This window comes from Rhizobium sp. WSM4643, assembly GCF_025152745.1.
In the GTDB taxonomy this organism is placed as follows: Bacteria; Pseudomonadota; Alphaproteobacteria; order Rhizobiales; family Rhizobiaceae; genus Rhizobium; species Rhizobium leguminosarum_I.
On record NZ_CP104040.1, the window covers coordinates 1,059,990 to 1,115,523 of the forward strand.

Annotated in this window: 58 protein-coding genes and 1 pseudogene (2 of these 59 only partly in view); 33 read left to right on the plus strand and 26 right to left on the minus strand. The window is 61.6% G+C overall.

From position 1 onward, the window contains the following. Both N1937_RS05475 and N1937_RS05480 read right to left on the minus strand, forming a co-directional pair. Positions 1 to 2,269: the 5' portion of a glucose/quinate/shikimate family membrane-bound PQQ-dependent dehydrogenase gene (locus N1937_RS05475; protein ID WP_170257687.1), read on the minus strand. The gene continues 71 nt to the left of window position 1, outside the view; the window shows 2,269 of its 2,340 coding nt (coding positions 1-2,269); it begins with the start codon at positions 2,267 to 2,269; the stop codon falls past the left edge of the window. Between the two features lie 198 nt (positions 2,270 to 2,467). Continuing rightward, positions 2,468 to 3,970 (minus strand): protein adenylyltransferase SelO, encoded by a 1,503-nt coding sequence (locus tag N1937_RS05480; protein ID WP_260057812.1) that lies wholly within the window; start codon positions 3,968 to 3,970, stop codon positions 2,468 to 2,470. A 241-nt stretch (positions 3,971 to 4,211) separates the two neighbouring features. On the opposite strand from N1937_RS05480, the gene N1937_RS05485 reads away from it, so the two are divergent. Beyond that, positions 4,212 to 5,666: an MFS transporter gene (locus N1937_RS05485; RefSeq protein ID WP_260057813.1), complete on the plus strand. Its 1,455-nt coding sequence runs from the start codon at positions 4,212 to 4,214 to the stop codon at positions 5,664 to 5,666. 158 nt (positions 5,667 to 5,824) lie between these two features. Here the strand turns inward: N1937_RS05485 and N1937_RS05490 are convergent, their stop codons facing one another. Together N1937_RS05490 and N1937_RS05495 are read right to left on the minus strand one after the other, a co-directional pair. Next, positions 5,825 to 6,349 carry a DUF1697 domain-containing protein gene (locus N1937_RS05490; protein WP_222281929.1) on the minus strand — a complete coding sequence of 175 codons (525 nt, stop codon included), beginning with the start codon at positions 6,347 to 6,349 and terminating at the stop codon, positions 5,825 to 5,827. 238 nt (positions 6,350 to 6,587) lie between these two features. Continuing rightward, the gene (locus tag N1937_RS05495) at positions 6,588 to 8,696 is read right to left on the minus strand and encodes a S9 family peptidase (protein ID WP_260057814.1); all 2,109 of its coding nucleotides are present in this window, start codon (positions 8,694 to 8,696) and stop codon (positions 6,588 to 6,590) included. Positions 8,697 to 8,935: 239 nt separating this feature from the next. On the opposite strand from N1937_RS05495, the gene N1937_RS05500 reads away from it, so the two are divergent. From N1937_RS05500 to N1937_RS05510, 3 genes are all read left to right on the plus strand, one after another. Next, a complete protein-coding gene (locus tag N1937_RS05500) occupies positions 8,936 to 9,325 on the plus strand; it encodes a DUF930 domain-containing protein (RefSeq protein ID WP_162118096.1) in 390 nt (129 codons plus the stop codon). Positions 9,326 to 9,428: 103 nt separating this feature from the next. Continuing rightward, on the plus strand, positions 9,429 to 10,241 hold the full coding sequence (locus N1937_RS05505) for a polysaccharide deacetylase family protein (RefSeq protein WP_222386192.1): 813 nt from the start codon (positions 9,429 to 9,431) through the stop codon (positions 10,239 to 10,241). A 299-nt stretch (positions 10,242 to 10,540) separates the two neighbouring features. Further along, positions 10,541 to 10,885, plus strand: coding sequence for a PH domain-containing protein (locus tag N1937_RS05510; RefSeq protein WP_260057815.1), 345 nt, complete (start codon positions 10,541 to 10,543; stop codon positions 10,883 to 10,885). 12 nt (positions 10,886 to 10,897) lie between these two features. Here the strand turns inward: N1937_RS05510 and N1937_RS05515 are convergent, their stop codons facing one another. Together N1937_RS05515 and N1937_RS05520 are read right to left on the minus strand one after the other, a co-directional pair. Continuing rightward, entirely contained in the window at positions 10,898 to 12,196 is a 1,299-nt protein-coding gene (locus N1937_RS05515) for an NAD(P)/FAD-dependent oxidoreductase (RefSeq protein ID WP_162118093.1), read from the minus strand. A gap of 18 nt (positions 12,197 to 12,214) precedes the next feature. Then, positions 12,215 to 13,381 (minus strand): AI-2E family transporter, encoded by a 1,167-nt coding sequence (locus tag N1937_RS05520; protein WP_017963517.1) that lies wholly within the window; start codon positions 13,379 to 13,381, stop codon positions 12,215 to 12,217. Positions 13,382 to 13,592: 211 nt separating this feature from the next. Here N1937_RS05520 and N1937_RS05525 point away from each other — a divergent pair, with 211 nt between their 5' ends. Then, positions 13,593 to 13,976, plus strand: coding sequence for a hypothetical protein (locus N1937_RS05525; RefSeq protein WP_017963518.1), 384 nt, complete (start codon positions 13,593 to 13,595; stop codon positions 13,974 to 13,976). 10 nt (positions 13,977 to 13,986) lie between these two features. On the opposite strand, the gene N1937_RS05530 is transcribed toward N1937_RS05525, so the two are convergent. Next, complete coding sequence (locus tag N1937_RS05530) at positions 13,987 to 14,847, minus strand: VOC family protein (RefSeq protein ID WP_311202834.1); 861 nt, start codon at positions 14,845 to 14,847, stop codon at positions 13,987 to 13,989. A gap of 222 nt (positions 14,848 to 15,069) precedes the next feature. On the opposite strand from N1937_RS05530, the gene N1937_RS05535 reads away from it, so the two are divergent. From N1937_RS05535 to N1937_RS05550, 4 genes are all read left to right on the plus strand, one after another. Then, positions 15,070 to 15,489 (plus strand): universal stress protein, encoded by a 420-nt coding sequence (locus N1937_RS05535; RefSeq protein WP_017963520.1) that lies wholly within the window; start codon positions 15,070 to 15,072, stop codon positions 15,487 to 15,489. 115 nt (positions 15,490 to 15,604) lie between these two features. After that, complete coding sequence (gene trhA, locus N1937_RS05540) at positions 15,605 to 16,273, plus strand: PAQR family membrane homeostasis protein TrhA (protein ID WP_026154070.1); 669 nt, start codon at positions 15,605 to 15,607, stop codon at positions 16,271 to 16,273. Between the two features lie 66 nt (positions 16,274 to 16,339). Continuing rightward, positions 16,340 to 16,891, plus strand: a complete 552-nt coding sequence (locus N1937_RS05545; RefSeq protein ID WP_017963522.1) for a GNAT family N-acetyltransferase — start codon at positions 16,340 to 16,342, stop codon at positions 16,889 to 16,891. A gap of 147 nt (positions 16,892 to 17,038) precedes the next feature. Beyond that, positions 17,039 to 17,740 carry a pentapeptide repeat-containing protein gene (locus tag N1937_RS05550; protein ID WP_260057819.1) on the plus strand — a complete coding sequence of 234 codons (702 nt, stop codon included), beginning with the start codon at positions 17,039 to 17,041 and terminating at the stop codon, positions 17,738 to 17,740. Between the two features lie 91 nt (positions 17,741 to 17,831). Here N1937_RS05550 and N1937_RS05555 read toward each other — a convergent pair whose 3' ends face one another. Beyond that, a complete protein-coding gene (locus tag N1937_RS05555) occupies positions 17,832 to 18,104 on the minus strand; it encodes an usg protein (protein ID WP_260057820.1) in 273 nt (90 codons plus the stop codon). A gap of 276 nt (positions 18,105 to 18,380) precedes the next feature. On the opposite strand from N1937_RS05555, the gene N1937_RS05560 reads away from it, so the two are divergent. From N1937_RS05560 to N1937_RS05580, 5 genes are all read left to right on the plus strand, one after another. After that, entirely contained in the window at positions 18,381 to 18,695 is a 315-nt protein-coding gene (locus N1937_RS05560; protein ID WP_260057821.1) for a co-chaperone GroES, read from the plus strand. Positions 18,696 to 18,746: 51 nt separating this feature from the next. After that, entirely contained in the window at positions 18,747 to 20,375 is a 1,629-nt protein-coding gene (gene groL, locus N1937_RS05565; RefSeq protein WP_260057822.1) for a chaperonin GroEL, read from the plus strand. 91 nt (positions 20,376 to 20,466) lie between these two features. Beyond that, positions 20,467 to 20,889, plus strand: a complete 423-nt coding sequence (locus N1937_RS05570; RefSeq protein WP_017963527.1) for a hypothetical protein — start codon at positions 20,467 to 20,469, stop codon at positions 20,887 to 20,889. Between the two features lie 86 nt (positions 20,890 to 20,975). Next, a complete protein-coding gene (locus N1937_RS05575) occupies positions 20,976 to 22,070 on the plus strand; it encodes a glycosyltransferase family 4 protein (RefSeq protein WP_260057824.1) in 1,095 nt (364 codons plus the stop codon). A 15-nt stretch (positions 22,071 to 22,085) separates the two neighbouring features. Next, positions 22,086 to 24,296 carry an amylo-alpha-1,6-glucosidase gene (locus N1937_RS05580; protein ID WP_170257676.1) on the plus strand — a complete coding sequence of 737 codons (2,211 nt, stop codon included), beginning with the start codon at positions 22,086 to 22,088 and terminating at the stop codon, positions 24,294 to 24,296. Between the two features lie 34 nt (positions 24,297 to 24,330). Here the strand turns inward: N1937_RS05580 and N1937_RS05585 are convergent, their stop codons facing one another. Beyond that, positions 24,331 to 24,552 carry a hypothetical protein gene (locus N1937_RS05585; protein ID WP_162118085.1) on the minus strand — a complete coding sequence of 74 codons (222 nt, stop codon included), beginning with the start codon at positions 24,550 to 24,552 and terminating at the stop codon, positions 24,331 to 24,333. A gap of 211 nt (positions 24,553 to 24,763) precedes the next feature. Between N1937_RS05585 and N1937_RS05590 the strand changes: the two genes are divergently transcribed. Together N1937_RS05590 and N1937_RS05595 are read left to right on the plus strand one after the other, a co-directional pair. Then, on the plus strand, positions 24,764 to 25,240 hold the full coding sequence (locus N1937_RS05590) for an Hsp20 family protein (protein ID WP_162118084.1): 477 nt from the start codon (positions 24,764 to 24,766) through the stop codon (positions 25,238 to 25,240). A gap of 41 nt (positions 25,241 to 25,281) precedes the next feature. Continuing rightward, positions 25,282 to 25,791, plus strand: a complete 510-nt coding sequence (locus N1937_RS05595) for an Hsp20/alpha crystallin family protein (protein WP_260057825.1) — start codon at positions 25,282 to 25,284, stop codon at positions 25,789 to 25,791. A 133-nt stretch (positions 25,792 to 25,924) separates the two neighbouring features. On the opposite strand, the gene msrB is transcribed toward N1937_RS05595, so the two are convergent. After that, complete coding sequence (gene msrB, locus N1937_RS05600; RefSeq protein WP_017963532.1) at positions 25,925 to 26,338, minus strand: peptide-methionine (R)-S-oxide reductase MsrB; 414 nt, start codon at positions 26,336 to 26,338, stop codon at positions 25,925 to 25,927. Between the two features lie 187 nt (positions 26,339 to 26,525). On the opposite strand from msrB, the gene N1937_RS05605 reads away from it, so the two are divergent. The 9 genes from N1937_RS05605 (at position 26,526) to N1937_RS05645 (ending at position 33,734) form a co-directional block, all read left to right on the plus strand. After that, positions 26,526 to 26,741 (plus strand): hypothetical protein, encoded by a 216-nt coding sequence (locus N1937_RS05605; RefSeq protein WP_017963533.1) that lies wholly within the window; start codon positions 26,526 to 26,528, stop codon positions 26,739 to 26,741. A 189-nt stretch (positions 26,742 to 26,930) separates the two neighbouring features. Continuing rightward, on the plus strand, positions 26,931 to 29,288 hold the full coding sequence (locus N1937_RS05610; protein WP_260057828.1) for a putative monovalent cation/H+ antiporter subunit A: 2,358 nt from the start codon (positions 26,931 to 26,933) through the stop codon (positions 29,286 to 29,288). Positions 29,289 to 29,292: 4 nt separating this feature from the next. Next, entirely contained in the window at positions 29,293 to 29,712 is a 420-nt protein-coding gene (locus N1937_RS05615) for a Na(+)/H(+) antiporter subunit B (protein WP_017963535.1), read from the plus strand. Then, positions 29,712 to 30,089: a Na+/H+ antiporter subunit C gene (locus tag N1937_RS05620; protein WP_032985038.1), complete on the plus strand. Its 378-nt coding sequence runs from the start codon at positions 29,712 to 29,714 to the stop codon at positions 30,087 to 30,089. Before N1937_RS05615 ends, N1937_RS05620 begins: the two co-directional genes overlap by 1 nt. Positions 30,090 to 30,153: 64 nt before the next feature. Continuing rightward, positions 30,154 to 31,722, plus strand: coding sequence for a Na+/H+ antiporter subunit D (locus N1937_RS05625; protein WP_260057830.1), 1,569 nt, complete (start codon positions 30,154 to 30,156; stop codon positions 31,720 to 31,722). Further along, entirely contained in the window at positions 31,719 to 32,192 is a 474-nt protein-coding gene (locus N1937_RS05630; RefSeq protein WP_170280396.1) for a Na+/H+ antiporter subunit E, read from the plus strand. Before N1937_RS05625 ends, N1937_RS05630 begins: the two co-directional genes overlap by 4 nt. Beyond that, complete coding sequence (locus tag N1937_RS05635) at positions 32,189 to 32,533, plus strand: cation:proton antiporter (RefSeq protein WP_017963539.1); 345 nt, start codon at positions 32,189 to 32,191, stop codon at positions 32,531 to 32,533. The genes N1937_RS05630 and N1937_RS05635 overlap by 4 nt, the downstream gene beginning before the upstream one ends. After that, positions 32,530 to 32,862: a monovalent cation/H(+) antiporter subunit G gene (gene mnhG / locus N1937_RS05640; RefSeq protein WP_017963540.1), complete on the plus strand. Its 333-nt coding sequence runs from the start codon at positions 32,530 to 32,532 to the stop codon at positions 32,860 to 32,862. The genes N1937_RS05635 and mnhG overlap by 4 nt, the downstream gene beginning before the upstream one ends. Before the next feature lie 440 nt (positions 32,863 to 33,302). Next, entirely contained in the window at positions 33,303 to 33,734 is a 432-nt protein-coding gene (locus N1937_RS05645; RefSeq protein WP_003557810.1) for a MucR family transcriptional regulator, read from the plus strand. A gap of 398 nt (positions 33,735 to 34,132) precedes the next feature. Here the strand turns inward: N1937_RS05645 and N1937_RS05650 are convergent, their stop codons facing one another. Then, complete coding sequence (locus N1937_RS05650; RefSeq protein ID WP_017963541.1) at positions 34,133 to 34,555, minus strand: SufE family protein; 423 nt, start codon at positions 34,553 to 34,555, stop codon at positions 34,133 to 34,135. A 279-nt stretch (positions 34,556 to 34,834) separates the two neighbouring features. Next, positions 34,835 to 35,329, minus strand: a complete 495-nt coding sequence (locus tag N1937_RS05655) for a DUF5330 domain-containing protein (RefSeq protein WP_018484373.1) — start codon at positions 35,327 to 35,329, stop codon at positions 34,835 to 34,837. Between the two features lie 413 nt (positions 35,330 to 35,742). Between N1937_RS05655 and N1937_RS05660 the strand changes: the two genes are divergently transcribed. The 4 genes and pseudogenes from N1937_RS05660 to N1937_RS05675 all read left to right on the plus strand — a co-directional run bounded on the left by N1937_RS05660 (position 35,743) and on the right by N1937_RS05675 (position 39,446). Continuing rightward, positions 35,743 to 37,323 (plus strand): sensor histidine kinase, encoded by a 1,581-nt coding sequence (locus N1937_RS05660; RefSeq protein WP_260057833.1) that lies wholly within the window; start codon positions 35,743 to 35,745, stop codon positions 37,321 to 37,323. Further along, entirely contained in the window at positions 37,295 to 38,215 is a 921-nt protein-coding gene (locus N1937_RS05665) for a peptidoglycan-binding domain-containing protein (RefSeq protein WP_170280398.1), read from the plus strand. The genes N1937_RS05660 and N1937_RS05665 overlap by 29 nt, the downstream gene beginning before the upstream one ends. 257 nt (positions 38,216 to 38,472) lie before the next feature. Beyond that, a pseudogene (locus N1937_RS05670) lies at positions 38,473 to 39,039 on the plus strand (methyl-accepting chemotaxis protein); the annotation flags it as partial. 62 nt (positions 39,040 to 39,101) lie between these two features. Beyond that, positions 39,102 to 39,446 (plus strand): DUF1491 family protein, encoded by a 345-nt coding sequence (locus N1937_RS05675; RefSeq protein ID WP_260059058.1) that lies wholly within the window; start codon positions 39,102 to 39,104, stop codon positions 39,444 to 39,446. A 70-nt stretch (positions 39,447 to 39,516) separates the two neighbouring features. Here N1937_RS05675 and N1937_RS05680 read toward each other — a convergent pair whose 3' ends face one another. Beyond that, complete coding sequence (locus N1937_RS05680) at positions 39,517 to 40,566, minus strand: DUF2336 domain-containing protein (RefSeq protein WP_260057835.1); 1,050 nt, start codon at positions 40,564 to 40,566, stop codon at positions 39,517 to 39,519. A gap of 248 nt (positions 40,567 to 40,814) precedes the next feature. Continuing rightward, on the minus strand, positions 40,815 to 41,021 hold the full coding sequence (locus N1937_RS05685; RefSeq protein WP_017963548.1) for a hypothetical protein: 207 nt from the start codon (positions 41,019 to 41,021) through the stop codon (positions 40,815 to 40,817). Positions 41,022 to 41,560: 539 nt separating this feature from the next. Here N1937_RS05685 and N1937_RS05690 point away from each other — a divergent pair. Beyond that, a complete protein-coding gene (locus tag N1937_RS05690) occupies positions 41,561 to 41,728 on the plus strand; it encodes a hypothetical protein (RefSeq protein ID WP_017963549.1) in 168 nt (55 codons plus the stop codon). Between the two features lie 13 nt (positions 41,729 to 41,741). On the opposite strand, the gene N1937_RS05695 is transcribed toward N1937_RS05690, so the two are convergent. The 4 genes from N1937_RS05695 to N1937_RS05710 all read right to left on the minus strand — a co-directional run bounded on the left by N1937_RS05695 (position 41,742) and on the right by N1937_RS05710 (position 46,768). Further along, on the minus strand, positions 41,742 to 42,290 hold the full coding sequence (locus N1937_RS05695; protein WP_017963550.1) for a DUF1254 domain-containing protein: 549 nt from the start codon (positions 42,288 to 42,290) through the stop codon (positions 41,742 to 41,744). Further along, positions 42,283 to 42,870 (minus strand): DUF1214 domain-containing protein, encoded by a 588-nt coding sequence (locus tag N1937_RS05700; protein ID WP_017963551.1) that lies wholly within the window; start codon positions 42,868 to 42,870, stop codon positions 42,283 to 42,285. The genes N1937_RS05695 and N1937_RS05700 overlap by 8 nt, the downstream gene beginning before the upstream one ends. Before the next feature lie 357 nt (positions 42,871 to 43,227). Further along, on the minus strand, positions 43,228 to 44,346 hold the full coding sequence (locus tag N1937_RS05705; RefSeq protein WP_260057235.1) for an IS4 family transposase: 1,119 nt from the start codon (positions 44,344 to 44,346) through the stop codon (positions 43,228 to 43,230). Positions 44,347 to 44,557: 211 nt separating this feature from the next. Beyond that, a complete protein-coding gene (locus N1937_RS05710; RefSeq protein ID WP_260057839.1) occupies positions 44,558 to 46,768 on the minus strand; it encodes a transglycosylase domain-containing protein in 2,211 nt (736 codons plus the stop codon). Positions 46,769 to 46,972: 204 nt separating this feature from the next. Between N1937_RS05710 and N1937_RS05715 the strand changes: the two genes are divergently transcribed. Next, a complete protein-coding gene (locus N1937_RS05715; protein WP_260057841.1) occupies positions 46,973 to 47,446 on the plus strand; it encodes a YcgN family cysteine cluster protein in 474 nt (157 codons plus the stop codon). Between the two features lie 6 nt (positions 47,447 to 47,452). Here the strand turns inward: N1937_RS05715 and N1937_RS05720 are convergent, their stop codons facing one another. Continuing rightward, complete coding sequence (locus N1937_RS05720; protein ID WP_260057844.1) at positions 47,453 to 48,013, minus strand: TetR family transcriptional regulator; 561 nt, start codon at positions 48,011 to 48,013, stop codon at positions 47,453 to 47,455. Between the two features lie 119 nt (positions 48,014 to 48,132). Here N1937_RS05720 and N1937_RS05725 point away from each other — a divergent pair, with 119 nt between their 5' ends. Then, positions 48,133 to 49,047: an SDR family oxidoreductase gene (locus tag N1937_RS05725; RefSeq protein ID WP_017963555.1), complete on the plus strand. Its 915-nt coding sequence runs from the start codon at positions 48,133 to 48,135 to the stop codon at positions 49,045 to 49,047. 99 nt (positions 49,048 to 49,146) lie between these two features. On the opposite strand, the gene N1937_RS05730 is transcribed toward N1937_RS05725, so the two are convergent. The 5 genes from N1937_RS05730 to N1937_RS05750 form a co-directional block, all read right to left on the minus strand. Next, the gene (locus N1937_RS05730; protein ID WP_168724878.1) at positions 49,147 to 50,214 is read right to left on the minus strand and encodes a fatty acid desaturase; all 1,068 of its coding nucleotides are present in this window, start codon (positions 50,212 to 50,214) and stop codon (positions 49,147 to 49,149) included. A 303-nt stretch (positions 50,215 to 50,517) separates the two neighbouring features. Further along, on the minus strand, positions 50,518 to 50,754 hold the full coding sequence (locus N1937_RS05735; protein WP_162118048.1) for a hypothetical protein: 237 nt from the start codon (positions 50,752 to 50,754) through the stop codon (positions 50,518 to 50,520). A gap of 372 nt (positions 50,755 to 51,126) precedes the next feature. Further along, a complete protein-coding gene (locus N1937_RS31400; protein WP_311202835.1) occupies positions 51,127 to 51,417 on the minus strand; it encodes a hypothetical protein in 291 nt (96 codons plus the stop codon). A 109-nt stretch (positions 51,418 to 51,526) separates the two neighbouring features. Further along, positions 51,527 to 51,940, minus strand: coding sequence for a hypothetical protein (locus N1937_RS05745; RefSeq protein ID WP_017963559.1), 414 nt, complete (start codon positions 51,938 to 51,940; stop codon positions 51,527 to 51,529). A gap of 95 nt (positions 51,941 to 52,035) precedes the next feature. Next, a complete protein-coding gene (locus N1937_RS05750; RefSeq protein ID WP_260057848.1) occupies positions 52,036 to 53,436 on the minus strand; it encodes an MFS transporter in 1,401 nt (466 codons plus the stop codon). A 123-nt stretch (positions 53,437 to 53,559) separates the two neighbouring features. On the opposite strand from N1937_RS05750, the gene N1937_RS05755 reads away from it, so the two are divergent. Further along, complete coding sequence (locus N1937_RS05755) at positions 53,560 to 54,522, plus strand: LysR family transcriptional regulator (protein WP_162118066.1); 963 nt, start codon at positions 53,560 to 53,562, stop codon at positions 54,520 to 54,522. Between the two features lie 3 nt (positions 54,523 to 54,525). On the opposite strand, the gene N1937_RS05760 is transcribed toward N1937_RS05755, so the two are convergent. Both N1937_RS05760 and N1937_RS05765 read right to left on the minus strand, forming a co-directional pair. After that, positions 54,526 to 54,906, minus strand: a complete 381-nt coding sequence (locus N1937_RS05760) for a VOC family protein (protein WP_260057850.1) — start codon at positions 54,904 to 54,906, stop codon at positions 54,526 to 54,528. 335 nt (positions 54,907 to 55,241) lie between these two features. Beyond that, on the minus strand, positions 55,242 to 55,534 hold the 3' portion of the coding sequence (locus N1937_RS05765) for a transglutaminase-like domain-containing protein (protein ID WP_260057852.1). Its footprint extends 550 nt past the window's final position; only the last 293 of its 843 coding nucleotides appear in the window; its start codon lies off the right edge, out of view; it ends in the stop codon at positions 55,242 to 55,244.

Genomic DNA, 55,534 nt, shown 5'->3' on the forward strand with positions numbered 1-55,534 from the left:
TGACGACATATTGTTTGTTGTCATCAGTCGTATAGGTCATCGGTGTCGCCTGGCCGCCGGCGGGAAGCCGCGCCCGCCAGAGCTCTTGGCCATTCGTCACGTCATAGGCGCGCAGGTAGTTGTCGACTGCGGCCCCCAAGAAGGCAAGGCCGCCCTTGGTCAGCATCGGCCCGCCGATGCCGGGCACGCCCACCTTGAAGGGCAGGGGCAATGGCGTCATGTCGCGCACGGTGCCGTTCTTGTGCATATAGGCGATCTTGCCGGTGCGCAGATCGACGCCCGCGACATAGCCCCATGGCGGCGCCTGGCAGGGGATCTTGAGCAGTCCGAGGAAAGGACCCATGAAGACGCCGTAGGGCGCGCCGTCGTTGCGGTTCAGCCCCTGTTCGCTGCCCTTCTCGTCCTGGCCCCTCGGCGGAATATCGGCGGCCGGCACCAGCCGCGAGGTGAAGGCGAGATAGGTCGGCATGCCGAACATGATCTGCCGTTCCGGATCCACCGCCACCGAGCCCCAGTTGAAGGTGCCGAAATTGCCGGGATAGACGATCGTCCCTTTAAGCGAAGGCGGCGTGTAGCGGCCCTCATAGTGGTAACGGTGGAAGTCGATGCGGCAGGCCATCTGGTCGAACAGCGACACGCCCCACATGTCCTTTTCTTGGAGTGGCTCCGGCGAGAAGGTGAGATCCGAAATCGGCTGCGTCGGCGAGGTGTGATCGCCGGAGACCGCACCACCGGGTGCCGGGATTTCCTTGACCGGGATGATCGGCTCGCCGCTGCGCCGGTCGAGCACATAGATATCGCCCTGCTTGGTCGGGCCGACCAAGGCCGGAACCACTGTGCCGTCCTGCTTCGTCAGGTCGATCAGCGCCGGCTGCGCCGGGACGTCCATGTCCCAGAGATCGTGATGCACCGTCTGGCGCACCCAGCGCAGCTGGCCGGTGGCGATATCGAGCGCGACAATCGAGGAGGAGAATTTCTCCACATTCTCGCTGCGGTTGATGCCAATCTGGTCGGGGACCTGGTTGCCGAGCGGGATGTAGACCATGCCGAGCGCCTCGTCGACGCTGAAGACCGACCAACTGTTCGGCGAGTTGGTCGTGTAGGTCTGGTCCCCGGTGATCGGCGTCGTCACATCGGGATTGCCGGAATCCCAGTTCCAGACCAGCGCGCCGGTGTTGATGTCGAAGGCGCGGATGACGCCGGATTGTTCCTCGGTCGAATAATTGTCGTTCACCGCCCCGCCGATGATGATCTTGCCCGCCACCGCGACCGGCGGCGAGGTGGAATAATAATAGCCGGCGGGGTTGAAGCGCATGCCGGTTTCCAGATGCAGCACGCCCTGGTCGGCAAAGCTGGTGCAGACCTTCCCATCCGCCGCATCGAGCGCGATCAGCCGGGCATCGGAGGTCGGCAGGTAGACGCGCTCGCCGCAGGGCTGGCCGGCGGCAACGGTTGGATCGGCATAATAGGTGACGCCGCGGCAGGTCTGATGCTGCCGGTCGGGATTCATGCCGGAGTTGGCATCGTATTTCCATTTCTCCTTGCCGGTCTTGGCGTCGAGCGCGATCGCCCAGTTATGCGGCGTGCAGAGGTAGAGCGTGTCCTTCACCTTGAGCGGCGTCACCTGATAGGTCGTCTCCCCGACATCGTCCGGCCGCTTGATGTCGCCGGTCTGGTATCGCCACGCTTCCTTGAGGGTGGAGACGTTCTCGGCAGTGATCTGGTCGAGCGGCGAATAACGCTGGCCGAAGGGCGTGCGGCCATACTGATGCCATTCGCCATCCGGCACGCTGCCGCCGAAGGCGGGATTGGCGGCGACCGTATCCTTGGGCAGTTCGCCGGCGAGATCATGCGGATCTGATGTCATCGAATAAAGGGCGACGAGGATGGCGAGAATGACAGGCACGGCGAGCGGCCAGGGGTTTGCGGCATAGGTGATGCCCGTCGGGCTGCGCAGGCCGAGCGGCCGACGAATCCACGGCGTCAGCAGCCAGAGCCCGAGAAGGATGATCATGCCGCCGCGCGGGCCGAGTTGCCACCAGTCGAAACCGACCTCCCAAATCGCCCAGGCAAGTGCTGCGACGACGAGCACCGCATAGACCCAGAGCGCCACAGCCTTGCGCACCAACAGCAGCCCGGCGGTAATCAGGAACATCAGCCCGGCGAACAGATAGAAGACGCTGCCGCCGAGCGTGACGAGCCAGAGCCCGCCGCCGCCGAGAGTGAGCCCGATGATGATGAAAAAGATGGAGGTGATGACGATCGCCATAAGGCTGTCTCCCGCTGAGGGTTAGCCGGGGTGAAGGATCGGCGGAAAAGTCCCGCCGATCAGCCAGATAGCGCGAAGGAGATGCCTTTCAACGGCCACAATTGCCGCAGGGGGCCGATGCACCGAAGGGGCGTCGGGCCGGGATGGAAGCGGATCGCTATGGCATGACTGCTGCACTAAAACGGGCGAGAGCGCCCGTCACGTTCCACAGAAGGTCGCAAGCACCCGTTCGCTAGGCTTCGGCGGTTCCCTATAGGCGGCAAAGCCCGGCTGGTCGTCATAGGGTTTCGAAAGCACGCTCAGCAGCGTCTCGAACAGCGAGAAATCACCGTCCTCGACGGCAGCCTCGATCGCCTGTTCGACCCGGTGATTGCGCGGAATGAAGGCCGGATTGGCGCTGCGCATGGCAATGGCGCGCTCAGTGGCCGTCTGCGGATCGCGTGACAGTCTCTCGCGCCACTGCGTGAGCCACGTGCCGCATGCCTCCGGCTCGCGGAAACTCGCCGCAAAGGCAGGCTCTGCGGCATCATCGCCGGCAAGATCGGACAGCCGCCGGAAGGTGAGGGTAAAATCGGCGTCCTGCACCTGCATCAGCGACAGCAGCGCCTGCACCAGGTCGAGGTCGCCGTCCTCTTCGCCGGAGAGCCCGATCTTTTGGCGCATGCCGGCCAGCCAATGCGCCTGGAACCGTTCGCCGTAACTCTTGATCACCACATTGGCCTTGTCGACCGCGCTGTCGGCGTCGGCGTCGATCAGCGGCAGCAGCGTCTCGCCGAGCCTTGCGAGGTTCCATTGGCCGATGGCGGGCTGGTTGGCATAGGCGTAACGGCCATGCTGGTCGATCGATGAGAAAACGGTCGCCGGATCGTAGGCATCCATGAAGGCGCAGGGGCCGAAATCGATTGTCTCGCCGGAGACGGTCATATTATCCGTATTCATCACCCCATGGATGAAGCCGACATGCAGCCAGCGGGCAATCAGCGCCGCCTGGCGCTCGCAGACCGCTTCGAACAACGCGAGATAGGGGTTCTCGGCCTCTTTCAGCGCGGGATAGTGCCGGTCGATCACATAATCGGCCAGAGCCCGCACGCCGTCGGCATCGCCCCGTGCCGCGAAGTACTGAAAGGTGCCGACGCGGATGTGACTTGCCGCGACTCGGGTGAAGACAGCGCCCGGCAGCACCTCTTCACGATAGACCGGCTCGCCTGTCGTCACCGCCGCCAGCGCCCTTGTGGCCGGAATGCCGAGCGCAAACATCGCCTCACTGATGATATATTCCCTGAGCACCGGGCCGAGTGCCGCCCGCCCATCGCCGCGGCGCGAAAACGGTGTGGGGCCGGCGCCCTTCAGCTGAATATCGTAGCGCTTGCCGCTGCGGTCGACCACTTCGCCGAGCAGGATCGCCCGCCCGTCGCCGAGCTGCGGCGAGAAACCGCCGAACTGATGCCCGGCATAGGCCATCGCCAGCGGTTCGGCTCCTTCGGGAACGAGATTGCCGGAGAAGATCGCCGCGCCGTCGCGGCGCAGGGTCTCGACTTTGAGCCCGAGTTCGGCGGCGAGCGGCTCGTTGAGCTTGATCAGCCAGGGCTCCGCCACCGCGGTCGGCGCTTGCGCCGCAAAGAAGCGTGGGGGCAAGCCGACATAGCTGTTGTCGAACGGAAAGGCCGCGCCGGGCCGGTTTTTCTGCAGGGCGGAGGTCATGGCTGATAGGTAGGGCCGGGGTGCCCGCGGCGCAAGCCGGACCTTCACGAAGATCGAGCCGATGCAAGGAATCGTGACCTGCCTTTACCTCTCGTCAAAGCAGCTTTGCCATAAAAGACATAGCGCCGCCATGATCGCGGGGCGTATAGCAAATCGTCTCCCCTTGGCTTTGCGCCATGTCATCCCCCGCGGCCTTGCTGCCTTGTATGCTCCGCCGCGCCACCGCGAGTGATCCCGGACGATGTCGGATCAGATTTACCAGGCGCCGATGGTTCGGCGCGCCACGCCCAATTTCCGGGTGATTGCGATGATTGTCGCCAGTGCGATGCTGATGGAAAACATCGATGCGACCGTGCTCGCGACCGCGCTGCCCACCATGGCGCACGATTTCGGCGTCGGCGCCCCGGCGATGTCGATCGCCCTGACCTCCTATCTCCTGAGCCTTGCGATCTTCATTCCCGCAAGCGGCCGGATGGCCGACACTTTCGGCTCCCGCACCGTTTTCCGCTCGGCCATCGCGGTCTTCGTCGTCGGCTCCATCCTCTGCGCGCTGGCGCCGACGCTGTCCTTCCTGGTGCTGGCGCGGCTGCTTCAGGGCATCGGCGGCGCGATGATGATGCCGGTCGGGCGCCTGGTGCTGATGCGCAGCGTCGACCGCAAGGATATGGTCAGCGCCATGTCCTGGCTGCTCGTGCCGGCGCTGATCGGACCGATCGTCGGCCCGCCGCTCGGCGGCTTCATCGTCACCTATCTCGACTGGCGCTGGATCTTCTATATCAATGTGCCGATCGGCATCATCGGCATGATCTTCGTCTCGATCTACATCGACGAGGTCAAGGGCAAGGCGAACGGTCGCTTCGATACGATCGGCTTCATCCTCTCGGGCATCTCGCTCGGCTCGCTGCTCTTCGGCTTCGAAATGTCGAGCCACGAAGGCGAGGGCGCCTTCTCGATCTTCCTGATCGCCATCGGCCTGCTCTTCGGCATCGCCTATCTCAGACATGCCCGCAAGCACCCGTCGCCGATCATGGATTTTTCGCTGATGAAGGTACCGAGCTTCGGCACGTCGGTGATCGCCGGTTCGCTGACGCGCATCACGCAAGGGGCGCAGCCCTTCCTGCTGCCGCTGCTCTTTCAGATCGGCTTCGGCCTGTCTGCCGCTGCGGCCGGTCAGATCATCATCGCGACCGCGCTTGGCGCTCTCGCCATGAAGCCGATGGCGAAGTTTGTCTTCCGCCGGCTGGGCTTCCGCAGAAGCCTCGTCCTCAACGGCATCCTCGGGACGATCGGTTATGGCCTCTGTGCCGCCTTTCGGCCGGACTGGCCGATGCCGCTGGTCTTTATCGTCCTGGTGCTCAGCGCCTTCTTCCTGTCGTTCCAGTTCACCGCCTATAACACCATTGCCTATGACGAGATCAGCAAGGAGCGGATGAGCTCGGCCACCAGCTTCTACACCACCTTCCAGCAGCTCATGCTGTCGCTCGGCATCTGCATCGGCGCCTTGGCGCTGCACGGCTCCATGGCCCTGTCAGGCACTGAGACGCCGGCCCTCGGCGATTTCTCGGCGGCCTTCGTCGTCGTCACCATCATCTCGATCACCGCCACCTTCTGGAACTTGCGCTTCTCGCCGACCGCCGGAGAGGAGATTACCGGCTACAAGGCCAACCAGACGAAAGGCGCCGTCGCCAACGGCTGACGCAGGCTTTCCCGGCAGCCCGGAGAGATGCTGGCGACCTGATGAATACGGCCACGGATGCGCGGCGGTCGTGCGGCGAGGATATGCATGAAAACAAGGAGATGAAGCACGTCGCTTGAATCAAATTCTATACGATGTCATGGTCCCACGACTTGCCCTCAGTCTCCGTCCTCCATCGCCGCCGCCATGTCCGCAAGCTTGCGCACGGTGTTGAGATTGCGCGACGTTCCAGGCTTCAGCGCCGGCAGCTTCAGCTTCGAGCGGCCGGAACCATTGGGATAATGCACATAGATTTCGCGGCCGGCGAGCTTGGCCTCCTCGCCGTCGGGCGCCACCATCGTCTCCAGTGCATCGCCGGGCGCCTTTTCAGGCAGGAAATAGACGAGCAGGAAGTTCGGCTTGGCATCGGGAAAGGGTACGTCGGCAACGATCCCGTCGAGTTCTTTGCGGGTGCGCACCATCACGCCTGGCCGCTTGCCCATCGTCCTGCCGAGCGCCTCGTCGAGCCGCTCCTCCACGGTCTTTTCCGCTTCATCCGAACGGAAAAGCACGTTGCCGCTCTGGATGTAGGTCTTGACGTCGGAAAAGCCGAGGCCTTCGCAGATCGCCTTCAACTCGGCCATCGGCAAAGAGCCGGTGCCACCGACGTTCACCGCGCGGAGTAGGGCGATATAGACGGGCATTTCGGTGTCTCCCTAGGCCTGTGTGCCGTGCCGCCCCCCCTTTGCCCTGCCGGGCATCTCCCCCACAGGTGGGGAGATTGGCTGGGCGCATCGGCTTCCCCAAACAATTAATGCTTCAGCACGGCGAAACGGTAGATGAGCAGGATGGTCAACCCACTTGTGATCTCCCCACCTGTGGGGGAGATGCCCGGCAGGGCAGAGGGGGGTGCCCACGGCACGCCCCACGTCGTCTGAACCGTTACATCTTCCCAGCCACCTTGATCGCAAACGCATATTCAAACGCGATCTCCTCCAGCCGCTGGAAGCGGCCCGAGGCGCCGCCGTGGCCGGCGTCCATGTTGGTCTTGAGCAGGATGGGCGCGTTGCCCGTCGTCTTGTCGCGCAGCTTCGCCACCCATTTGGCCGGCTCCCAATAGGTGACGCGCGGATCCGTCAGGCCGCCGAGCGCCAGGATCGGCGGATAGGCTTTTGCACCGACATTGTCATAGGGCGAGTAGGAGGAGATCTGCTCGTATTCTTCCTTGCTGTCGATCGGGTTGCCCCATTCCGGCCATTCCGGCGGGGTGAGCGGCAAAGTGTCGTCGAGCATGGTGTTGAGCACGTCGACGAAGGGAACGGCGGCAATGAGGCCGGCGAACTTCTCCGGCGCCATGTTGGCAACCGCGCCCATCAGCATGCCGCCGGCCGATCCGCCCTCGGCGATGATCTTCGCGTAAGAGGTGAACTTCTGTTGATTCAGATAATCGGCCGCGGCGACGAAGTCCTTGAAGGTATTCGTCTTCTTGTCCATCTTGCCGTCTTCGTACCAGGAAAATCCCTTGTCCTTGCCGCCACGGATATGGGCGATGGCATAGACGAAGCCCCGGTCGGCGAGCGACAGGCAGTTGGTGTTGAAGCCGGCCGGAATGGCGATGCCGTAGGCGCCGTAGCCATAGAGCAAGCAGGGGGCGCTGCCGTCGAGTGGGGTATCCCTGCGATAGAGCAGGGTGACCGGCACCTTCTCGCCATCCCATGCCGGGGCAAAGACGCGGCGGGTGACGTAGTCGTCGGGATTGTGACCGGACGGCACCTCCTGCGTCTTCAGCAGCGTGCGCTCGCGCGTCACCATGTTGTAGTCGTAGAGCTGCGACGGCGTCGTCATCGACGAATAGGAGAAGCGGATGATATCCGTGTCGTATTCCGCCGCACCCTGCAGTCCCAGCGAATAGGCTTCCTCGGCAAAGGCGATCGCATGCTCCTCGCCGGTCGCCCGATCGCGGATCATGATCTGCGGCAGCCCATCCTTGCGCTCCAGCCACAGAAGATGGCGGGCATAGGCCATGTGGCTGATAACAAGCGTGCCGGGCTTGTGAGCGACCACTTCGCGCCAGTTTTCCTTGACCGGATTATCGACCGGCGCTTCCATGATCTTGAAATCCTTGGCGCCGCCGTCATTGGTGAGGATGTAGAAGACGTCGCCACCCTCGGTCATCGAATATTCGATGCCTTCCTCGCGTGCCGCCACCAGCTTCGGCTCGGCTGTCAGGTTCTTGGTCGATAGCAGCCGGTATTCGCTGGTCTCGTGGTCGTGAATGTCGATATAGATGAAATCGTCGAGCAGCGAGCCGCCGACGCCCATGAAGAAGCCGGCATCCGCTTCCTCATAGACCAGCCGGTCTTCCGACTGGGGCTGGCCGAGAATATGGTGGAACACCTTCGACGGCCGGTGGTTCTCGTCGAGCGCCGAATAGAAGAAGCTCCTGCCGTCGGGCGCCCAGACGCCGCCGCCGCCGGTATTCTCGATCCGGTCGGCAAGATCCTGCCCGGTCTGGAGGTCGCGCACCTGCAGCGTGAAGAATTCCGAGCCCTTGTCGTCATAACCCCAGATGCCGCGACTGTGGTCGCTGGTATGGTCGAGGCCGGCGAGACGGAAATAGGCCTTACCGGCAGCCTCCTTGTCGCCGTCGAGCAGCACGGTGCGGATCGTTTCGTCGGCGACATTGCCGTCGCGTGGGATGCGGAAATAACGCGGCTGTTCGCCGCCGGTGACATAGAAGGTGCCGTAGGCATAGGCGCCGTCCTTCATCGGCACCGAGCTGTCGTCTTCCTTGATGCGGCCGCGCATCTCGGCAAACAGCACCTTCTGGAGCGGCTTGGTGTCCTCCATCGCCGCGTTCATATAGGTGTTTTCGGCTTCGAGATGGCGGCGGATCTCAGGGTCGAGGATCGACGGATCCTTGAACATCGCCTGCCAGTTGTCGGCGCGCAGCCAGGCATAGTCGTCCGTGCGGGTTATGCCGTGCCGCGTATCGGAGACGGGCTTCTTCGGTGCGGCAGGCGGTGTCGGCAGGCTCTTGAAAACGGACAAGGAATGGCTCCGGTGGGAATGTCGGGTTGGCAAGAGATAGAGGCGCGCCGCCGCCGGATCAAGCGGCAAGGACACGGATGGCCTTCCACAGACAAGGAGGACGCCCAGCCCACCTTGCCTTGATGTCACCACAATATTTAACAAAGTCCGCTATCTCAGTGAATTTGCACGTGCCAAGCTCCCGGCAAGCTGTCGGCGGTAGGGTAGAAATTGCAGAACAGTAAGGGATTTTCTCCGCAATGCCGAAACGTCTGGTCCTGTTTCTATCCCTCGCAAGCCTTGCTGCCCCCGCCTTTGCCGTCGATCCCGCCATCAAGAAGCAGCTGGAAAAACTCGATCCCTCCACCCGGCTGGAACAGAGCTGCGACACCGAGGCGATGAGCCGCATCAACAAGGACAGCACCGGCTTCAAGCCCGACAAGGTGATCGCCTACACCTTCAAGGACCCGATCCCCGGCGACGATTCGCTGGATGCGCCGGGTGCGGTCTTCCGCAGCAAGGGCGACTGGTACCATCTCTCCTACAATTGCATCACCGGTCCGCAGCATATCAACGTGCGCGAGCTCGATTACGAGATCGGCGAGAAGGTGCCGCGCGAGAAGTGGGACAAGTATTATCTCTACGACTGATACGGCCCTGTCCGCCCAAAGCGGCTGCGGTGACATCCGGCCGCATGGCGCCAGGAGAGAGCTGCCGCTAAAATCGGCAGTTCGAACCATAGAAACCCATTATATGAACCGCATCCTGCTCGCGTCGGCTTTTCTTCTCGTCAGCATGTCCGCTGCATTCGCGGACGGAATTCCGTCAGCCGTGCCGACCGCGGTCAGTCCGGTACCGGCTGCGGTTAGTCCGGCCCCGAAGGCGCCGGCGCCAAAGCTGGTCGAGCCGCATCTGCACATCGCCCGTTCCAATGCCGCCCGCCATCCCCGCATTGCGCTGACCTTCGATGCCTGCATGGGGCAGGCGGACGAGCGCATCCTTTCGACGCTGGTGCGTGAACGCATCCCGGCAACGATCTTCGTCACCGCCCGCTGGCTGAAGCGCAATCCCGCAGCACTTGCCGTATTCCTGCAAAATCCCGATCTCTTCGAACTCGAAAATCATGGCCAGAACCATGTTCCGGCCGTCGACACGCCGACGCTGGTCTATGGCATCGCCTCTGCCGGCTCGCCGCAGGCGGTGCGGCAGGAGGTCGAAGGCGGCGCTGCCGCCATGGTCGCGGCCGGCATCCCGGCGCCGCACTGGTTCCGGGGTTCGACCGCCAAATATGATCTTTCCGCCATCGGCGAGATCCGCGCCATGGGCTATCGCATTGCCGGTTATTCGGTGAACGGCGACGGCGGCTCGCTGCTCGGGGCTGTCATCACCGAAAAACGCATCGCCTCGGCCAAGGACGGCGACGTCGTCATCTCCCACATCAACCAGCCGACCCATGCGGCGGGCGAGGGGGTGGCGAAGGCGCTGGTCGATCTCAAGGCCAAGGGCACGGAGTTCGTCCGCCTCGAGGATGTCGAGGACACCGGTGACGACAAGACGACCGAATAGAGCGTCCGAATCTCTTGCTTGTTTACCCCCGGAAAACGAATAATGCTGTTTTTGTTTGTTCGGTTGCGGGAACGTAGGGGAGCGCATGTTCTCGTGCGATTTGGAATGTCGAAGGCGAAATTCAAAATGAGCTTCATCCCTCCGAAATTGTTGTCTGGACAGGGCAACCAGGTGCCTGGGGAACTTTCGTTTCCAAGTGTCCTGAATTAATTATCGGCCTCATTTGTGTGATCTCCGGGTGCGTTGGCTTTCTGCCGGCTGACAATGCGCTTGCCGTCGTCGAAAAGGCGGATGGAATAATGGGCATCATATTCCCCGGAGTCTTTTTACTGGCCGGTGTCGCGGCCATAGCGGGCGCGGTTTTCGATATGATCGCTACGGGCCGAACCGCTTACGCCGCCACCGATCGCAGGCTTCTCATCGTTCGAAACCTAATCAGACGACAAGCGATGACGATAGCACCAACGGCCATCAACGTCGTGGAGGTACGGGAAAAATGGGACCGCTCGGGAACCCTCACTTTCCGTCGGGAGGGAGAAGGGGATAGCGTCAAAAAATTCGCCTTTATCGGCATCTCAAACGTTCGCGAAGTGGCTAAACATGTTGAAGAATTGCGAATGAGTGCAAGAAAGCAAGCCAGCTAGACGACTGAAATTTTAGCGCCTTTGGCTTTCCGTCTCGTTTCTATACATTCCAGAATGAAAGCGTGCTAAACCCGGCCCATCCCTGTCGAGCGCGAAATCCTCGAACCAGTCGCGATGCATGCCGGCGAGCATGGCGCCGATCATCTGTGCGGCGAGGTAGGAAAAGGTGATGCCGTTGCCGCCGTAGCCATAGGCTGCGAACACATGCGGTATCTCCGGCACCGGGCCGATCAGCGGCAGGCCATCGGCCGTCTCGCCGAAGGTTCCGCACCAGGCATGAGCAACGCGCGTATCCGCCTTCGGCCACAGCCGCTTCATTTTCTCCTGGATTGCGATGATCTTGGCCGGCAGCTTGCGATCGCGCGCCGCCGCATCGCTCGTCTCGTCGTCCTCGCCGCCGGCGACGATGCGATTGTCCGCCGTCGTTCGCATGTAGAGATAGGGGTGGCTGTTCTCCCAGATCAGTGCCCTGTCGCGCCAGAAATTTGCCGGGTCCTGCGGCACTGTGGCGAGCGCCCAACTCGAACTGACGCGGTGCAGCTTCGGCATGTCGACACCCGGCAACGAATAGCCGGTCGCAAGCACGACATGACGCGCGTCGATGAGATGACCGCTGTCCGTCTCCGCCGTCACGCGATCGCCTTCGCTGTTGAGCGCGGTCACGGAGGCGCTCACCAGTCGCGCGCCGCGCCGCACCGCCATCTCGATCAAGGCCCATGTCAGAAGCAGCGGATCGGCCTCCGCCGAACCCGGCGAATAGATCGCGCCATCCCTGTCGAGTTCGAACTGCGTGAAGAGATCGGGATGTTCGAGATAGACGCCGGGCAGACCCGCCCGGCGACGGAGCTGGCGCTCCTCCAAGAGGTCCCGCGCGCCTTCGCGATTGGCGGCGAGATAGAGCGTGTTGCGCGGCCGGAAACCGCAGGCGATGCCGTTTGCGGCGATCAGCTTGGCAAGGCCGGCGACTGCTGCGCCGCTGCGGCGATAGATGCCGGCGGCGCGCTCGAAGCCATAATAATCCTCGAGTTCGGTGAGCGTGCTGTCGGTTTCCCATTGCAGCATCGCCGTGCTCGCCGCGGTGCTGCTGAAACCGGGCTCCTCCCGGTCGATGACAACAACGGAAAAACCGCGCGCCGTCAAATGTTCGGCAACCAATGCGCCGGTGATGCCGCCGCCAATGACGGCGATGTCGGTGGTAAAACTCTGACCGATCGGCCGCCATTGCGGCCCTATGCCGCTTTTGCCCCAGAGAGAGCGGCCACTCACCATCTGGTCGTGATCGGATTCGGCAAGATCGATATCAGATGCCACTGACGGCTCCACGGTTGATCATTTCGGTAACTGCGGCTGCGGCTTTTCCTCGATCAGCAATTCTTCGATAACAGTCATGACGATCAGCGAGAGCGGCAGCGCCAGCATGGCGCCGACGGCACCCCACATCCACGTCCAGAACAGGATGGCGAGGAAAACGACGAAGGGATTGATTTCCAGCCGCCGTCCCATCACCGCCGGGAAGATCAGGTTCTCCATGAGGAGATGGACGGTGAAGAAGGCCGCGGCCGGCATCAGGCCGATGATGAAGTCATCGTAGGTGATGATCCCGGCGACCGCGACGGCAAGTGTCATCAGCGTGATGCCAAGATAGGGGATGAAGCTCGACAGGAAGGCAAAGAAGCCCCAGAGCACCGGCGCCGATAGCCCGCCGGCGTAGGCGATGACAGTCATGACCACGCCGAGCCCGACATAGATCAGCGAGGCCGTGGCGAAATAGAAGCCGAGCACCTGCTCGACGGCATTGATGACACGGATGGCCGCCAGGCGCTGCGTGCGGGTGCGGAAGGTCATGATGATCGTCTTGCGCAGGTTGACCCGACCAGCGAGGAAGAAAAGCAGCGCCGCAAAGAAGATCATCCCCTGCACCAGCGCCGGCGTCAGGCTGGTGGTCACCACGTGCAGCACGTTGCCGGTGTTCTCGAGCAGCGCACCGATCGACATCGACCCGCTTTCGAATGTCGCCGGCGTGATATGCAGCCATCTGATACGCTCCAGATAAGGCATGACGCGGTTGATGGTTCGCTCGGCAAAGGCCGGGCCCTCATTGGCAAGCGTCGTCAGTGGGTCGGCGAGCGAGTTGATCAGCAGGAAGATCACCAGCGCCACGCTGCTTGACAGGATGAAGGCATTGGCAAGCCGCGGAACCCCCATCCTGCTGAGCTTTTCTGCCGCCATGCCGAGGATCATGCCGACGACGACGGCAAGTGTGATCGGAATGAGGATCAGCGACATCAGATAGACGGCGGCAAGGAAGAGAATGCCGAAGATACCGATGATCGCCCAGGCCATGCTGACATCGAGCCCGTCCTTTTCCAGCCGGTGCAGCGGTGGCGGCGGCAGCTCCTCGGCCGCCTCCTTCAATGACTGTGCCCAGGCGCTGGTATGGCGCTCGCCGATGGCGATCTTCTTTGCGTGTTTGCGGATGCCATTGGCGATGCCCATGCGGTGAGGTCCCCGAAGCCCCATTGCTTCGTGACGGAAACGCGCCGGTGCGGTTCCGGTTCCGCCGTCAATCGAACCGCTGTGTCCGCTATCGCACAATTGTCGCACCCGGAGCCTGCGACCGCACGAGCGGTCATCATGTGAATGTGAGGCTTTCGCGCCGGAACAAGTTTTCGGTCACGGGAGTTCGGGCTCGGAAGGAGTTACAGCCATGACTGCAGATCGAGATCAGATCAATGCCACCGAGACTTACCGCACCGAGCCGCCCTATGCGGACAAGGCGACGCTTGACGCCTCCGACCAGCGGCGATGGTGGGTCTGGGGGATCATCGCGGCCGGCTTGGCGGTCCTCATCATCGCCGGCGTCAGTGTCGCGATCTGGCCCAACCCCAGCAATAATGATCCAACGGCGACAGCCTCGACCAAGCCGGATCCGATCAATGCGCAACCATCGGGCCCTGGCACCTTCAACAACGATCCTGCCTCCGGCCCGGTAAGGCCTCCGGAAGCTGTGGACCGTTCACCATCGCCGAGTGGAAACGGGGGTGGACCGACGCAGGTGACGACACCATCCGGTGCCGAGAAGGTCCGATAGCCTCTTCGGATCAGGCCGACAGCGTTAGGCCGATGCCCCACGGATCTTTCAAGAAGACGCCGCCGTCGCGCTTCTCGCTGTTGATCTCCAGCGCGTCGAGCTTGGAGACCGCCGTATCCAGCGTCGCCTTGTCGTTGAAACGGATCTTATAGTCCGAAAGCCCGGTCATGTTGCCGGCGCGAGCCATGGCGCCGCGGCTGTTCCAGATATTGGCGCCGAGATGGTGGTGGTAACCGCCGCTCGCAAAGAAGCTCGCGCCGGGATAACGCGCCATCAGCTTGAGGCCGAGCACGTCGCGGTAAAAGGCGTCTGCCTGCGGGATGTCCCCGACCTGCAGATGCAAGTGGCCGATCGCCGTCCCCGCAGCCATGCCGTCCCAGCGCTCACCAGGCGCGCTGTTATAGAGCGCCTGCAGGTCGAGACGCAGGGTCGCCATCTCCATCATGCCGTCCTGATGAAATTTCCACTGTTCGTGCGGCCGGTCGGCATAGATCTCGATGCCGTTGCCTTCGGGATCGGACAGATAGATCGCCTCGCTGACGAGATGATCCGAAGCGCCGTCGAGGACGACATTGTTCTGCGCCGCATGGCGCAGCCAGTGGGCGAGCTCCGTCCGGTTCGGCATCAGGAAAGCGGTGTGGAAAAGGCCGGCGGCATTGCGCGGCGCGATCATGGCATTCTTTGCAGTGGTCAGCGTCAGCAAAGGGAGATCGCCGACACCCAGCACTTCGCCGCTCGCCATCTTCTCGATCACCTTCAGGCCGAGCATCGATTGATAGAAGCCGGAAACCAGACCGAGGTCGGTCACGACGAGATGCGACTGGTCGATATAAGCGGGCCGCGTCAGCGCATAGGAAGTTTCGGTCGTCATGGATTGTTCTCCTGCCTCTGAATTGGCCTGTAAGATAAAAGGCGCACCTCGGCCGCCGTACTTGATCCCTATATGGCGCATTCCGATTGTTCACAGTAGATCCGCTTTTGAGGATGAAGCGTTGAGCAGCTGTTGACGATGACTTGTGTCCACTTGATCGCGATCAATGCGCCCATATCTTCTTAAGAGGAAACTTATGCATCTCAGTCGTGGAGGGAAGCCATGTACCGGAAGATCATCGTAGCGATCGCGCTCGGCGGCATCGACAAGGGAGAAAAAATCCTTCGCAAGGCCGCGTCCCTACTCGACGCAGGCGGCGAGATCATCGCACTCAACGTCGTCGAGGATGTGCCGAGCTATGTCGCGATCGAACTGCCGGCCAATATGGTCGAGGACGCCATGAAGGACAGCCGCGAGCAACTGGAAGCGCTGATCGCCGCAGCCGGTGTTGCGGCAACCGTCGAGATCCGCAACGGCCCGCCCGCCAAAGCCATCATCTCGGCGGCTGAAAGCCACGGCGCCGACCTGATTATCGTCGCCTCTCACGTTCCCGACTTTTCCAATTACTTCATCGGCGCCACCGCCGACCGGGTCGTGCGCCATGCCAAATGCTCGGTGCTGGTCGACCGGCAGAAGGTTTGATCTTGCGCAACTGCAGCCTGTCACGAAGATTTACCGCCCGTGCACTTTGCCACAGTTGCGCGCCCGTCCGTTCGATGCGACGATTGCAATCGGGGTATGAAACGGATTAGCGTGCATGGCCGAGTTCAACGGCATTCGCTGGGCTTATGACAGATATGAATTGATCGCCGACGGTATCGTCCATGGCGTCGGTCTCGTGCTGGCGCTGATCGGCGCCACTGTGCTGATCTTCTACGCCACGGTCTGGAGTTCCTACGGCGCGCTCGCCGCCGCCTGGATCTATGGCGTCGGGCTGGTGCTGACGCTTGCCATTTCCTTTTCCTACAATGCCTGGCCGGTCTCGCGCACCAAATGGTATCTGCGCCGCTTCGATCATTCGGCGATCTTCCTGCTGATCGCTGCCACCTACACGCCCTTCCTCGAACGCGGCGCCGACGATCCGCTGCTCTTGTTCATGCTGGTCGCGATCTGGCTGTTCGCCGCCATCGGCATTATCCTGAAATGCGTCTTTCCCGGGCGTTACGACCGCTTTGCCATCCTGCTTTATCTCGCTATGGGCTGGAGCGGCGTACTGGTGGCCGAGCCCGTCGCCTCGCGCATTCCCGCCGCCTCGATGCTGCTGATCGTCATCGGCGGCGTCATCTATTCGCTCGGCGTCATCTTCCATGTCTGGGAGAAGCTGCGGTTCCAGAACGCCATCTGGCACGGCTTCGTCGTCACCGCCGCGGCGGTGCATTATTCGGCCGTCTTCACCTGTTTCAGCCTGTCGCCACCAGGCCTCTGAACGACTGATGTGCCCGAAGTCGTTCCTGTTTCGCGTCCGTCGTTTACATCTCTCGAGGCGGGGCGTATGCCCGCCTTCGCACACAATATGAACCCGAGCATCATGACAGACGCTGTCTTCCTCCGCGACGCCACCGAAGCCGATCTTTCCGCCATTCGCGATATTTACAATCACGCCGTCGAGCACACGACGGCGATCTGGAACGACACGCTGGTCGATCTCGAAAATCGGTTGGAATGGTTCAGGGCGCGCAAGGCGCGCGGCTTTCCTGTCATTGTCGCCGAACTATCGGGCAAGGTCGCAGGTTACGCCTCCTATGGTGATTGGCGGGCCTTCGACGGCTACCGCCACACGGTCGAGCATTCCGTCTATGTCGACAAGGATTGCCGCGGTGCGGGCATCGGAGAGCGGTTGATGCGGGAACTGATCGCGCGTGCTGCAGCCGCGAACGTCCATGTGATGATCGCCGGCATCGAGGCTGAGAACACCGCCTCGATCAGGCTGCACGAAAAGCTCGGTTTCCGTATCGCCGGCAGATTTTCCGAGGTCGGCATCAAATTCGGCCGCTGGCTGGACCTCACCTGTATGGAACTTCGCCTGCCCGGCAAGGTGGATTGATCCACCTGCCTCGCAATCGTCCGGACTGATCAGCAAGCCATTGTGAACGGCGCGTGCCATCTTTTTATTGTAGTCTGAGCTGTGTAAGAAAGTGGACGGCCTGCTTCGCCGGAGGCGGCCTGAAAGCATCATGGGGGTGAACAGTTCATGGCAATGCAAAGATCGTCGTTCGGTCTCCTTGCCCTCGTCCTTCTAGCATTTCCGCCAGTTGCCGCACGGGCCGCCGATTGCAGCAGTCTGGCCGAGCCGAAGCTCGACTGGCAGGAATGCACCAAGAAAAACCTGATGCTGCAGGGCAGTGATCTCGAGGGCGCCAATCTCGTCGGCACCGATTTTTCGCTGACCGATCTCGCCGGCGCCAATGTCAAATCCGCCAATCTGGAGAAAGCGACGCTGGTGCGTGCCTCATTGGAGGGCGCACATGCTGAAGGCGCCAACTTCGCCAAGATCGAGGCCTATCGCTCCAGCTTCGCCAATATCGCCGCCGAGGGCGCGTCCTTTGCCGGCGCCGAGCTGCAGCGTGCCAATTTCGCCGGCGCCCAGCTCGCCGGCGCGAGCTTCGAAAAGGCCGAACTCGGCCGCGCCGATTTCGACAAGGCGGTGCTGACGGGGGTGAAATTCTCTTTCGCCAATCTCTCCCGCGCCGATCTCTCCAAGGCCATCTTCGAAGGCCCGGCGACCTTCGAGCGCGCCTTCATGTTCCTGACCCGCATCGAAGGCCTCGACCTCTCGGGCGCCGCCGGGCTCGAACAGGCGCAGATCGACCTTGCCTGCGGCGATGCCTCGACCAAGCTGCCGGCCGGCCTTTCGGCACCCTCGACCTGGCCATGCCCTGCCGATCACGATTGATTGGGGCTTCGCGCGATACCGGGGTAAGGCCCTATGGGCAACAATGGCTGGCGGGCACACAACGATCTGGCCGGGGACCGTCGGATTCGATTTAGTGCAATCGGAACTCGCCCGTGACTCGACGCCATTCGTTCGGTCCGATCAGCCGCTGGTGGCTATAGCGAACGGAATGCAGCGGCCCGTCAAGTTCGGTCTGCCAGAAATCCAGGAATCTGTGCATTTCCGGAAAGTCCGGGGCGAGATCGTAATCCTGCCAGATATAGGTCTGTAGAACCGATTCAAAATCCGGCATGCGGTAGAGGATGTGCGCAGTGGTAAGACCGTAACCGTTGAGCTGGCGCTCTATGTCCGATGAAAATTCCATGCTTCATCTCCGTTTCACGACAACGAGAAGGTGGCGCATATCTTTGCGTCCATCAATTGATTCTCAACGCAGAAGCAGTGTTTGTTGTTCCTTCTCAGTGTGTTAGCAGCCATCCATCGCGAGTGCTAATTTTTTTCGCCACCCCCTTGAAATGGAAAAACCGCAAAACCAGATCATTTCCGCAATATGCTCGACAGAGGTTTGCACCCGCCCGGACCGGTCATCCGGTCCGGTCGGGGGAACAACGTCATCATTGTTTGTCCATTGGAGGAAAACATGTCGTTCCGACCGCTTCATGATCGCATTCTTGTCCGCCGAGTCGATTCCGAGGAAAAGACCAAGGGCGGCATCATCATTCCAGACACCGCCAAGGAGAAGCCGCAGGAAGGCGAGGTCATCGCCGTCGGCCCCGGCGCGCGCAACGAAGCCGGCCAGATCCAGTCGCTCGACGTTAAGGTCGGCGATCGCATCCTGTTCGGCAAATGGTCCGGCACCGAGATCAAGATCAATGGCGAAGATCTGCTGATCATGAAGGAAAGCGATGTCATGGGCATTATCGTGGCCCAGGCCGCCGAAAAGATCGCCGCCTGAGGGTTCTCAGCGCACTAGTCAAGAAAAGCTGCCTATCGAAGGAGTGAAAGAATGGCTGCGAAAGAAGTCAAATTCCATACCGATGCCCGTGAACGCATGCTGCGTGGCGTCGACATCCTGGCCAATGCCGTGAAGGTGACGCTCGGTCCGAAGGGCCGTAACGTCGTGATCGACAAGTCCTTCGGCGCTCCGCGCATTACCAAGGACGGCGTTTCGGTCGCCAAGGAAATCGAACTCGAAGACAAGTTCGAAAACATGGGCGCTCAGATGTTGCGTGAAGTTGCATCCAAGACGAACGATCTCGCCGGCGACGGCACGACGACTGCTACCGTGCTCGCCCAGGCGATCGTCAAGGAAGGCGCTAAAGCGGTCGCCTCGGGCATGAACCCGATGGACCTGAAGCGGGGCATCGATCTGGCCGTCGACGCTGTCGTCAAAGAACTGAAAACCAACGCTCGCAAGATCTCCAACAATTCCGAAATTGCCCAGGTCGGCACGATCTCCGCCAACGGTGATTCCGAGATCGGTCGTTACCTCGCTGAAGCGATGGAAAAGGTCGGCAATGAAGGTGTCATCACCGTCGAGGAAGCCAAGACCGCCGAAACCGAACTCGAAGTGGTCGAAGGCATGCAGTTCGACCGCGGCTATTTGAGCCCGTATTTTGTTACCAACCAGGACAAGATGCGGGTCGAACTCGAGGACCCCTACATTCTCATCCACGAGAAGAAGCTCTCCAACCTGCAGTCGATGCTGCCGGTTCTCGAAGCCGTCGTCCAATCCAGCAAGCCGCTGCTGATCATCGCTGAAGACGTCGAAGGCGAAGCGCTTGCTACCCTCGTCGTCAACAAGCTGCGCGGCGGCCTCAAGATCGCCGCCGTCAAGGCGCCTGGCTTCGGCGACCGCCGCAAGGCCATGCTCGAAGACATCGCCATCCTGACCGGCGGCACCGTCATCTCCGAAGACCTCGGCATCAAGCTCGAGAACGTGACGCTCGACATGCTCGGCCGTGCCAAGAAGGTGTCGATCGAGAAGGAAAACACCACGATCATCGACGGTGCTGGCTCGAAGACGGAGCTTGACGGTCGCACGGCTCAGATCCGCGCCCAGATCGAGGAAACCACCTCCGACTACGACCGCGAGAAGCTGCAGGAACGCCTTGCCAAGCTTGCCGGCGGCGTTGCTGTTATCCGCGTCGGCGGCTCGACCGAAGTCGAGGTGAAGGAGAAAAAGGATCGCGTCGACGACGCGCTTCATGCAACCCGTGCCGCCGTCGAAGAGGGCATCTTGCCCGGCGGTGGCGTTGCCCTTCTGCGCGCCGTCAAGGCGCTCGATAATCTCAGCGTGGCCAACCAGGACCAGCGCGTCGGCATCGAGATTGTGCGCCGCGCAATCGAAGCCCCGGTACGGCAGATCGCCGAAAACGCCGGTGCAGAAGGCTCGATCGTGGTCGGCAAGCTGCGGGAGAAGAGCGAATTCTCCTATGGCTGGAACGCTCAGACCGGCGAATATGGCGATCTCTATGCGCAGGGCGTCATCGATCCGGCGAAAGTGGTGCGCGCGGCGCTTCAGGACGCAGCCTCCGTTGCCGGTCTGCTGGTGACGACGGAAGCGATGATCGCCGAGAAGCCCAAGAAGGAGGCCGCTCCGGCCATGCCCGCCGGCCCCGGCATGGACTTCTAAGCGATCGGCCCGCCCTGCTCTTAAGGGCGGGCCTCCCCACGCACTAGCGAATGAACCAAGTTCCATCGGTCAACATCAGTGGAGCCAAGCTATGAGAAAGGAAAGCATCAGCAATTCCATACAGCAGGAAGCCACGGCGGCTATCAGCGCGGCGCATCTGCTTTATCCGGCCAAACATTTCGGTCACCCGCGTGACGTGCTCACCGCCGCCGACATCGGCAATGACGAGAAGCGCGCCATTCTCGCGTCATGGGCATCGGATATTTTCGCGATCGATTCCGCACCGGCCCTTCGCCTTTATCCCGGTGCGGAAACAGCCGTCTCCTATGACGAGATTGTTGAAGCGCTGAAAACGTTGGACAAGGGCGACCAGCAATCTGGCAACCAAGATTCGCCCGCTTCCTCGCGTGCCCACAGGATCCGCCGTCGAAAGCTGCCGCCACGCCGGCTCCCCGGTCTTGGCTTGTGCAGCTACTGGAAAGGAGAACGCCGCCGACAGCTATTCGAAACCTGATCCTCTCTCTACCTGCCGCGTGCCTCTTGAGGACGCAGGCATGATTTTTGCCGACGACTCTTTGCTCAACAGAGGAGGTTTTGCCGATGAAGATCGCTCAGATTGCACCGCTCGCCGAAAGCGTTCCGCCGAAGCTCTACGGGGGAACCGAGCGGATCGTTTCCTATCTTACTGAAGAACTCGTCACACAGGGACATGACGTCACGCTCTTTGCCAGCGGCGATTCCGTCACCCAGGCGAAGCTGGTGGCGTGTGCGGACGTCGCCCTGCGGCTCAACCCGGCGGTCAAGGACCATCTGCCGCATCAGGTCGTGATGCTGGAGGAGATCCGTCGGCGGGCGGATGAGTTCGATGTGCTACATTTCCACATCGATCTTCTGCATTTTCCGCTGATCCGCGATTTCGCCCATCGCACGGTCACGACGCTGCACGGGCGGCTGGACCTGCCGGATCTCAAGCCATTCTACACGGCGTTCCCGGATATTCCGCTCGTGTCGATCTCCAACGACCAGCGGCGTCCGATGCCACCGGTCGATTGGCGCGGAACGGTCTATCACGGTTTGCCGGCCGATATTCTTCCCTTCACCGAGAACCCTAGGGGCAATTACCTCGCCTTCCTTGGGCGTATTTCCCCGGAAAAGCGCCCCGACCGCGCTATCCAAATCGCGGCAAAGGTCGGAATGCCGCTGAAGATCGCCGCCAAGATCGATAATGCCGACAAGGCCTATTGGGAAGCTGTTATAGAGCCCATGGTGAGGAGGCACCCGCAGGTTGAATTCATCGGTGAGATCAATGAACAACAGAAAGCTGACTTCCTCGGAAATGCGGGCGCTCTGCTGTTCCCGATCGACTGGCCGGAGCCCTTTGGGCTGGTGATGATCGAGGCGATGGCCTGCGGCACGCCGGTGATCGCTTTCGGCTGTGGCTCCGTCCCGGAGGTGATTGACAACGGCATCTCCGGCATCCTGGTCGACAGCGTCACCGAAGCGGCCGAGAACGTCGAATGGGCGCTCCGCCTCGATCGGCGCAGGGTGCGAGCCACATTCGAAAAGCGCTTCACCGCGCAACGGATGGCGCGCGGCTATCTCGACATCTATCGCAACTTGCCGGGCGTTCGTACCAAAGCCGCGCCTATCCGTCGGTCGAATGGTCCAGCGCGCGACCTGCAGGCTGTCGCCTGACGTCAAGGAGGAGACATGTCGAACATTTCTGCGGACAGCAACCCCGCCGCAGCATTGCCAGGCCCGGCGGCACCGGTCGCGCAGTTTTTCATTCCGGCGGCCGCGTCGCTGCAGGAGCGACGGCCGCGTACCCTGAAGCACGGCGATACTTTCGCCGTCTTCGATTACAATGGCGACGCTCTGTCCGGTCCCGGCAGCCCGGAAGGTCTTTTCCATTGCGATACCCGTTATCTCTCGCATTTCTACCTGACGATCAATGGGCAACGGCCGATGCTCCTGTCGTCGACGCTGCGAGATGACAACGCCACGCTGACCTGCGATCTCACCAATCCTGATCTATTCGATAAGAATGGAAAGCTGGCTCTGGCTCATGACCTGATTCATTTGCGCAGGTCACGGTTTCTCTGGAATGCTCGCTGTTATGAGCGGGTGGCCGTGAGGAATTACGACGACCGGCGGCAACATGTCCGAATCCAAATCGCCTTCGAAGCCGATTTCGCCGACCTTTTCGAAGTCCGTGGAACCGTAAGAGCAAGGAGAGGGCGCCATCTTCCCGCCATCATAGAGCAGGATTGCGTCCTGCTTTCCTATATCGGCCTGGACGGCCGCAAGCGGTCGACGCGGTTTTCCTTCGTACCGGAACCGGCCGAAATCCGCAGCAATCTCCTCACCTATGATCTCCATCTTGAGCCGCAGCAGACAAAATCGCTCTTCATCAAGATCGGCTGCGATCAGACCCCCGCCGATCCACCGAGCAACCGCTCCTTCTTCTTGGCCCTGCGGGATGCCCGGCGTGCATTGCGAGCCTCTTCCTCGCGCGCGGCGTCGATCGCAACGTCCAACGAGATATTCAACGAAGCCGCGCGGCGCAGCGTCTCCGACCTCTACATGCTGATGACCGACAAGCCGGAAGGTCCTTATCCCTACGCCGGCATTCCCTGGTTCAGCACCGTCTTCGGCCGTGACGCCCTGATCACGGCGCTTCAGACACTTTGGCTCGATCCGGAGATCGCCCGCGGGGTTCTCGGCCATCTGGCAGCCAACCAGGCGACGGACATCGATCCTGCCTCTGACGCCGAGCCAGGCAAGATCCTGCACGAAATCCGCTTTGGCGAAATGGCCGAACTTGGCGAGGTTCCATTCCGGCGCTATTACGGCAGCATCGATTCGACGCCGCTGTTTGTGATACTGGCCGGCGAATATCTCAAACGAACCGGTGATCTTGCGACGATCGACCGTCTCCTGCCACATCTGGAAGCGGCACTGACATGGGTCGACGAACATGGCGATCGTGACGGCGACGGCTTCATTGAATATGGACGGCTGACGGAAGAAGGATTGATCAATCAAGCATGGAAAGATAGCCACGATTCGGTCTTCCATGCCGACGGCACATTGGCCAAGGGGCCAATCGCAATCGTTGAGGTCCAGGCTTATGTCTACGCCGCATGGCAAAGTGCTGCCGAAATCTTCCGGCGGACCGGCAGGCCGGAACGAGCGGCGAGCTTTCTCGCGCGGGCGGAGGGACTGCGCCGTGCCTTTGACATCAGCTTCTTCGACGAGGAACTTGGCACATATGTGTTGGCCCTCGACGGAGACAAGCGGCCCTGCCGGGTTCGATCTTCCAATGCCGGCCATGCTCTGTTCGCCGGCATTGCTTATCCTGAACGGGTCGCACAGATTACCCGCACTCTGATGAGTGCCTCGTCCTTCTGTGGCTGGGGCATCCGCACCATTCCCTCCACGGAACCGCGTTACAATCCGATGAGCTACCACAACGGCTCGATCTGGCCACATGACAATGCCTTGATCGCCAGCGGCCTTGCCCGCTATGGCTATCGCGCCGAAGCCGCGCGGATATTCGAGGGATTGTTTGCCGCCTCGACCTATATCGACCTGCGGCGGCTCCCCGAACTCCTCTGCGGCCTGCCGCGCCAGCGGGCACGGGGGCCGACCTTCTATCCGGTCGCCTGCTCGCCTCAAGCATGGGCGGCAGCCGCTCCTTTGTCGCTGCTGCAATCCTGTCTCGGCCTCGACTTCGACCCGAATGGCTTGCGCATCAGCTTCAACGTGCCGCAACTTCCCCCGTTCCTGGACGAAGTGATCTTACGACGCCTGTTGATCGGCAATGGCTCGGCTGACGTCGCCATTCGCCGATCGGGACGCCAGGTCGTGGTGGATGTGATGGATCGCCACGGCAATGTTCAGGTGCTCACGACAGCATGACGGATCAGTGGGGGAGGTGGGTCATCCGCCTCTCCTATTCCGGCTCCTCTTCATCGGAACTCAGCAGATCAACAAGCGCAGCAACCCTACCTGTTGGCAGGGGCCGGCCTTCACTCATCAAGGCTTCGTCGTTGCTGGCCCACGCAAATGCCTCGGCGAGTTCAGCCTGGGTGGCACCTGTCGCGATAACCTCGGCCACGAGCGTTTCATCGGCGGGCCCGAGGACGGCGATGACGTCCTTTGAAGTCATTGTCATAACCATTGCTCCTCTCTCAAGCTACGCCCAGATATGGTGGCGCCTTCGAAGAAAAGCAATTTTTCCGTTGAGAAATTCCGTCTTCTTGAAACGGTAAACTGCTGAATTATATCAGTATTGTCGATCGCCGAGCAGGGATCGACAGGTCCAGGAGACGCCTGTCGCTCTTGGCGTTTCCTGTATCCATGTTGCTTGTAAGGAGGATATGGCTATGAGGACAAACCTCGATTTCTCTCCCCTGATCCGGTCGAGCGTCGGCTTCGAGCGGATGTTGAACGCGCTCGAGGCTGCAAGCCGCGCCGAGACAATCGACAACTGGCCGCCTTACGATATCGTCAAAACCGGCGAGGACGAATACCGCATCGCCATGGCGGTGGCGGGCTTCTCGCAGGACGAGCTAGCGATCATCCACGAGCAGAACATGCTCGTCGTCTCAGGGCAGAAGGCCAACGGCGAAGATGTTCAATACCTGCATCGCGGCATTGCTGGTCGAAGCTTCCAGCGTCGGTTCGAATTGGCTGACCACGTCAAGGTCGTGGATGCCCGCCTCGTCAACGGTCTGCTGACCATCGATCTCAAGCGTGAAATTCCTGAAGAGATGAAGCCGCGCCAGATCGAGATCGGAACTGGGAATGCAATGCCGAAGGCCGAGACCCGGCAGATCGAGGCCGAGACGCAGGCAGCCTGAACCGTCAGGAATGCCCAAGAACCACCAGAAAGGAGTAAGCCATGAGTGTTCGTGATTTGATTCCCTGGGGCCGCAGCAACGGCCACCAAGTTCCGAGTCTCCTCCGCGAGGACGACCATGATCCTTTCCTATCGCTCCATCGCGAGGTAAACCGGCTGTTCGACGATGCTTTCCGCAGCTTCGGCGCTGGCCTGCGGTCACTGCGTGGCGCCAGCGGTTTCGGTGCCGGCTGGCCGAGTGTCGAGATCTCCGACACCGATAAGGATATCAAGGTGACGGCCGAAGTCCCCGGCCTTGAGGAAAAGGACATCGATGTCCTCCTCGATGACGGCGTTCTGACGCTGAAGGGTGAAAAGCGTTCGGAGACTGAAGACAAGGAGAAGCAGTTCTCGGAGCGCTACTATGGCCGCTTCGAGCGACGCATCCCGCTCGGCACCGAGGTCAAGGAAGATCAGGTCGACGCCACCTTCAAGAATGGCGTCCTGACTGTCACCTTGCCGAAGACCGAAAAGGCGCTCTCACAGGTCAAGCGCATCGCCATCAGAAGCTGATCGAAACCAGTGCGCGGCGGCCGACCACCTGGCGGCCGCCGCTACCATGTCGTCCATGGCGGCACGGAAATTTCCGTCGCGCTTAGTCTCCACATGGCCGCTGGATCGGCAGATGCCGATCGCAGGTTCAGGCCTATTTCCCCGGCTCGAACACCATGGAGTGGCCGTTGATGCAGTAGCGCAGGCCGGTCGGTGGCGGACCATCCGGAAAGACGTGGCCGAGATGGGCTTCGCAGCTGCCGCAACGGATTTCGGTGCGCACCATGCCAAAGGCCGTGTCGCGATGTTCGGTCACCGCACCGGGCGATACCGCTTCGAAATAGCTCGGCCAGCCGCAGCCGGCATCGAATTTCGTGTCGGAGCGGAAAAGCGGCGCGTTGCAGCCGACGCAGCGGTAAAGCCCCGTCTCGAACGAATCCCAGTAAGGGCCGGTGAAGGCGCGTTCGGTGCCGTGCTGGCGCGTGATGCGGTATTGCTCGGGGGAGAGCTGCTCTTTCCATTCGGCATCGGTCTTATGGATCTTGGCGGTGGTCGCAGTTTCGGACATGAGGTGCTCCTTTCGCCGAGGGGCGTTTCCGTTTGCGCAAAATGTGGTGCGCCGCGTTCACTTCATCAAGTCTCCAGCGCGGCGCCATGAGATTGGCGGCATACCGCAATTGGAGTAAGACGCTTGCTTTTACATCCGTTAGGGGTTTTCTGTTAGGGTTAATGTTACGTGCATTGGAGAATCACTGGTGTTTGAGGCGGCAATCGTCCTGCTTTACGGCCTGGTGGCCGTGGCCGCCATGGCGGTCACGCTGTTGGAAGGCTGGGCCAACCATGACGGCTTGACGCTCCATCGTCTCGCCGGGCTCTTCGCCTGCCTGCTCTGGCCGCTGACGCTTCTGGTCTTTATCCTGCATGGTTGCATCACCCGGCTGCTGACGCGCCTTTCCCGACCGATGGCCTGATCGGCTTCGAACATCGTAATGCAGTGCGGCCTGCGGCCGAAATCGCTTGAGACGCTCCCCCATTTCGCCTAAGCCAGAACAAGGGCCGGTTTTCTTCGGCTTTTTCGTCTGTCGCCTTTACAGCGCCGCGTGTCTTGTCGGACGTGCAAAGGACTGTAATATTTTGAATTATGCAGTAGAGGAGGAGACATGGCCGATGTCACGGCTCTGACATTTCTGGCCCTGTGTCTGCCGCTCGTCGGCGCTCTTGCCGCTCCCTTCGTCATCCGCATTTTCGGCGCAAACGGTGCCTGGCTCCTGGCGATCGCTCCCTTGCTCGCCTTCCTGCATTTTCTGCGTTTCGTTCCCAAGATCGCGCGCGGCGAGGTCGTCACCGGCGGGTATTCCTGGGTGCCGAGCTTTCATCTCTCCTTTTCCTGGTTCCTCGACGGCCTATCGCTGGCTTTCGCGCTGTTGATCACCGGCATCGGCACGCTGATCGTGCTTTATGCCGGCGGCTATCTCAAGGGACACAAGGATCAGGGCCGCTTCTTCTCCTTCATCTTCCTCTTCATGGGCGCGATGCTCGGCGTCGTCGTTTCCGACAGTTTCCTGATGCTCTTCATCTTCTGGGAGCTGACGTCGATCACGTCCTTCCTGCTGATCGGCTTCGATCACCAGCGGGCGGCGGCTCGCCGCGCTGCCCTGCAGGCGCTTGTAGTGACCGGCGGGGGAGGGCTCTGCCTGTTGGCCGGCCTGCTGATCCTCTGGAATATCTCAGGCGTCACGGAGATGTCGCGGCTCATCGGAACGGGCGATGTCGTGCGCGAAAGCCCGTTCTATCTCGCAGCCCTCCTTCTGGTCCTGGGCGGCGCCTTCACCAAGTCGGCCCAATTTCCCTTTCATTTCTGGCTGCCGAACGCCATGGAGGCGCCGACGCCGGTTTCGGCCTATCTGCATTCGGCCACAATGGTGAAAGCAGGCGTCTATCTGCTGATGCGGCTCAATCCCGTCATGGGGGCAACGCCTGCCTGGGAAATCCTTCTGCCCTTCTTCGGCGGGCTGACGCTGGTGGTCGGTACCGCACTCGCCATCCGCCAGACCGACCTGAAGCTCAAGCTTGCCTATACCACCGTCTCCTCGCTCGGCCTGCTCGTCATGCTGATCGGCTTCGGCTCGGACCATGCGGTCGAGGCGGCGGCGCTTTATCTGGTGGCGCATTCTCTCTTCAAGGGCGCGCTCTTCATGATCGCCGGCATCATCGATCACGAGACCGGCACGCGCGATATCACCAGGCTCAGTGGCCTGATGCGGGCGATGCCGCTCACCTGGATGATCGCGCTTTCGGCGGCCTTCTCCATGGCCGGCCTGCCGCCCTTCTTCGGTTTCCTCGCCAAGGAGGAGATCTACACGGCACTCGTCGGTGCCGATGTCCGCGCGATCACATTTACCGCGATAACCGTCTTCGGCAATGCGCTGATGTTCGCCGTCGCCTTCGCCGTGGCGCTGAAACCCTTCCTCGGACGGCCGGTGGAGACGCCGAAACCTCCGCATGAAGCACCCGTCCTGCTTTGGCTCGGCCCGGCCGTTCTCGCCGTCCTCGGCCTGCTCGCGGCGATCTTCTCGACCTTCAGCCATACCGTGCTGTCCTCCCCGCTCGCTACCGCCATCCGCCAGACATCCGTCGACATCGACATTTCGCTGACGCCGCATATCGGCCTGCCCTTGGCGCTCTCCGCCCTGACCATACTGCTCGGTATCGGCGTTTACTGGCAGCTGGCGCGCGCCCGTTTCCTGATGGCCATCTTCTTGCGCGCGGCCGGACCCGGGCCGGACCATGGCTTTGATGTCGCTATATCGGGCCTTGTCCGCTTCTCGGGCCGCCTCATGCGTGTCCTCCAGCCGGGGCGGCTGGAGATCTATGTCACCTGCAGCTTCCTTTGCGTTGCCGCCATCCTCATCGTCCCCCCGGTCGTCTATGGCGAACTGCCGCGCCTTCCGGCCTGGCCGGCCGATGTCAGGCTCTATGAATGGGCGGTCTTTCTGATCGCCGCCTTCGGCCTTGCCGCCGTGCTGGTCGCCCGCGACCGGTTGACGGCGATCGTCTCGCTCGGCATCCAGGGTTTCGCCGTCGCCATCATCTTCCTGCTGTTCGGCGCGCCGGATCTGTCGTTTACCCAGTTCATGGTGGAAACGCTCTCGGTGGTCATCCTCGCGCTGGTGATGACCAGGCTTCGCCTATCTCCCGCCGATCGGCGGCCGCTCGGCCGCAAGCTCTTCGACGGTGCGCTGGCGCTTGTCTGCGGCCTCGGCTTCATGCTTTTGCTGATGCGGGCGACCGAGGCGCCGTTCGACGATGCGTTGACGGCTTTCTTCAACGCCTATTCCAAATCGATCGCCCACGGCGCCAACGTCGTCAACGTCATCATCGTCGATTTCCGCGGCACCGACACGCTCGGCGAAATTGCCGTTGTCGCGGTCACCGGCCTTGCCATCCTGGCGCTGATCCGCATCCGCGCCGGCAGCGAGCGCAAGCTTGCCGCCAATGATCCCACGGCGGAGGGCTGATCGCATGAACACCCTCATTTTCCGCACCGTCGCCCCGTTTCTCACCGCGCTGATGCTGCTTTTTTCAGTCTTCGTGCTGCTGCGCGGCCATAACGAGCCGGGCGGCGGCTTCATCGGCGGGCTGATCGCTGCCTCCGGACTGGCAATTTACGGCATTGCCCGCGGTGTTGGCGCCGTTCGCCGCGCGCTGTACTTCCATCCGCTGTCGATTGCCGGCTTCGGCCTGCTCCTGTCGACCATGGCGGGTCTTCTCTCCATCCTCTTTGCCGTTCCCTTCATGACCGGCCTCTGGATTTATCCGAAGCTTTTCGGCGCCGAGATGCCGCTGTCGAGCGTCATGCTCTTCGATGTCGGCGTCTATCTCGTCGTGCTCGGCGCCATCACCTCGATCGCGCTGGCATTGGAAGAAAAGGAGGTGGAATGATGGAGCCGCTTCTCGCGATCCTCGTCGGCCTGTTCTTTGCCGCCGCCATCTATCTGATGCTGTCGAAATTCTCGATCCGCATCATGCTCGGCATCGCCATCCTCGGCAATGCCGTCAACCTGCTGCTCTTTACCGGCGGCCGGCTGACGCGCGAGGTGCCGCCGATCATCCCGGTGGGTCTCGACAGCTTGCCCGCAGGCACGGCCAACCCGTTGCCGCAGGCCCTCATCCTGACGGCGATCGTCATCTCCTTCTCCTTCCTTGCCTTCCTGCTGGTGCTGACCTACCGCGCCTATCAGGACCTCGGCACCGACAACACCAGCGACATGCGCGCCGCCGAGCCCGACGACCGGCCGCTGCCGCCATTGGGGTATTAAGGATGTTGGTGCGGATGCTCACCCCATGGCAAACCCTCTCGTGCGATAGCGGAGGCGCCATCTAATGGCCGCCCCAACCTCTACCGTCGATCTCTCCGCCGCCCTGATCACCGTCCCGGTGCCGATCGGCCATTGGCTTGCCATCCTGCCGGTCGCCCATTGCATCACGCTGGGTGCCGTCCTGCTGATGCTGCGCGCCTATCCCCGCCTGCAGGCCTGGCTTGCCATCCCAGGCCTTGCCGCGCTGGCGCTGATCGATGCGGCACTGCTCGCCAAGGTCGCCGCCGAAGGGCCGCTCACCATGGTCATGGGCCGCTGGCTGCCGCCCTTCGGCATCGCCTTCACCGTCGATCTCTTCGGTGCGCTGATGGCCTTCACCGCAGCCCTTGCCGCGCTCGCCGGCGGCATCTATGCGCTGGCCGATATTGGTGAGAGCGGCCGGCGATATGGTTTCTTCCCGCTGCTGATGCTGCTGATGGCCGGCGTCACCGGCGCCTTTCTTACCGGCGATGTCTTCAATCTCTATGTCTGGTTCGAGGTGCTGCTGATCTCCTCCTTCGGGCTGATCATCCTTGGCTCCGAGCGCCAACAGATCGACGGTGCGCTGAAATATGCGGTACTCAATCTCATCGCCACGACGTTGTTCCTGATAGGCGTCGGCATCCTCTATGCCGCCTTCGGCACCCTCAACATGGCCGATATAGCTGCAAAAGCCGCGGATTTGCGCGGCACGGCGCCTCTGATGACGCTGGCAAGCCTCTTCCTGCTCGCCTTCGGCATGAAAGCGGCGGCCTTTCCGGTCAATTTCTGGCTGCCGGCCGCCTACCATACGCCGCGCATCACCGTATCGGCGCTGTTTGCCGGCCTGCTGACCAAGGTCGGCATCTACGCGCTGATCCGGGTGATGGTCATGCTGCTGCCGATGGAGCGGCAGGAATTGAGCCTGGTGATCGCACTCGCCGCCGCCGCGACCATTCTCGTCGGCGCTCTCGGCGCGCTTGCCGAAAACGATATCCGCAGGCTGTTCGGCTATGTCGTCATATCGGGCATCGGCAACATGCTTGCCGGCGTCGCGCTTGGCGGCCTTGGCGGCATCAGCGGCGCGGTCTTCTATGCGCTCCATTCCATGGTGCTGATGACGGCGCTTTATCTTGCCGCCGGCGAGATCGCCCGCCGCGGCGGCGGCTTTTCGCTATCGGCCCTCGGCGGGCTCTACAGGCAAAGCGGTGGCTTCACCGCGCTCTCCCTCGTGCTCTTCCTTGCCGCCTGTGGCCTGCCGCCCTTTTCCGGCTTCTGGCCGAAGGTCATCCTCGTCAAGGCCTCGCTCGATCTCGGCGCCTGGTGGCTGGCGGCCGCGATCCTGATTGGCGGTTTTCTGACGACAATTGCCTTCGGCCGGCTCTTCCTGCTCGCCTATTGGCGCCCGGCGGCGATAGCCCTGACACCGACAGTCCTGACACCGTCCGGACCGAGGTGGCGCACCGGTCTGCCGCTCGCCGCGCTGACAGCGCTGGTCGTCGGCTTCGGCATCTTGCCGGAACAGTTGCTGGCGCTGTCGCAATCCGCAGCTGCCGGCCTTGCCGATCCCCAGGCCTATCTTCACTCGGTCTTCCCGGAAGGAGGCGCGCCGTGATCTTCGTCCTCTTCAACCTGCTGCTGGCCGTTGCCTGGATCGCCGTCACCGGCAGCGCCTCACCGCACAACCTCATCTTCGGCTTGCTGCTTGGCGCCCTGGCGCTGGTCATCATCCGCGAATCCTTCGGCGGCAAGGGACATATCCCCCGCGTCCTCCCGGTGCTCTCGCTTGCCATTCTGTTCCTGAAGGAATTGTCGCTGTCGGCCTGGAAGGTCACGGTCACCGTCCTCTCGCCCGATATGAAGCTGAAGCCCGGCATCTTCGCCTTTCCGCTGACGCTGACGAGCGATTTCGAGATCACTTTGCTGGCAAACCTGATCACGCTGACACCTGGCACGCTTTCGGTCGACGTCTCGACAGATCGCCGAATGCTCTATGTCCATGCGCTCGATTGTTCCGATCCTGAGGCCACCAAGCGTGATATCGCCAACGGTTTCGAACGCAAGATCATGGAGGCCTTCCGGTGATCACGCCTGCCGCGATTATCGCAGTCGCATCTTCGACCGCACTCGTCATCCTCGGCCTGGCGCTGATCCTCACCGTCTGGCGCGTCGTTGCCGGCCCGACATTGCCGGATCGTATTCTTGCCCTCGACATGCTGACCGGTATCGCCATCGGTTTCATTGCGGTCATCGCGGTCAAGACCAGCTTTTCGCTCTATATTGATATCGCCATCTCGCTCGGCCTTGTCGGTTTCCTGGCGACTGTCGCCTTCGCCCGCTTTGTGCTGTCGCGCGGCAATATCAAATCGAAGCCATCTGCGGCAAATGGCAACACGCAAAAGCGGGCAGGGGGCAAGAAGCGATGATCGATTATATCGTGGCTGCCATCACCGCCCTGCTGCTGATCGTCGGAGCGCTCTTTGCTCTTGCAGCGGCAATCGGCCTTGTCAGGCTGCCCGATCTCTACACGCGCATGCACTCGGCCTCGAAGGCGGGGACGGTCGGCTCCGGCCTATTGCTCCTCGCCGCCGGCCTCTATTCGCAAGATCTGGCGATTCTCGCCCGCGCCATCGCCGGCTTTATCTTTTTCCTGCTGACGGCGCCGGTGTCTGCCCATCTCCTTGCCAGAACTGCCCACCGTTCAGGATATGATCTCGGTGAACTCTCGGTCCGTGACGATATCAGAGATCTTTGAGCCTATGCTGTTCGCCGACATTACCAGATTTATGCAAAACTTATGCACAGGAAGCTGTGAGTAAAGCTTGGCGGAAAGCCCTTCAATTCTTCATCTGTCACATTTTCTCAAGAAAAACGACAAATAATAATTGGCCTTTTGGTCAAACGATGGTATTTGAAAATGCAAGTAGAGTTCTGATTGTGAATTGCAATCGTACTGCTTCCAAGTCGCTCAGTTTTGATTTTCAATGTCTAAACTGAGGCCATAGCCCGGAGCATGACGTAGTGGTTTCCAATCAGGCAGTATAAGGACAGGTCTCGCTCTTCGGAATCTAGGGGTGGATTTCGCGTTTTTCGAAACAGAAGATCGCTTCCGGTGCTTTTGCTGTTCGCTTCTACGAGGCGGGTCTTTGACGTGTCGGTCAAAGACCGTTTGTGCATGCTAACAGGAGAAAAAATATGACGGATATAGCGACCGGCAATGCGCCGGAGCTGCTTGTGGAACTGACGGCCGACATCGTTGCGGCCTATGTCAGCAACCATGTTGTACCGGTCAGCGACCTGGCCAATCTGATTTCCGACGTGCATTCGGCACTGAGCAACACGTCCGTACCGCAGCCTGCTGCGGCGATCGTCGAAAAGCAGAAGCCTGCAGTTTCTGTCCGCAAGTCCGTACAGGACGAGCAGATCACGTGTTTGGAATGCGGCGGCAACTTCAAGTCCCTCAAGCGTCACCTGATGACGCATCACAGCCTCTCGCCGGAAGAATACCGCGAGAAGTGGGACCTGCCGACCGATTACCCGATGGTAGCGCCCGCTTATGCCGAAGCGCGTTCGCGCTTGGCAAAGGAGATGGGCCTCGGGCAACGCCGCAAGCGCGGCCGCGGCTGAGCTTTTTCGAAAGCATCGACGACAAAAAGCCGGGTCTTGTGCCCGGCTTTTTTGTGTGCCTTTTCAAGGCATGGAAAATAATCTCGATGGGGCTATTCCAGGAAAGTGCAAAATGGTTTTCCCGGGCAAAGCGCGAAGCGGTTTTGCCGGGAGTTGGGTAAACGAAAGGTTGGAGCGGTTCTGCGCTTCTATCAAAAGCTGAATCGCGCCGGTGATCCAACCTTTCGCAGATGATTCGGACGGGCGCCAAGATAGTCTGAGCGACCCCGTCTTATGCTTCGCCGACAGGCTTAGAATGTATTCCTATACTATCAGCAAGTGTTAATGTATTCGATGTGCCAAGGCAGGCGCTGTCCAGCTCGATCGGCTGTGGCCCTTCCGATCAGCAATCATCCCAGTCAAGCCGCGGCGCGGACTCTTGCCTCTTCGCGAATCCTGTTCACCATCGAGCGCAGTCCGTTCGAGCGCTGCGATGACAGATTCTCCACCAGGCCGATCTTCGAGAATATCTCGAAGGCATCGAGCCCGGCGATGTCGGATGCGGTCTTGCCGGAATAGGTGGCAAGCACGATGGCGACGAGGCCGCGCACGATATGGGCGTCGGAATCACCCTCGAAGCTCATGACCGGGTTGTCGGGATCGCCTGTCGTATGCGTCACCAGCCAGACCTGGCTGGCGCAGCCCATCACCTTGTTCTCCGAGGTGCGCTTCTCCTCGGCCAAGTCGGGCAGCGCCTTGCCGAGTTCGATGACATAGCGGTAGCGGTCTTCCCAATCGTCCAGGAAAGCGAAGTCGTCGATGATCTGGTCGAGGGATGCCATGGTAGCCTTTCACTATTAAAGCAGTTCCAGCAAAAGTGCGCAGCGGTTTTGCGTCCGGAATGCGTCAGGAAGTGCTCTAACACTGCATATAGGTGAAAGACCGGCGGATTTGAACCGCTAAAAAGAAACGCCGTGAGGGATGAGCATCCTCACGGCGCAGCAACATGCTGAATTAAACAGGGCAGGCACGTCAGGCATGGGGCCTCTCCGCGTCATGCGGACCGCCGATGCAAGCTATAAAACCGAAAGGCATTGCGGACGAATGCCCGCGAAATTTCGTCAGGTCGCCGGCTTCGGCGTCGGCAGCGGAATAGCGCCGGTCACCACCGTCTCAGGAGAGGCATCATCCTCGACCGGCGGACGGTAAGGCATCGGCTGGTTGAGCGCAGCCTTTGCCTCGCGCACCTTTTCCTGGATAGCAGGTGCTGCCAGCGAAGGCATGTTGAGCGCCACCGGCATCTGCGGTTCGGCAAGCTTTGCGGTCGCCGGCGCCTCGTCCTTGAACTGGCTGTCGAGAAGTTCGTAGGCGACGCGGGCGCCCTCGCGGGCCCGGTAGCCGAGCGCGGTGAAGGTTTCGGCGCCCTTGGCACAAACCTCGGGCTTTTCCGAGCACATGCCTGTGAGATAGTCATAGGCGCCGCTTGCCGCCGTGAACGCGTCGGAAAGCTGCAATTGCGGGCCGTTGGCCAACTTGTCGGAACTCTCCGTGCTGAAGACGGAAAGAAGCACGAGCACGAGGCCAAACCAGAAGGATCCTTTGATCAGAAACCACATTGTCGTCGCCCATCCTGTTTTCCCCGTCCGGTTCTTGTCGCCGAATCAGGCCGGTTGTCCGGTGTGTTTTCACCCTACCGCCAAGTTGCGAATGCCGCTTTTCGAAACTCACGCGCATTTGCGGCAAATTTAGTTCAAATTTTAGCGAACGGTATTTGAGCCGCATTTTAGTCGAATGCGAGCGATCGCCGTTAAGCATCAGGGCAACACCTGCTTGCAATTGCAGGGCTTTTGCTAGCTCGCCTTGCCACAAGAGTTAACGCAATGCTGAAATATGAGGAAAATCCGTCGCTTACCCCATATTAACCACAAAAGGCAAAGAGCCTTCCAGATGCTTCAAAACGGGAATTTCGGCCGTTTCAGCCTGTGAACAGCGCTTTTGCCTTATCCTTTCTTTAAGTCGCCAAGGCCTATTGTCCGGATCGATCGACAGCCTTTCGGGCGGGTATTGCGTGCGTGTATTGAGTAACATTGGCGGCTGGATGACGGCCCTCGTAGACCGGGCAGCGACAAGCTGGCTCTCCCGGACGGGCGGCGGCGAAGCCGTACGCCAACGCGAGCTCGCGATCCTGCGCCGCCTCGTGCTGTTCTCGTCGGCCGCTCTCGTTGCCGCTCCTATCGGCCTTTCGGTAGTCACAAGTCCGGCCGTCGCGCTGCCGGCGGGTGTCGCCGTGGTCTGCGCCGCCTTTCTCTTTTCCGCCGTCGGCAGCATCGCGCTCGCCCGTCAGGGTTCGTCTTCCGGTATCGCCACGCAGTCGGCCGAGGATTTCTTCCTTGCAGCCACCCCCGGCCTCGTCTTCTTCCTGGACCCGCACGGCAGTGTGGCGACGGTCGGCGGCCGCGACCGGCGCGATTTCCTTGCCTGGATGCGCGATCCCAAGGGCAGGGGCTTCCTCGAGCAGGTGCATGTCTCCGACCGCATCCTTTTCCTGCAGGCGCTTGATGACCTGCGCCGGGGCGAGGATGCTCAGAGCGTCGATCTGCGCCTCGATCGGCCCTCGGTCTCGCGCGATCAACGCCAGTTCGCCTATCTCAGAATGGACATGACCGCCCGGCGCGATGCCGATGGCGAGCTTGCCGCCATCATTGCCCAGCTGCGCGATGTCTCCATCGAGCAGCAGCTGCGTGACGAGGCCCAGAACCGCGCGGCCGATGCCGAATCCGCAAACGACGCCAAGTCGCGCTTCCTCGCCGCCGTCAGCCATGAACTGCGCACGCCGCTGAACGCCATTCTCGGTTTTTCCGATATCCTGATCGGTGAATATTTCGGCAAGTTCGAAAACGACCGCCAGCGCGAATATGTCGGCCTGGTCCGCGAATCCGGCGCGCATCTGCTCTCCGTCGTCAACACCATGCTCGACATGAGCAAGATCGAAGCGGGCCGCTACGAGCTGATCCTCGAAGCCTTCGATATATCAAGCTCCGTCAAATCCTGCGAATCGATGCTGGCATTGCAGGCCAAGACCAAGGGCCTCACCCTGACGAGCCGTATCCAGCGCGATCTCGGCGAGGTCGTCGCCGATCAGCGGGCCATCCAGCAGATCCTCATCAACCTCGTCGGCAATGCCATAAAATTCACCGAGGCTGGCGGCGTCGTCTCGGTCGATGCGGCAGCGCGCGACGGCATCCTCAAGCTGACGGTCAGCGATACCGGCATCGGCATCCCGGCCGACAAGCTGGCGCTGCTCGGCCAGCCCTTCGTCCAGATCCAGAACGACTATACCCGCCGCTTCGAAGGCTCCGGCCTCGGCCTCTCCTTGGTCAAGGGGCTGGTGGCGCTGCATGGCGGGTATTTCGCCATCGCCAGCCAGCCGGGCGAGGGCACGATCATCACCATCGAGATCGCGGTGGACGGCTCGGGCGCCCAGCACGCCGAAGACGCCGGTCATGGCGCGACTGTCGAGTTTCCGCCGCGGCTGAAGGGCGCGGTCAATAGTGGTGCAGAATTGGAAGAGGGGCGTTTCCATGGCCGCGCGCAAGCGAAAATCGCCTAAGGGAAAAAGGGGACGGCAGCAGCCGGGCCTTCTGATGACAGGTGCGGCCGCCCTTGGCGGGCTCGGCCTGCAGGGCGCATCCGTGCTCGGCGGCGTCATCGGCCGCAATCCGTCGGTCGCCGGCGGCACGATCACCTTCGTCGTCATCTTCTCCTTCGTCGCCGCCAATGCGCTCTGGTATCAGCCGGGCCTGCATCCGCATCCGATTTTCCGCACCCGCGATCCGCAGTCTCCGACCGTGCTCGGTGCCCGCCGTCCAGCCGAGGAGCAGCAGGGCGAGGTCACCACCTTCCGGATCGAACGGCCGCAGGATACAGCCACCACCAATGCGACGCCGGCGCCTGCCGCGCCTGGCCAGCAGCCGAGCCAACTCGTCATGGACATCCAGCAGCAACTGGTGCGCCGCGGCCTCTATAACGGCATACCCGACGGCATCATCGGCCCGCGCACCAGTGCGGCTATTCTCTTCTTCGAGGAGACCGTCGGCATGACCCAGACCGGCGATCCGACGCCGGAGGTACTGGCGGCGCTGAAGACCGATGCCGCCGGCCCCTCGACCGTGCCCGCCGAAAAGCCGCCCGAGGATGTGAGCTCGAAGGCGGCGGCGGAAGATCCGGTGGCGGCCGCGATCCGGAGCGCTGAAAAGACGGTCAAAACGGCTTCGTCAGCTGCAAAGCAGGTTCCATCAAGCGAAATCACCAATGTCGACCTGGTGCTGAAGATCCAGAAGGGTCTTTCCAACATGGCCTATGCCAATGTCGGCGTCGACGGCGTCGCCGGCGAGCAGACCCGCGCGGCTATCCGCCATTTTCAAAAGCACTACAACCTGCCCGAAGACGGCGAGCCGAACCAGGCGGTGCTGAAGAAACTCAAGGAAATCGGCGCGATATAGAACATAATGCCGAAAAGTGTGAGCGGTTTTCGGACGACATCCTGTTCTAAATCGGCAAAGAGCCTTTTTACCCGATTGAATAAGATGAAGCGGAGCGCACGATCAGCGAACAGGCTGAGGATGAAGGGCGGCGGCAGCGGTATCTTGAAACCGGAGCGTCGGTGCCGTTTGAAACGATCCGGGCCAGACTGCGGGGCTTTGCCGCCGAAGCCGGCCGCAAAGCGGACCCGCAATGAAATTTGTTTTCTTGCCGGAGCCTCTCGGAAACCCTGATCCAGCTGACGGCGAGCGCCGGCGTCAAGACCGCCGACAGCCGTTGGATCGAGGAAGCGCAGTCGGTGGCAAGGCAGATTTCCGGCGCCTTCGAGCGCGCCGTCGCTGAAGGGCAGATCGGGCTCGATGCTCTCTTCGACCGACGCTATCGGCCGATACCGGGCACCGATCCGGCACAGGTGACGGCAGCCTTCACCGAACTCGCCGACCGCCTGCTGCCGCCGATCCAGGAACCCGTCACAGCCTTGGACGAGCGCATCGCCTTCTGCGCGGCGATCGACGAGAACGGCTATCTGCCGACCCACAACCGGAAATTCTCGCAAGCCCAGCGGCCTGGCGACACCGTCTGGAACACCGCCAATTGCCGCAATCGCCGCATCTTCGCCGATCGCGTCGGCCTTGCAGCTGGCCGCGGCACCGCGCCCTTCCTCGTCCAGACCTACAGGCGCGACATGGGCGGCGGCAATTTCGTGACGATGAAGGATATCTCCGCCTCGATCACCGTCCGGGGACGGCATTGGGGAGGATTGCGGCTGGCAGTCAAGGTCTGACCGCTGGAGTCAAACTCAGACCGTGCATTGCCGCCACCGGCGCGCCGGTCTATACCGCGCCGATGAGATTACGCGCCGACATCTTCGTTTCCGCCCTCCTGCGCCGCGTCTTCGCCAGCGGCGATTTCGCCGCCGTCGAGAAGAAGGGTGCGGAGGAGGCGGGTGCGATCTTCATCCGTCAGCACCGCCGCGACGGCCTGGAAACTCTCTATGCGCCGGCGCCGCAGACCGCTTTCGACGAAGGCCAGGCCGGCGACCGCCTGTTCGAGATCCGCCTGTTGCGCAGCGAACCGGAAGCGGTGCGCGCGATGCTGGAGCGCGAACGCAAATTCGATCCCGATCTCTGGATCGTCGAGCTGGAGGCGGATGAACTCGGAGATATGATCCCACTTGCGAAGGGCGGCTGAGAGTCGAGGCGCTCGTCAGTTCAGCGCCATTTCGGGCAGTTCATATGTGGCAAGGCCGCTAATCCGCGGTTCAGCGAGACCGCCGTCCCATGATGCGCATGTCGCGCTGCGGCGGCGCCTGGCGGATGAAGCGGTGGTTGGGCGCTTCCTGAGGTGCGGGCACATTGGGCAGATCGTGCCTATAGGTGTAGCGATCGGCACGCCGCCAGGCTTCGACGCGTTCGTGGCATTCTTCCGGCTCGAGTGCATCGAGCACCATCCAGCCCCGAGTGACGTTGTGCTGCTGTTCGGCCAGGTGCGGATAAAGCCTTTCGAGCACGAAGACGGCATCAAGAAAGCCCATGCCGAGGCTCGTCAGTGTCGTGGCAAGCTGCTGGCCGGAAAGATCGAGCATGATGCGCTCGGCAAGCCAGCGGCTGGCGGAAAGCGCATCGGCAAGTGCTGTTGCGAAATGCGTCGCCTCGCGTGAGCGCGCGAAGCGCACCAGCAGCGCCTCTTGAATGTCGCTGAGCGTGCGAAGACCGAGCCTGTCTTCGTCGGCACGGCCGAGATGACCGGCAAGCCCGAGGATGCGTTCGCGCAACGCCTCTTCATTGGCAACCCGCTGTCCCTCCAGCGCATCCGCCTCGTTGGTCTCGGCCGGCACCGGCGAAAGCGGGACCGCCGGCGATTCCATGATCGGCGCCGAGGCGCCCGCGGCCCGAGGCTGGCTCTGGCGCAGCGCCACTAGCGCATCGATGACCTTCGGCGAGAGTGAATCGCGGCTGACGATCGCCTTGACATGCGCTGCACCCTGCATGCGCGCAATGGTAATTAGCGTATCGTCGGCGATCGCCTTGGAGGCGGCAAGAAAAGGGGCCGCGATCTCGATCGGCTGGTTGCCGATAAACAGTGCCACCGCGGCCGGCATGTTCTCGCATTGGGACAGCGCTGCGACCGCCTGCCGCTTGGCCTCGTCGGACGAGGCCTGGAACAGCGGCATGAAAAGTTCGGCGAATTGGCGCAGTTCGGACCGTGTCGGATGAGACAGGTTCTCGAAACTGCTGACAGTCGCCATTAACACCACGTCCTTTTTCCTGACGGCCAAGGGGCCTTCTAGGTCTCGAAACCGGTCACGCACAAAAACACCCCGAAAACGCAGAACAACGGGACCATGGGCCGATATGCGCTGGCGGAACGCATGTCAGGCCATACGGTTATGAACAAATCCTACACCGGTAGGGTTAATGCATGCTGAAGATTTTATTAAAAAGCAGCAGAAATATACACGCTTAGCGTGTTTATGCATAGTTAGCCGGCGATATAAAAATGCACAGTTTGGAACGGCGCTAAGAGGATTCCTCACCGCCGAAGTGATGGTTGAAAAGTTCAGGCGATCCTGTGATCGCGCAGCGCGTGCAGCAGCTTTTCGCGGCTGTCATAGCCGGCCTGATAAAGGTCGAGGGCCGCGGATGCCGCGAACTGCGCCTCGACGCTTTTGATGTCGATGCGCCGTTCCGAGCACCAGGCATCAAGTGCACTGCGCAGCACGTCGAGATCGTCAGGCGAGAAGGATGAATTGACCAGCAAAGACACCGCTTACCCTCCGCATTCCGGCAAGAGCGTAGAAAATCCCCGATCGATCGATGCCCGGAAACTGTGATCGACCGAGCGAAACATACGCGCATCTGAGCGCCTCGCAATTAAATATTTTCATGACGCATTTTTGCAACACTGCCTTTTTCGAGGTAGAGAGATTGCCACGCCAATGCCAACTATATGAATTATTTCTAATTTTAGCGCCGATGCCAAGCCAGGCCCTTGCGTAGGCGGCGTGAAACCAAATCAACTCTTCGAGCGTTAAAGGGAAGGCGAGTCGAACGGTGTTTGGCATCGCCGAACATTAGTAAACTGTTAACTGTCATGTGTCTCAATTCGGATAGGAACGACGCGATTTGAGTAGTTGGATCGTCGAAACTCCGCATCACGGTATTTTAAATCAGGTGCCGTGGGAAAGGCGCGAATGCCCTCGGTCCGGTCATTCCGGCACTGCAGGACGCGCCGGCCCGCACATTGGCGGGCAGGGTGAAATCCATCGCAAGTTCATCCGTCTCGGGCAGTGCATGGAGACGAGAATGGCAATAGTAGTCGCATTGGCGGATCGGCAGCCGCGGGCGCCGCGTCGCCCGGACAAAGAGCCCCGCGAAGCCAAGATCCTCTGGTTCACCGGCGTCCGCTACGAGCGGTTGGCCGAGAGCCCTAGACATAGTCCGGCGCCCGCGCCGCGCGTCAACAAGAAGTAACCGCTCTTCAACCTTAGCGAGCGGCGAATTGCTCGCAGCCGGCTTCCGTCAGGAAGTTGCGCGCAGCCTCATCGAAGCTCGCCTGCGGCGCCAGCGTCCGCAGCACGGCATAACCGTCCGGCCGTGCCATTTCCACCAGGATCGCCTGCTGCAGCTCCTGCGGCAGATTTTTGCGCAGGTCGGTCAGCTGGATCGGACTGCCGGCCAGCACATCGAGCGCACCGCCGACCGATGTCCTGTCGTTCATGCTGAAGACCTCGTTGGAGGCGCTGTCGTAGATCGCGATCGACCAAAAGGGCACATTGCCCTTGGCGGTGAAATGCACCGGCGCATCCTCGACATCGAAGGAGCAGACGGCGGTGCGCAGGAACGGGTCGCCATTGGCAAGGCCGGCCTCGTCATACTGGTCGCCGAGCAGGTAGAAATTGTTGAGATCGCCCTCCGCCTCCACGCGGGTTGCCGCATCCCTGCCGGTAAAATGCGGCAGCGACAGGATGATGACGAGATGCAGCAGGGCTGCGCCGAAAAGGCCGGTCAGGACGGCGAAGAATATCCTAAGCATTGCCGCATCCGGTCTTGGTGAGTTTCGGCATGGCGAGGTCGATCACGCCGGAACTGCCGGCGGTCGGGGTGTCGAACAGCGTCAGTACCAGCCGGAAGGAGCCGGCCTGTGGTAAGGCCAACCAATTGCCCGGCTGGGCGACGGCGGAGATCTCGATCGAGAAGCTGCTGTCTTGCTGGCGCAACACCGTCCAGGAATTGAGCGCAGAGGGATGCCCGGCCGTCACCGCCGCTGGATTGCCGCCATTGTCGGCAGTAAAGAGGGTCCAGAGCCGGGCAGGCGGCGTCTGCCCGCTGATGCGGTAGCGGCAGCCGGCATTCAGCCGCGCGCCCTCGTCGTCGACGCTCGCCGTGAAGGTCAGGCCCTCGGCGCTGCCGTAGAGCAGCTTGCCGGCGCGGGCCCGGTGCGACTTGGCATAGGGATCGGCCTCGACCGTCTGCAACGCCGGAAAGGCCTCCCAGGCGCCGAGCTTGATCGCCCCAAACCCCTGTGTCGCATCCAGCGCGTAAAGCGAAATCATGATTCCGCCGCCAAAGGCGACGATCAGCGTGATCGCGATAAAAAGGGGAAATCGAAACACGTCATGACCTTGGAAACCATATCGGATGAAAGGGTTACCACTGATTCTGGCGGGGTGGAATGCCAAGCCGTGCCATAGAGGCCGATTGATCCACGTTATGCAAAGTGCGGCAACAGGGCTGTCCGGTTTGCGCGAATGGCTGCCCCTCACCCTAACCCTCATATGCGCTAGGTTAGGCGGGCGCGGAGATAATCGCATTGTTTTCGGCGTCGTCGCGGCGGCTCGCAGAGGTGGCGACGACTTCGCGTGAGGAGATTACGGACGGCCTGCCACAGAAGTGGTCCGCGGATGGCGGCGCAAATGGTGGCCAAGGCTAACTTCATGAGACGCCAGCGCGAAGGACTTGCCAATGGGGGGCTAGCCGGTGGGGTTGCCGCATCCAGAGGGGGGAGAGTCCGGGACTTGCCCGGCAATCTGTTCGGCGATGATGGCAACGATCAGCCTGGCGTAGAGCCATGCCTGGGCCAGTTCCGGCTTCTTGGCCGGCAAGCTGTCGAGGCCGGCCAGGCTCTTGAACCGTTTGAACGCCAGCTCGATTTGCCAGCGGAAGCGATAGAGGGTGAGGATATCGGCCGGCGGGAAGGTGGTGGCCGGCAGCGAAGTCAGCAGCAGAATGTACTTCGCTGCCTCGAGACTGCGCGGATCGGGTTGTTTGCCGTGCTTGCGGGCGGCTTTGAGCAGACGCTCCTGCTCGGCTTGGGCCTGTTGCGGATCCTTGCGCCGGACAATGAGGCGCAGGACCAGCGGCGGCGTTGGCGGCGTCCCCGTTATGCCTTCGTGGACACGAACCTGCACCTCGCCTTCCTGCTCTTGCTGAGCGGCGAGCGCGGCAAACAGATCAAAGGGCTCGCCATTCGTCTGCAACAGGCGCAACGAGTTCCAGCCGGTCCGCACGATGAAGTCTGCACCGGCATCGATCACCGGCCGCAGGTCGCGCGGTCTTGCATAGTAGCGATCGGCCAGCACGATATCGCCGGCTGCATAGGTAAGGCGCTGAAGGTTCTCGGCACCATGGATGTCGGTCAATTCAAGCTGATCGACCTGAGCCGTTGCCAAGTCGTAGCCGACATGCAGCCGCCATGTCGTGCGGTCAGCACCCGGATGGCAGATCGACGTTCCATCGAGCACACGCAAGCGATAGCCCGCAAAGCGCCCCGCCGGCACTTTGGCCTGTTCGGCAATCAGCGCGGCGACGATGTCGCCAAGCCAAGGCGCCGCTTTGCACAGCCGCTCGAGCAGCGATGGGTCTGACAAGCGGGCAATCCCGCCCGCTTCGGCCCATGCACAGGTCTCGCGCAGCGACATGCCAAGGCCGCCATAGGCAAGTGCCAGCCGCAACAGCGTCTCGGCATTCTTGATTTCGCGGACCCGCGTAAAAGCACCGCGCAACCGCGCCGTTGCTTCCAGGTCAAAACCCGCCGGAAGCCGCGCGCGCACTTCCGGCCAATGATCCAAAATCTCAGGACGAATCTTCATCCAAAGCTTGAATCACAACCAGATTCCTTATGTCCAGCGCTAAACCTAGCGCATATGACCCTAACCCTCTCCCCGTAAACGGGGCGAGGGGACGTGCCCTACGAGAGGTGTGCGGGGAACGGAGAGGTGGCGACATGGTCCCTTCGCCCCGTTTACGGGGAGAAGGTGGCGGCAGCCGGATGAGGGGCAGTCCGGCAATCTCCTGGGCCAACTACTCCGCGCTCGCAACCTTCGCTGGCGCAAGCGGGGCGGCATCCTTCAGCTTTTCGCCGAGTGTCTTGAGGATGTCAGTCGATTGAACCGAGAGCATGCGCGGCCGGACAAGCTGCGGCAATCCGTCCTGCGGCTTGGCGGCAGACGTCTTGGCGAGGTCCTTTTCCGAGGGCAGGGGGTTTTCCACGCCGGGGATGGCGCGCAGCGTGACGCCCTGATGGGCGTAGTCCATGGCACGCTTGAAGGTCATCGCCGGCAGCGAGCCGCCGGTCATGTTGTTGGTCGAGGTGTAGTCGTCATTGCCGAACCAGACGGCGCAGGTGTAATTTCCGGTGAACCCGACGAACCAAGCGTCGCGATAGGCCTGGGTCGTGCCGGTCTTGCCGGCCGTCAGGATGCCGTTGTCGAGTGCGGCCTTGCGCGCCGTGCCGACATAGGGAACGCGCGACAACATCTGGTTCATATAGGCGTCGGCCTGTTCGGACAGCACGCGTTTCGGCGCCGGTTCGTCATGGTCGAAATCGTAAAGCACGTCGCCGTCGTAATCGAGGATCTGAGTGATGCCGTGGCGGCGCGACTGGTAGCCGCCGGCCGGGAAGGTGGCATAGGCCGTTGCCTGGTCGAGCACCGTTACCTCGGACGTGCCGATCGGGATGGTGACGTCGTCGCGGATCGGCGTTTCGACGCCGAGGTTCTTCGCCATCGCTCGGATCGGCTGAATTCCGAGTTTTTCCTTGGCAAGCCGCACCGGCACGGTGTTGATCGACTGGGCGATCGCGGTCTCAAGCGTGATGCGGCCGGCATAGTGATTGGCATAATTATGCGGGCTCCAATTGCCCCAGGAGATCGGGGCGTCGACGATAGTCGTCTTCGGTGTCATCCCGCTCTCCATCGCCACCGAATAGGTGTACACCTTGAAGGAGGACCCCGGCTGGCGCAGCGCTCTGGTGGCGCGGTTGAACTGGCTTTCGCCGTAGTCCCGGCCGCCGACCATGGCGCGCACGGCGCCGCCATTTTCGATCATCACCATCGCGCCCTGCTTGGCGTGATAGGCTTCGCCATATTCGCGCAGCGACGTCTCGACCGAATCCTCGGCCGCCTGCTGGATGCCCATGTCGATCGTCGTGCGCACGATCAGCGAATGCTGGTGGAAACGCGGTGAAAGCCGCTGCACCTCGTCGAAGGCCCAGTCGAGGAAGAAATCGGGCGATTCCACCTCGTTGCGATCGACGACGGTGGCGGGGTTGCGCCTGGCGGCGATCACCTGACCCTCGGTCATCAGCCCGCTTTGGACGAGATTGGTCAGCACCTCGTTGGCGCGCGCACGCGCCGCCGGCAAGTTGACATGCGGCGCATATTTCGCCGGCGCCTTGAACAGGCCGGCGAGCATGGCGGATTCGGCAAGGTTCACATCGGTGATATTCTTGCCGAAATAGAACTGCGCCGCTGCGGCTGCGCCAAAAGTACCGCCGCCCATATAGGCGCGGTCGAGATAGGTGGAGAGGATTTCCTTCTTGGAAAGGTTCGCCTCGAGCCACAATGCCAGGAACGCCTCGGTGACCTTGCGGTCGATCGAGCGTTCATTGGACAGGAACAGGTTCTTGGCGAGCTGCTGCGTCAGCGTCGAGCCGCCCTGCACGACTTCGCCGGCGCGCGCATTCTCGCTCATGGCGCGGAAGAGGCCGATGAAATCGATCCCGAAATGGTCGAAGAAGCGCCGGTCCTCGGTGGCGATCACCGATTTGATCAGCGAATCCGGCAGCTCGTCGATCGGCACGGAATTCTGGTGGATCACGCCGCGATGGCCGATAACGTTGCCGTAGCGGTCGGTGAAGGTGACGGCGAAATCGCCGCGATTGCGCCAGTCCTCCTTGGTCGCCTCGAAGGCGGGCTGGGCAAGCAGCAAAATCAGCACGGAGCCGGCCGCCCCGAGCGTCAGCCCTTCGCCGGCAAGTTCGAAGACCATGCGCTTCCAGCCGCGCACGCGAAAGCGGCGGAAGAAGATGGTGATGTCTTCCCAGATCTCGGCGGTGCGGAAGCCGGCGTTCCAGACGGTCGAATCGATCCAGGAATCGATGCGCAGCAGAATGTGACGGCTCTTCGCCGGCCGCTTTTCCGCCGCCTCGTTCGCCGCTTTTCCGGGCCTGTTTTCTGGCCCGTTTTCTGGCCCATTTCCTGGCCCATTTCCTGGGTTGTCCGGATCCTGCACGTCCTGTATTCCCGCCTGATCGCGCTTCGGTCATATCCGACGAAAGCGCGAGGCCCGCATATGGCCGCAAATCTCTCCGATATCAGGAGAGAATTCTCCGAGTACCAGGAGTATACTGAAGGATTGATTGATTTTGCGGCCGATAACAAGAGAGATGCATGAGGGTCACGCGAATTTGCGGGCCGCTGTTGCAAGAAACGAACGATGAACGATCTGCCCTTCTGGAAGAGCAAGACGCTTGCCGAAATGACCGTCGCCGAGTGGGAAAGCCTCTGCGACGGCTGCGGCCTCTGTTGTCTCAACAAGATCGAGGAATGGGATAGCGGCGATATCTATTTCACCTCGGTCAGCTGCAAGCTGCTCGACGGCGAAAGCTGTCGCTGCTCAAGCTATGAGAACCGCTGGGATTTCGTGCCGGACTGTGTTCAGTTGACGAAGGAGAACGTGCCCGATATCGCCTGGCTGCCGCCGACCTGCGGCTATCGGCTGGTCAATGAAGGCCACGACCTCTACTGGTGGCACCCGCTCGTCTCCGGCGACCCGGCGACCGTCCATGCCGCCGGCATTTCTGCGCGAGGCCGCACGATCAACGAAAATGAAATCGATATCGACGATCTCGAGGACTATGTGGTCGACTGGCCGTTGACCGTGGGCGAGAAGGACGATGAGGAAGCATAGGCGGGCTCAGGGCTTTATTGCCGCAAGGAAGCACCGCAGCTCCGTCTCCACATAGGCGGCCACCGGCCCCTCTGCGCCAAAACCCCACCAGATGAGCGAGCCCTGCCATTGCGACAGCATCAGCCGGGCGATCGTCTCCGGTGCCTTCGCCGATCCGAAACATCGAGCGATTGCCGCCGTCAGGGCCGTTCCCCACGCGGCTCCTCGGGCGCGCAGCACCGGATCGCGGAAATCCTCGCGAAGCACCAGCAGTCCCTCGCCACAGGCGGCGGCATTGTCGCCGTAGTCCTTCGACAGGCCGACGAGCAGCGTGATGGCGCCTTCCGGCGTTTTCGGGACGGTCTCGGCAAGCCGCGCCGTTTCCGCATCCAGCCTGTCCCAGGCATAAAGCAATGCGGCGCGCAGCATCGCCGCTTTCGTGGCGAAACGCTGCACCAGCGTCGAACCGGAAAGTCCGCTGGCTTTCGCCACCGCCGCAAAGGTCGCCGCGTCCGGGCCCTCGGCCTGGATCAGCGCCAGCACCATGGCGAGAAGCTGTTCGTCGGACAGTGTGCGGCGTCGCGCCATGAAATTCCTCTTGCATTCACGTCATATGTAAACGATCATTCGTTTATAAACAAGGAGCGCCGGGTAATTCCTGGTGCAGCCATTGCGGCATGAGGCGCTTTAGCGTGGAGGATGGAGAAGTGACAGCGAACTTGCGGGAGAAAGTGGCATTGGTGGCGGGTGCTACGCGCGGCGCCGGCCGAGGCATCGCGGTGGAACTCGGTGCTGCCGGCGCCACCGTCTATGTAACGGGGCGCACGACGCGCGCTCAGCAATCTGAATATTCCAGGCCGGAGACGATCGAAGAGACGGCTGAACTGGTAACCGCCGCAGGCGGTAAGGGTATCGCCGTGCAGGTGGATCATCTCGTCAAGCAACAGGTCGACGCGCTGGTCGCCCGCATCCGCGGCGAGGCCGGCCGGCTCGATATTCTCGTCAACGACATCTGGGGCTGCGAGAAACTGTTCGAATGGGACAAGGCCGTCTGGGAGCATTCGCTGGACAAGGGCCTGCGCATGCTGCAGCTCGGCATCGAGACACATCTGATCACCGCCCATTACGCCCTGCCGCTGATGATCGAGCGGCCCGGCGGGCTGCTGGTGGAGATGACGGACGGCACGGCTGATTACAATGCCACGCATTACCGGCTTTCGCCCTTTTACGACCTCGTCAAAACGGGTGTCACCCGCATGGCCTGGGCGCATGCGCAAGATTTGGAAAAACACGGCGCCACCGCTGTTTCGATCACGCCTGGCTGGCTGCGCTCCGAAATGATGCTGGATGCTTACGGTGTCCGTGAGGAGAACTGGCGCGAGGCGACCAAGGTGCAGCCGCATTTCGCCATTTCCGAAACCCCCCGCTTTGTCGGCCGCGCCGTCGCCGCCATCGCCGCCGATCCCGACCGCGCCCGCTGGAACGGCCAGTCGCTGTCGAGCGGCGGAGTGGCCAAGACCTACGGCTTCGACGATATCGACGGTTCGCGGCCGGACTGCTGGCGCTACATGGTGGAAGTGCAGGAGCCGGGCAGACCGGCTGACGTGACGGGTTATCGCTAAATAATTCCAGGAAAACAGCTTTCCCTGGAATTGGATGCAAGCAAAAGGTCAGAGCGGCTCTGCGCTTCCGTGAAAGCTAAGCCGCTCTAACGCCCGCTATCATGCTGCGGCGAGCCGCGCTGCCTCGCGAAACGAGACCAGCCGCTTCGTCTGTTCGTCCCATAGCACCAGCTTGACGCAACGCAGGCTTTCCATGAGCGTGATGCGGCCGATATCGGCAAGCTCAGGATGGTCCCGCAGCACCTCCGGCAGCCGATAGTAGGGCACCCGGCTCGACAGGTGATGCACATGGTGGATGCCGATATTGCCGGTGATCCAGCGCAGCACCGGCGGCAGGTCGTAATGCGAGGCACCATGGAGGGCTGCATGCTGGAACTGCCAGTCCGGCTTCTTCGACCAGTGCGTTTCCTCGAACTGATGCTGGACGTAGAACAACCAGACGCCGGCAGCACCTGCCAGAAGCACGATCGGCAAATGCACCAAAAGAAAGGGAATGATCCCGATCGCCCAGATCAACAGCGCGGCGGCCACTGCGACGGCAAGGTTGGTCGCCATGGTCGAAACCCAGGGCAGAGCGCCGGAGCGCATCATGCCGAAAGGCAGGCGTTGCTTGAAGAGGAACAGCCATGCCGGTCCGATCCCGAACATCACGATCGGGTTCCGGTAGAGCCGATAGCCGAGCCGGCCCCAGCGTGACAGCGCGTTATATTCGGCGATCGTCAGCGTTTCGATATCGCCAACACCGCGCTCGTCCAGGTTCCCGGCCGAAGCATGGTGTTCCGCATGCGCCCGGCGCCAATAGTCGTAAGGCGTCAGCGTCAGGATGCCGATCGTGCGTCCAACCCAGTCGTCGACGCGGCGACGGGCGAAAAACGAGCCGTGGCCGCAATCATGCTGGATCATGAACAGTCGGAGCAGGAAAGCGGCGGCGGGAAAGACGAGGATCAGGCCGGGCCAGAAGCTGTAATGAACCGCTGCCCATGCGGCAGCCCAGAACAGCGCGAAGGGGACGACGGTAACGGCAAGCTCGAAGGCGCTGCGTCCGGCCCGCGGCTGGCGATATCCGGCAAGGATCTTCAGCCAGCGCTTTTCAGCGAAAAGCGCGGCTTGCTCGGCGGATCGATCCGGGTTTTCGGATCGCTCCGAGTTGTCGTCGGGCTCGCCCAAAGGGGCCACTTGGATTTCCTCGCACTCGCTGCGGCGCGCAGATTCGATCACAGAGTGACGCCGTGAAAGGCGGCGATCGCCGAAAAGCCGAGTGCAATCACCACGGCCGAGCGAATGAGGAAGAGCGGATAGTCGAAGTGGTACATGGTATGAAGAGTGGTCATAGTTGCAGCAATTCCTGTTTTTCTGAGAACATGTCAATGGGCGATGGTGTCGCGCCGGAGCTCAGCGCGTTCGACAAGGACGCGCTAACACTTGCGCTGTTATGCGCATGGGGGCGGAGCGGGGGCTCGATAAGAAGTTCTATTTCTTTGGAGCACTGCCCTGCGGGGCGGTCTTGGTCGCCGTCTTCATCTGATTGGCGAATGTGCTTTCCACCTTCGCTGCCTGCTTGTCCTTCTTCGGCTTCCGGACCTCGCGATTACTTCTTACTTGTCCTTTTGCCATCGATAAAATCTCCCTTAGATCGAAATTGAAAGCCGCAGCCTGCGTGGTATTCGCCCCGCTGTCGGTCGCGATCAGAGATCGCGGGATCGTCATGAGGGGCAACCCGACAACACCGGGCCGCAGGGATGGAATGAAAATGATGCCTGCTGAAACCGCATCGCAGTCTGGAGGCGGATGACCGGAGAGGTCACCGAAAGCCAAACCCGACGTTGAGACGGGACGTCACCATGCTTTCGCGATCGGGAAAATGGCGGGGCCGGAAACCCGGTCACCGCAAATGCCGCATCGGCCAAATCAGCGAGCCCCCCTTGTAGAATAAAATTGAGGTGCCATTAAGGCCGTTGCCGCAGGAAAGCCATATTTCCACAGGGATTAAACGTGCCGCGCAGAATTATGAAGCGGCCTTGCGATAACGACATGCGTAAAAACAGGACCCGAAGCGCGAGGGTGAATCTTGCGACGCGCTCAGTCATTTACGGGAAACAGGCGGATCAGCTTCGTTCTTTCCATCTCCGCTCGGCCCGACGCCGACATGATGCCGCGGGCCAAACAGAGTTCTATGTCCCGTCCGATATCGAGCGGTACCAGCATCGACAAAAGCATATCCACTTGCGCCTGGCAGCCATCGATTTCCAGGAGCGCCACCCGGCGCTCCCTGTCGATGTCTGCAAAATCCCTGGCCTGCTGCCGCTGTTGATAAGCCCCGGACTGCACCCATCCGAAATAACCGGTCGCTGCAACGCAGATACAAAGCAAGAGGGTTTTCGCACAATAATTCTTCGGGCCGAGCGGCTCGCTTGCCGCTAGCGCATAACCCCGAAATCGGAATCGATTTTCCGAAAGGATTACGCGCAAACTCAAAGTGTTAGAGCGTCCTTAGTGCGTCTGAAAAGACGCGCGGCGCCCTTGCCGGCGCGTCTTCGCGGGGCAATCCCTGTATCGCATATCGGTTAAAGATGGGGGTTACCGGTTTCGGCGGCGTCTTCAGCTTGCCGAAATGATGTTCGAGCGCCAGCGAGAGCATGGCCGGCGAGGTGACGCCCTCCTCGAACAGCCTGATCAGCAGCACGGCCGCAACGTTGAAGACCCTTTCGTCGTCGATCAGGATTCTGGCGTCGTAACCGGCGTCGTCGAGCACGCCCTGAAGCATGTCGAGATCGGATGAGGTCAGATGCGATTTTTCGGAAGTGGAAGACATCGGTCCTCCTTTCATCGGGGCGAGGATACGAAGATCCTCAGTCGGCAGCGCCCGTTCAATGGCTGCCGAAGTTGCGACCATGCGCCTTTCGCCCAGGCAACGCAACGGGATTCTTGCCGCCGATCTAGCTCCGGTTCATGAGCAGCCCGCACCGTTCAGAGTGCGGGCCGTGAGGATCATTCCGCCGCTTGATAGGCAGGCCTCCGGGCGGCCGATGTCCGCGGACCAGCGGCGGCAAGCAGGGTGATCGCCACCGCAAGCGATGCCACGAAGGCGATGCCGGCGACATAGGGGTTCCAGCCGAAATGCGGTGCGGCGCCGAAGACCGCCGAGGCGGCCGCAAGCACGATGCCGCCGCCGATCTGGAAGGAGGCGAAGAGCAGCCCGGAGGCGAGCCCCGCCTTGTCATCCTCCACATCGGAAAGAGCCGCAACCTGCACCGAGGGGTAGGTCAGGGCGTAACCGAGGCCGAGCGGGATCTGCGAGAACACGACCAGCAGGATCGGATCGACATGTCCGAGTGCGGTCACCCAGAAGACGTAGCTGAAGGCCTGCAGGCCGACACCCACTGCCATCAGCCGGGTAGCGCCGCGATTTTGGGCGACCGTCGCAAAACGTGGCGCCAGGAACATCACGAAGACACCGCCAAGCGCGAAGCAGAAGCCCGTCGTGAAGGCCGACCAGCCGATGACGTTCTGATAGTAGAGCGTCGCCAGAAACTGGAAGCCGACATAGGCACCCTGGAAGAGGGCGGCGATCGCATTGGCATGCCGGAGCTTGGCGCGGCGGAACATGCCGAGCGGCACCATCGGATCGGCATGGCGCGCTTCGACCAGGAGGAAGAGCAGGATCAGCACCAGCGACGCGGCGAGCGAACCCCAGGTCGGGAACGCCTGCCAGCCGGCGGCCGCGGCGTTGGTGATGCCGAAAACGAAGAGCAGCAGCCCGGGCGTGATCGTCAGCGCGCCGGCCCAGTCGAAGGCAGGTCTCGGTCCCGCCCTTTTCGGGTCGGCGGGCAGCACCAGCGGCGCCAGAACGAGCGTCAGGATGGCGACGGGCGCGCCCATGACGAGCGTCGCCCGCCAACTGAAGATCGTCGCGGCACCGCCGAGCACCATGCCGAGCACGAAGCCGGCGGCGCCGGTGGAGGAGAAGACACCGAGCGCCTTTGCCCGTGCGGTTCCCTCGCCGAAGACGGAGAGCAGCAGCGCTAGGGCTGCAGGCGCCGTGAAGGCGGCGGCAATGCCTTTGATCAATCGGGCGGCGATCAGCGTCGACCCGCTATCGACGAAGCCGCCGGCGATGCTGGCGGCGGCAAAGATCGCCAGCGACCAGAGGAAGACGCGGCGATGGCCAAAGACGTCGGCGACCCGGCCGCCGAGCAGCAGGAAGCCGCCATAGCCGAGCACATAGGCGCTGACGGCCCATTGCAGTGATGTCGCCTCCATGCCGAGTTCGGCCTGGATGGCGGGAAGCGCAACGCCGATGGTGGAGACGTCCATGGCGTCGAGAAAATTGGCGGCGCAGAGCAGCAGCAATGCCAGCCCCGCCCCGCTTGGCGATTTGGAAAGAGTCATTGAAATCGTTCCTTCTTCGCTGCCGCCTCATCGGGGGAGGTTGCCGGGCGGCAGGGAACGAGAAAATGTACAGCTTCTTTTCCTATTGCAAATTGATAGTAGCCATGCCAGGTATTACTGACGATGATGAATGACGCCACTCTTCGCAAGATCGACCTCAATCTCCTGCTGGCCTTTTCAGTGCTGATGCAGGAGCGCAACGTCAGTCGTGCCGCCGAACGGCTGCTGCTTGGCCAACCCGGCCTGTCGGCCGCTTTGCGGCGCCTGCGCGAGGCCCTGGACGACGAATTGTTCGTACGTGTCGGCCGCGGCCTGCAGCCGACACCGCGCGCCCTTTCCATCGCCCCGGCGATCGAGGATGCACTGTCGGGCATCGAGCGCGCCATCCGCCCGCAGGCCGAATTCGATCCGGCAGGCTGGCAGGGCGAGTTCCGCATCGGCATGTGCGACAATCTCGAATCGGCCTTCTTCGGCCCGCTTGCCGCCCGTCTTCTCCAGCTTTCACCCGGCGCCCGGCTGATCGGCGTCGCCTCCGAGAAACGCGATGCCGCGCGCCGGTTGGACGAGGGCGTCTTCGACTTCAGCGTCTCCGTGCACGACGAACCGGCCTCTTGGCACATTCGCGCGCCCTTGTTCGACCAGGCCTCGATCTGTATTTACGACGAAGCTCAACTCCGGCTAAAGGCGCCGCTGAGCCTCAAGGATTTTGCCAATGTGGCGCATGTCACGGTCTCGTTCGAAGGCAATGCCGCGACCAGCATCGACATCGCGCTGAGCCGCACCGGGCATGTCAGACAGGTGGTGGCGACGGTACCGCGCTTTTCCGCCTTGCCGACGGCGCTGCGGGCCATGCCCGCCATCGCCACCGTGCCGGAATCGATCGGCCGCTGCATGGCGCAATTGCATGGGTTGACGATCTGTCAGCCGCCGCTTCCTCTCCCCGCCGATCCGGTGACGATGCTCTATCGCCGTATCGACCAGGCCGACGGCCGGGCGCGCTGGTTCCGTCGCCTGTTCCTCGACGTCGCCAGCCAGGCGCTCGAAGCCTCCGGCTGCCGCGTATCGATATCGAGAGTTGCCGCCTGATCCTTAAAGTTCGCCTTTGTGAAAATACGCTTCGAGGCGGTAGCCGTCCGGGTCGATGATGAAAGCGGCGTAATAGAATTGCCCATAATCCGGCCGCACACCCGGTTCACCATTATCCGTGCCGCCGGATGCGACGGCCGCCGCGTGAAAGGCATCGACCGCGGCCTCATTAGGCGCGACGAAGCAGAAATGCAGCCCGGATCGCATGTCGGCAACCACGGGCTGTTCGACCTGCATCACCCAGAGCCCGACCCTTTCAGGGCCGTAGCCAATCATGGTGCCGGAATTGGACAGGCGCTCATATCCGAGCGGCGCCAGCGCCGCATCGTAAAAACGCCGGGCTCTTTCGAGGTCTTTTACGCCGATGGAGATATGATCGAACATCAACTGCGAACTCCCTATCTTCCGCTAATCCCCGAAGGACTGCTCACACCCAAGATGGCTCGACGCCAACAACCTTCAACCAAAGCATGTCATGCAAAAGTCTACAGCGGATTTGCGACAACGACATGCATAAAACAAAGACTTAAAGCGCGAGGAGCGAATCTGAAAGATTGCGACGCGCTTTAAGTCAACGAAGGGGCCTGTATCGTGGGTGTGGATCATTCATGGCCGGCGATCCTGTCCAGCGCCTTGGCGAAAAAGGCAGTCCTCCGACTGCAGCTGCCTGCGGCAATGCCTGAGGCTGGACATTGCCGCGCATCCGCCCAGGTCTCGTTCTAAACAGCGCCCCCGGCGACGCTTTGCATCGGCTGCAGGTTCGTCACCTCATAGGTCCAGACGCGAAACGCCTTCAGCACATGCGGCCCGAAGGAATTGATGAGCGGTATGTCGGCGGCGTCGCGCCCGCGTGCGACGATGATACGACCGATCCGCCGCGTGTTGTTGCGTGGATCGAATGTATGCCATGCACCGTCCAGGAAGACCTCGATCCAGGCGCTGAAGTCCATCGGATCGACGACGGGAATGCCGATGTCGCCGAGATGGCCGTTGATATATCGGGCAGGAATGT

What these genes read in the sequence shown, in the direction of transcription:
- N1937_RS05480 (WP_260057812.1), bottom strand. Translation starts at nt 3,970, where the DNA reads ATGACCTCCGCCCTGCAGAAAAACCGGCCCGGCGCGGCCTTTCCGTTC.
- N1937_RS05485 (WP_260057813.1), top strand. Translation starts at nt 4,212, where the DNA reads ATGTCGGATCAGATTTACCAGGCGCCGATGGTTCGGCGCGCCACGCCC.
- N1937_RS05490 (WP_222281929.1), bottom strand. Translation starts at nt 6,349, where the DNA reads ATGCCCGTCTATATCGCCCTACTCCGCGCGGTGAACGTCGGTGGCACC.
- N1937_RS05500 (WP_162118096.1), top strand. Translation starts at nt 8,936, where the DNA reads ATGCCGAAACGTCTGGTCCTGTTTCTATCCCTCGCAAGCCTTGCTGCC.
- N1937_RS05505 (WP_222386192.1), top strand. Translation starts at nt 9,429, where the DNA reads ATGAACCGCATCCTGCTCGCGTCGGCTTTTCTTCTCGTCAGCATGTCC.
- N1937_RS05510 (WP_260057815.1), top strand. Translation starts at nt 10,541, where the DNA reads ATGGGCATCATATTCCCCGGAGTCTTTTTACTGGCCGGTGTCGCGGCC.
- N1937_RS05520 (WP_017963517.1), bottom strand. Translation starts at nt 13,381, where the DNA reads ATGGGCATCGCCAATGGCATCCGCAAACACGCAAAGAAGATCGCCATC.
- N1937_RS05525 (WP_017963518.1), top strand. Translation starts at nt 13,593, where the DNA reads ATGACTGCAGATCGAGATCAGATCAATGCCACCGAGACTTACCGCACC.
- N1937_RS05530 (WP_311202834.1), bottom strand. Translation starts at nt 14,847, where the DNA reads ATGACGACCGAAACTTCCTATGCGCTGACGCGGCCCGCTTATATCGAC.
- N1937_RS05535 (WP_017963520.1), top strand. Translation starts at nt 15,070, where the DNA reads ATGTACCGGAAGATCATCGTAGCGATCGCGCTCGGCGGCATCGACAAG.
- trhA (WP_026154070.1), top strand. Translation starts at nt 15,605, where the DNA reads ATGGCCGAGTTCAACGGCATTCGCTGGGCTTATGACAGATATGAATTG.
- N1937_RS05545 (WP_017963522.1), top strand. Translation starts at nt 16,340, where the DNA reads ATGCCCGCCTTCGCACACAATATGAACCCGAGCATCATGACAGACGCT.
- N1937_RS05550 (WP_260057819.1), top strand. Translation starts at nt 17,039, where the DNA reads ATGGCAATGCAAAGATCGTCGTTCGGTCTCCTTGCCCTCGTCCTTCTA.
- N1937_RS05555 (WP_260057820.1), bottom strand. Translation starts at nt 18,104, where the DNA reads ATGGAATTTTCATCGGACATAGAGCGCCAGCTCAACGGTTACGGTCTT.
- N1937_RS05560 (WP_260057821.1), top strand. Translation starts at nt 18,381, where the DNA reads ATGTCGTTCCGACCGCTTCATGATCGCATTCTTGTCCGCCGAGTCGAT.
- groL (WP_260057822.1), top strand. Translation starts at nt 18,747, where the DNA reads ATGGCTGCGAAAGAAGTCAAATTCCATACCGATGCCCGTGAACGCATG.
- N1937_RS05570 (WP_017963527.1), top strand. Translation starts at nt 20,467, where the DNA reads ATGAGAAAGGAAAGCATCAGCAATTCCATACAGCAGGAAGCCACGGCG.
- N1937_RS05575 (WP_260057824.1), top strand. Translation starts at nt 20,976, where the DNA reads ATGAAGATCGCTCAGATTGCACCGCTCGCCGAAAGCGTTCCGCCGAAG.
- N1937_RS05580 (WP_170257676.1), top strand. Translation starts at nt 22,086, where the DNA reads ATGTCGAACATTTCTGCGGACAGCAACCCCGCCGCAGCATTGCCAGGC.
- N1937_RS05585 (WP_162118085.1), bottom strand. Translation starts at nt 24,552, where the DNA reads ATGACAATGACTTCAAAGGACGTCATCGCCGTCCTCGGGCCCGCCGAT.
- N1937_RS05590 (WP_162118084.1), top strand. Translation starts at nt 24,764, where the DNA reads ATGAGGACAAACCTCGATTTCTCTCCCCTGATCCGGTCGAGCGTCGGC.
- N1937_RS05595 (WP_260057825.1), top strand. Translation starts at nt 25,282, where the DNA reads ATGAGTGTTCGTGATTTGATTCCCTGGGGCCGCAGCAACGGCCACCAA.
- msrB (WP_017963532.1), bottom strand. Translation starts at nt 26,338, where the DNA reads ATGTCCGAAACTGCGACCACCGCCAAGATCCATAAGACCGATGCCGAA.
- N1937_RS05610 (WP_260057828.1), top strand. Translation starts at nt 26,931, where the DNA reads ATGGCCGATGTCACGGCTCTGACATTTCTGGCCCTGTGTCTGCCGCTC.
- N1937_RS05615 (WP_017963535.1), top strand. Translation starts at nt 29,293, where the DNA reads ATGAACACCCTCATTTTCCGCACCGTCGCCCCGTTTCTCACCGCGCTG.
- N1937_RS05620 (WP_032985038.1), top strand. Translation starts at nt 29,712, where the DNA reads ATGGAGCCGCTTCTCGCGATCCTCGTCGGCCTGTTCTTTGCCGCCGCC.
- N1937_RS05625 (WP_260057830.1), top strand. Translation starts at nt 30,154, where the DNA reads ATGGCCGCCCCAACCTCTACCGTCGATCTCTCCGCCGCCCTGATCACC.
- mnhG (WP_017963540.1), top strand. Translation starts at nt 32,530, where the DNA reads ATGATCGATTATATCGTGGCTGCCATCACCGCCCTGCTGCTGATCGTC.
- N1937_RS05645 (WP_003557810.1), top strand. Translation starts at nt 33,303, where the DNA reads ATGACGGATATAGCGACCGGCAATGCGCCGGAGCTGCTTGTGGAACTG.
- N1937_RS05650 (WP_017963541.1), bottom strand. Translation starts at nt 34,555, where the DNA reads ATGGCATCCCTCGACCAGATCATCGACGACTTCGCTTTCCTGGACGAT.
- N1937_RS05655 (WP_018484373.1), bottom strand. Translation starts at nt 35,329, where the DNA reads ATGTGGTTTCTGATCAAAGGATCCTTCTGGTTTGGCCTCGTGCTCGTG.
- N1937_RS05665 (WP_170280398.1), top strand. Translation starts at nt 37,295, where the DNA reads ATGGCCGCGCGCAAGCGAAAATCGCCTAAGGGAAAAAGGGGACGGCAG.
- N1937_RS05675 (WP_260059058.1), top strand. Translation starts at nt 39,102, where the DNA reads ATGAGATTACGCGCCGACATCTTCGTTTCCGCCCTCCTGCGCCGCGTC.
- N1937_RS05690 (WP_017963549.1), top strand. Translation starts at nt 41,561, where the DNA reads ATGGCAATAGTAGTCGCATTGGCGGATCGGCAGCCGCGGGCGCCGCGT.
- N1937_RS05695 (WP_017963550.1), bottom strand. Translation starts at nt 42,290, where the DNA reads ATGCTTAGGATATTCTTCGCCGTCCTGACCGGCCTTTTCGGCGCAGCC.
- N1937_RS05705 (WP_260057235.1), bottom strand. Translation starts at nt 44,346, where the DNA reads ATGAAGATTCGTCCTGAGATTTTGGATCATTGGCCGGAAGTGCGCGCG.
- N1937_RS05715 (WP_260057841.1), top strand. Translation starts at nt 46,973, where the DNA reads ATGAACGATCTGCCCTTCTGGAAGAGCAAGACGCTTGCCGAAATGACC.
- N1937_RS05720 (WP_260057844.1), bottom strand. Translation starts at nt 48,013, where the DNA reads ATGGCGCGACGCCGCACACTGTCCGACGAACAGCTTCTCGCCATGGTG.
- N1937_RS05735 (WP_162118048.1), bottom strand. Translation starts at nt 50,754, where the DNA reads ATGACGATCCCGCGATCTCTGATCGCGACCGACAGCGGGGCGAATACC.
- N1937_RS05745 (WP_017963559.1), bottom strand. Translation starts at nt 51,940, where the DNA reads ATGGTCGCAACTTCGGCAGCCATTGAACGGGCGCTGCCGACTGAGGAT.
- N1937_RS05750 (WP_260057848.1), bottom strand. Translation starts at nt 53,436, where the DNA reads ATGACTCTTTCCAAATCGCCAAGCGGGGCGGGGCTGGCATTGCTGCTG.
- N1937_RS05755 (WP_162118066.1), top strand. Translation starts at nt 53,560, where the DNA reads ATGATGAATGACGCCACTCTTCGCAAGATCGACCTCAATCTCCTGCTG.
- N1937_RS05760 (WP_260057850.1), bottom strand. Translation starts at nt 54,906, where the DNA reads ATGTTCGATCATATCTCCATCGGCGTAAAAGACCTCGAAAGAGCCCGG.